Here is a 56,565-nt window from a genome sequence, read left to right on the forward strand (position 1 = left end):
GCGAAAGAAGCAGGGGGCCGGGGGTGGCGGCGGCGGTGGCGGTGGCTCCGCGGCCGGTGGCGGCGGTGGGGAGAACTCCGTCCCGGCCTCGCTGGCTGACGAGGCGCGTCGCCGGTACATCAACTACGCCCTCTCCGTCATCACCTCGCGCGCCCTGCCGGACGTGCGGGACGGCCTCAAGCCGGTGCAGCGCCGCATCCTCTTCGGCATGTACCACGACCACCACCTCACCCATGACGCGAAGTACCAGAAGTCCGCCAAGGTGGTGGGCAGCGTCATGGGCCAGTACCACCCGCACGGCGACGCCTCCATCTACGAGGCCCTCGTACGCATGGCGCAGGACTTCTCCCTGCGCTACCCGCTGGTGGACGGCCACGGCAACTTCGGCTCCATGGACGGCGATGGCGCCGCGGCCATGCGCTACACCGAGTGCCGCCTGGCGACCCTGGCCAGCGAGCTGCTCAAGGAGCTGGGCCGCAAGACGGTCGCCTTCCGGCCCACCTATGACGGCTCGCTCCAGGAGCCCGTCGTCATCCCCGCCCGCGTGCCGCAGCTGTTGATGAACGGCACCACCGGCATCGCCGTGGGCATGGCCACCAACATCCCGCCGCACCACCTGGGCGAGCTGGTGGACGCGCTGGTGGCGCTCATCGAAGACCCGAAGCTCGTCACCAAGGACCTGATGAAGTGGGTCAAGGGGCCGGACTTCCCCACGGGCGCACAGGTGCTCAACAGCAAGCCCGAGCTGCGCGAAATCTACGAGACGGGCCAGGGCAGCATCCGCATCCGCGGCGAGTACAAGCTGGAGGACCTGAAGCGCGGCGGCCAGCAGATTGTCGTCACCTCCATCCCGTACACGGTCAACAAGTCCACCCTGGTCGCCAAGATTGGCGAGCTGGTGCGCGAGCGGAAGATGCCGCTCATCACCGACGTGCGCGACGAGTCCACCAAGGACGTGCGCATCGTCATGGAGCTGAAGAAGGACGCCAACTCCGAGCTGGTGATGGCGTACCTCTACAAGCAGACAGCGCTGCAGACGAACTTCGGCGTCAACATGACGTGCCTCGTCCCCAACAAGGACAACCCCGAGATCTGCACCCCGGAGCGCCTGGACCTCAAGTCCATCCTCCAGTACTTCCTCGACTTCCGCTTCGACGTCGTCACCAAGCGCTTCCAGCACGAGCTGGGCGAGCTGCAGCGGCGCGTCCACATCCTCGAGGGCTTCGAGAAGGTCTACGACGCGCTCGACGAGATGATCAAGATCATCCGCGCGTCCGACGGGAAGCAGGACGCGGCGAAGAAGCTCATTGCCCGCTTCAAGCTGGACGAGCTCCAGGTGGACGCCATCCTGGAGATGAAGCTCTACAAGCTGGCCCGCCTCGAAATCCTCGTCGTGGAGAAGGAGCTCAAGGAGAAGCGCGCGGAGATCAAGCGCATCGAGGCCATCCTCCGGGACAAGAAGAAGGTCTGGAGCACCGTCAAGGACGAGCTGACGGAGCTGAAGACGCAGTACAACGACAAGCGCCGCACCCGCATCGGCGGCGCGGGCTCCGAGGAGATGGAGTTCAGCGAGGAGGCCCTCATCGCGGACGAGGACGCCCACGTGGTCCTCACCCGCGACGGCTGGGTCAAGCGCATGCGCGAGGTGAAGGACCCCTCCGCCACCCGCCTGCGCGAGGGCGACGCCGTCATGGCGGTGCTGGCCGGCAGCCTCAAGTCCAACCTGGTGCTGTTCAGCAACTTCGGTACCGCGTACGTCACCCGCTTCAACGACGTGCCCGCCTCCTCGGGCTACGGCGAGCCGGTGCAGAAGTTCTTCAAGTTCGACGACGGTGAGCGGGTCGTGGCCGCCCTGTCGCTCGACGCGCGGCTGCCCCGCACCGAGAAGCTGATTGGCGTGACGAAGCACGGCCTGGGCATGCGCTTCCTGCTGGAGCCGCACCTGGAGGTGTCCACGCGCGCCGGCCGCCGCTACGCGAAGACAGGCGAGGGCGACGAAATCATCGGCGTGCAGCCGGTGGGCGAGAAGGACCTGCTCGCGGTGCTCACGCGCAAGACGAATGCGCTGGTGTGCAAGGTGGCCGAGGTGAACGAGCTGGCGGGGCCCGGCAAGGGCGTCACCGTCATCAAGGTGGACGAGGGCGACGGCGTGGTGGACTTCCTCGTCACCCCGCCGAGCCAGAAGGACGCGAAGCTCGAGTTCGAGACGCAGAAGGGCCGCCAGCTGCACCTGTCCCCGACGAAGTACGAGGTGACGGGCCGCGGCGGCAAGGGCCGCGAGATGTCCAAGCGCGACGCGGTGGAGAAGGTGGCCCGGCCCATCGCCTTCATCCAGTTGCCCGAGAAGAAGGACTAGTCAGAGGAAGCCATGGCGACGAAGAAGGAAAGCTACACAGGCGCCGACATCCAGGTCCTCGAGGGCCTGGAGCCCGTGCGCAAGCGCCCCGCGATGTACATCGGCGGCACCGACAGCACGGGCTATCACCATCTGCTGTGGGAAATCCTCGACAACTCGGTGGACGAGGTCATCAACGGCTTCGCGACCACCGTGGAAGTGACGCTCCACAAGGACGGGCGCAGCATCACCGTGGTGGACAACGGGCGCGGCATCCCCGTGGACATCATGCCCAAGCACAAGAAGCCGGCCGTGGAGGTCATCCTCACGACGCTTCACTCGGGCGGCAAGTTCGAGCAGGGCAGCTACATCCACTCGGGCGGCCTGCACGGCGTGGGCAGCTCGGTGGTGAATGCGCTCTCGCGCAAGCTCGTCGTGGAGATCAAGAAGGACGGCAAGAAGCACGTACAGAACTACGCGCGCGGCCGGGCCACCACCCCGCTGAAGGTGGAGGGCCCCTGCCGCGGCACGGGCACGTCCACCACCTTCGAGCCGGACCCCGAAATCTTCGGCGAGAAGCTGAAGTTCGACGCGGAGACGGTGCGCGAGCGGCTGGAGGCCAAGAGCTACCTGCACAAGGGCATGATCGTCATCTGGAAGGACGAGACGGCCCACCCGCACACCCATGTGACGTACAAGCACGACGGCGGCATCGCCGAGTACCTCACCAAGGTGGTGGCGGAGCGGCAGAAGCCGATGGTGCCTCCGGGCAGCGCGACGTTCTACCACTCGCGTGACAACGGGGTGCGGCTGGAGGCCTCGCTGGCGTGGACGGAGGCCACGGACGAGCACATCCGCTCGTACGTCAACGGCATCCCCACCAACCTGGGCGGCACGCACGAAGGCGGCCTGCGCGGCGCCGTCGTGAAGGCGGTGCGCAACTACATCGAGACGCACAACCTGACGCCCAAGGGCGTGACGCTCACCGCGGAGGACATCCGCGAGGGCATGGTGGCCATCCTCTCCACCTACGTGGTGGAGCCCCAGTTCCAGGGCCAGACGAAGGGCCGCCTCAACAACCCCGAAGTCACGGCCCAGGTGGACGGCGTGCTCCGTCCGGCGCTGGAGAAGTGGCTCAACGACAACAAGTCCATCGCCGAGGCGGTGGTGGCCCGCATCATCCTCGCCGCCCGTGCGCGCGAGGCCAGCCGGGCCGCGTCCCAGGCCATCAGCCGCAAGACGGCCGTCAGCCACCGGCTCAACCTGCCGGGCAAGCTGGCGGACTGCTCCTCGACCGACCCGGGGCAGAGCGAGCTGTTCATCGTCGAGGGTGACTCCGCAGGCGGCTCCGCGAAGCAGGGCCGCGACAGGCGCACCCAGGCCATCCTCCCGCTGCGCGGCAAGGTGCTCAACGCGGAGCAGGCGTCCACGGACAAGGTGACGACGAACAAGGAACTGCAGGACATCGTCTCCGCGCTGGGCTGCGGCATCGGCACGGACTTCGACATCACCAAGCTGCGCTACGGGCGCGTCTTCCTGCTGATGGACGCGGACAGCGACGGCCACCACATCGCCACGCTGCTGCTCACCTTCTTCTACCGGCACCTGCGCCCGCTGATTGAGGGCGGCACCATCCACATCGCCCAGCCACCCCTGTACCGGGTGGACATTGGCAAGGAGACGTACTGGGCGCTGGACGAGGCCGACAGGGATCGCATCATCCGGGAGAAGACCAAGGGCAACGCGAAGCCGAACATCATGCGCTTCAAGGGCCTGGGTGAGATGACGCCGGACGAGCTGAAGGAGACGACGCTCGACCCCAAGAACCGGATGAGCCTGCGCGTCATCATCGACAACCCGCTCGACACGGACCGCCTCATCAACGACCTGATGGGTAAGGACGTGAGCGCCCGCTTCAAGTTCATCATGGAGCGCGCCAGCGAGGTCCAGGAACTGGACGTCTAGCCGTCCAGGCAGGCTGGAATGCGGCCCGCGCCCTCCTGGCGCGGGTCGTTCTCCACCCGGTGGGGCTGGCAGGACGGACCGGGACTTGTGAGGAAGCCCCCCTGCTCGGCTAGGCTCCGGCGCCGTGAACACGTTCCGCCGATTTGCCCTGCTCCTCGCGTTGCTCCTGGCCGTCCTCCCCGCGCACGCCCAGACCACCCGGAAGAAGGCCAGCAAGAAGAAGCCGGCCGTCACCAAGGTGATGAAGAAGAAGAAGGCACCGTCCAAGAAGAAGAAGGTGCCAGCCGCCGAGGAGACCGAGACGGCGGACACCGGTGACGTGGCGTCGCCGGAGCCCATGGTCTTCGGAGATCCCGACGAGAAGCCCGCCACGCCCGCGGAGCACGAGACGCCGGTGACGCCGCTGGAGAAGCCGGCGACGCCCGCCGTGGCCACCCCGGTGACGCCGGAGCCCACGCCCGCCGTGGTGAAGCCCGTCCTGGAGAAGCCGGCCCTGCTGACGGCCTCCGGCCAGGTGGTGCTGTTCGCCGTGGCGCGCACGCCCGCGGCCGCGGACGCGGCGGCGAAGCTGGAAGGCGAGCTGCTGCGCCACCTGGGCACCGGCGTGGAGCTGGTGGACCTGGGAGCGGCCTTCCCGCCGCCGGCGCCCGTGCCGCTGACGAAGGCGGACACCCTCTTCGAGGAGGGCCGCACCGCCTACGACAACCTGGACCCCGAGGCCGCGGAGGCCAAGTTCAAGGCGGCGGCGGAGGCCTACACGCAGGCCCCGGCCGAGCTGAGCACGGAGCGGCTGGCGCAGGCGTACGTCTTCCTGGGCGCCTCGCGGCAGCTCAACGGGGACATGATGGGCGCGAAGGAGGCCTTCACCCACGCCGCGGTGGCCGAGCCCACCGCCCGTCCGGACAGCGCCCTCTTCAGCCAGGAAGTGCAGAAGGCCTACGACGAGGCCCGCTCCGCCGTGAGGGGGCTGCCCTCGGGCACGCTGGCGGTGGACTCGCAGCCGGCCGGCGCCGAGGTGCGGGTGCGCGGCCAGAAGGTGGGCGTCACGCCCATGAGGGCCGTGGAGGTGCCCGCCGGCCAGCACCCCGTGATTGTGCAGCTTCCCGGCTACGCGCCCTACGCCACGTACGCGGAGGTGAAGTCCTCCGCGCCCACCGAGCTGAAGGCGAAGCTGGAGCCCGCGCCGGGCCTGGCCGCCGTGCGCGACGCCGCCGCCAAGGCCGCGACCGAGCGGGCCTTCGACCAGGACATCGTCCCCGCCGAGGCGCGCGCGATTGGCGAGCGGCTGGGCGCCCGCTACGTGGTGCTGGCCGCGGTGTCCCGCGACAAGAAGGGCCGCGCCGAGGCGGAGCTGCAGGCGTGGGACTTGAAGTCCAAGGCGCGGCTGCGCGGCGTGGAAATCGAGCTGGCGTCGCGCGAAGGGAAGCACGGCCCGGTGGCCGCGGCGGACCAGGTGCGCGACTTCGTCAACGGCGCCACGGCGCCCCGCGTTTCGGAGCGCAGCGGCGGCTCGGGCAACTCGCTGCTGAAGCGGCCCGCGTTCTGGGCCGTGGTGGGCGGCGTGGCGGCGGTGACGGCGGGCGCCGTGTTCGTGGCCACCCAGGACAAGGGCAGCGGCTGGAATCCCGTGTCCGGCGGCGTCGGTTTCTAGAAGGCGCAGGGATTGAATGAATGGCGGGCGGCTCGCGTCGCCCGTTTCGAGGTACCCCATGAAAGCCCTTGTCCTCGCCCTCCTCCCCGCGCTGGCCCTGGCAGCCCCGCCTCCCGCGAAGCGCATCTCCAGCCTCGTCGTGCCCATGGACCCGGCCTCCGAGTCCGCGAGCGTGAAGATGGAGGGCTACATGAACGACGCCCTCGGCAACTTCGCGAGCTTCACCGTGCGCAAGCCCGAGGAGCTGTTCGGCATGCCGGAGGACACCGCGGCCAAGGCGTCCCTGGACAAGGCGCGCAAGGGCCTGTCGGAGAGCGTCGCCGCCTTCGACAAGAAGGAGTACGAGGAGGCGGAGAAGAAGATCCGCGCCACCCTCAAGGCGCTGGAGTCCGCGGCGGGCGCCATGCGCGGCTGCTCGCCCCTGTGTGAGTCGCTGGCCCTCTACGGCGCGCTGCTGCACCTGCGCGGCGACGTGGAGGAGGCGAAGCTGGCGCTGATGGACCTGATTGCCCTCAACCCCACCTTCGAGCTGAACCCTAAGCGCTTCGGCCGGGACTACCTCGCCCTGCGCGTGCAGGTGGCCACCGGCCGCACCTCGCAGCTGCGCGGCGGAGCCACGGTGAAGTCGCGGCCCGCGGGCGCGCGGGTGTTCCTGGACGGGGAGCTGGTGGGCCACACGCCGGCGACGCTGTCCACGCTGCCCATCGGCAAGCACCTCCTGCGACTGGAGCGCCCTGGCTTCCGCCAGCACGGGCAGCTGCTGGAGGTGACGCCGGACGACGTGGAGGTGAGCGCGGACCTGGTGCCCACACCCGAGTACAAGGCCTATGACGTGCAGTTGGACCGCGTGGCAGGCGAGGTGATTCGCGGCGCGTCGAAGGCCTCCGGCGTGACGGCCATGGGCCAGTCGCTCAACCTGGAGCGCGCCATGGTGGGCACGCTGAAGGCGCTGGAGGACGGCTCGGAGCTGTCGCTGAGCTACTACGACATCCAGAGCGGCAAGCGGATTGGCGGCCGGCGCGTGGTGCTCCAGGGCGACGAGTTCGGCCAGCTGAAGAACGAGCTGGAGCGCATGGTGAACCAGCTGGTGAACACGGGCGGCGAGAAGGTGTCGAAAAGCTCGGACCCGCTGGACAACCGCGGCGGCACCGAGGACTGGAGCGCCGAGGACCGCGGCGGCAAGACGAAGGCCGCGGAGAAGAAGAAGAAAGACGACGACCCGCTGAACGAGGTGTCCGGAACCGAGGATTGGTGACGCGAGGCGCTTGTCCCGGGGCGCTCGGCGCCTAGAGTCCCGGGCGTATGCGCCTGCTCGCCCTCCTGCTGCTCCCCGGCCTCGCGGCTGCCCAGACGGGCGCCATCGACAGCGCCCCCCTCCCCTCTCGGGGTGTGACGCTGCCGCCCACCGGCGCGGCGCTGGTGGACGAGGCCACCGCCCTCTCCCTCAACCCCGCTGGCCTCGGCTTCGTCGGAGGCAGCCAGCTCTTCTACCTGCACGAGCGCAACCTCGTGCAGGACGGCGTGGGCGACGGCGTCTTCCTGGCCTCGCGCTTCCTGGGGCTGGGCGCGGGCCTCTCCATGGAGTGGGTGCGCGGCCACGCGGAGCCGGACTACCGCAAGACGTCGCTGGGCCTGTCCGTGGGCACGCGCACACTGCAACTGGGCGGCTCGTGGCACGCCTTCAGCTCGGACGACGGCGACCTCGATGATTTGTCCGGTTTCGACCTGGGCCTCACCGCGCGGCCGTCGCGCGCGCTGTCGCTGGCGGCGGTGGTGCGGGACATCAACGCCCCCGAGGAGGGCCGCTACGAGCTGAAGCGCCAGTACAACCTGGGCCTGGGGGTGCGTCCGCTGGACGAGCGCTACACGCTGGGCGTGGACTGGCTCTTCTCCGAAGGGGCCTTCCGGAGCGGGAAGGCCACGTACACGCTCAACGCGGAGGTGATTCCGGGCCTGCGGCTGGGCGCGGGCGTGTCGCACGGCTTCGTCAGCGGCGTGCCGCTGGCGCTCCAGGTGGCGGCCACGGTGGACACGTCCGGCATCGGCCTCACGTATGCGGCGGGCGGCACGGAGGACGGGACGGACCACGTGGTGGCGCTGCGCCTGTCCAGCGAGAGCTACCGCTCGCTGCGTCCGCACGGCGGCGTGGTGGCGATGGTGGACGTCAACGACATGCTGGCCGGCGGCACCAACCCGCTGCTCGCGCTGATGGGGGCGCGTGCCACGGACCCGTACCTGCAACTGTCGCGGTGGTTGGACCTGGCGGCGAAGGACGAGCGGCTGACCGGCGTGGTGCTGAAGATGGAGGGCCTGCCCGGCGTCAACTGGGGCAAGGCGGAGGAATTGCGTCAGGCGGTGCTGCGGCTGCGCGCGTCGGGCAAGCGGGTGATGGCGGTGCTGTTGTCGGCGGACGACGAGGGCTACTTCGTGGCCTCCGCGGCGGACCGCGTCTACGCGGTGCCGGAGGCGATGCTGCCCATCAACGGCCTGGTGGCGCACCTCAACACCATCGGCGGGACGTTCCAGAAGGTGGGCGTGCACTGGGACGTGGCGCGCGTGGGCAGGTACAAGTCGGCCACGGAACAGCTCGCCAACACCGAGCCCAGCGCGGAGTGGCGCGAGCAGGTGAACGCGTACCTGGATACGCAGGCGGCCTGGTACGAGAAGGGCGTGGCGGAGTCGCGCAAGCAGCCGCCCGAGCGACTGCGGGAGCTGTGGGCCACGGGGCTCGCCACGGCGAAGAAGGCCCACGAACTGGGCTTCCTCGACGGCGTCATCCTCCCCACCGATCTGGACGCGAAGGTGAAGGAACTGGTGCCGGGCGGCCGCTTCAGCACCACCTACGCGCCCAGGGACGAGCGCGAGGGACGCTGGGGCCAACGGCGCCGCATCGCCGTGGTGCCGGTGCTGGGCACCATCTCCGGAGGCCGCAGCCGCGAGGACCCGCTGGGCTACAGCCAGATTGCCGGCGCGGAGACTGTCATCCGCGCGCTGGAGCGCGCGCAGGTGGACGCGTCCGTGGTGGCCATCGTCGTGCGCGTGGACTCGGGAGGCGGGGACGTGCTGGCCTCGCACCTGATGTACCAGGCGGTGATGGAGGCGGCGAAGCACAAGCCCGTCATCGCCTCCATGGGTGACCTCGCCGCGTCCGGCGGCTACTACACGGCGATGGGCGCCACCGAGGTGCTCGCCCTCGCCCCCACGATTACCGGCAGCATCGGCGTCTACTACGTCAAGCCCGCCCTCCAGGGGCTGCTGGGCGGGGTGCTCGGCGTCAGCCAGGAGAGCGTCACCCGCGCCCCGCTCGCGGACATGTTCGACACGTGGAAGCCGTGGACGCCGGAGGAGCAGACGGCGGCGCAGGCGTGGGTGGATGCCTCGTACGACATCTTCATCACCGAGGTGGCCGCGCGGCGGAAGCTGGACAAGGCGAAGGTGGACGAGCTCGCGCGGGGCCGCGTCTGGAGCGGCCAGGATGCGCTGGCGCGCGGGCTGGTGGACCGGCTGGGCGGCCTGCCCGAGGCGGTGGACTCCGCGCGGAAGCGGGCCGGTGTGCCCGCGGACGAGGACCTGGACGTGGTCGTCATGGGCGAGGCGCGGGGCTTCTTCTCCGGGCTGGGCGGGGAGCCGGGCGTGCGGGCGGCGCTCGCCCTCCTGCCCGAGCCGCCTCCCGCCATTCCCGAGCCCCTCCGGACGCTGGCGCGCTCCGCGGGGCTCAACCTGGAGCTGCTCCAGCCAGGGATGAAGGCGATGATGCCCTTCACCCTCACGGTGGAATGAGGTCGGCCGTCCAACATCGGAGTGAAGCGGAGTGAAAAAAGCGGCGGCGCCGCCCCCGGCCTCTGTTAGTGTTACCCATGCACCCCGGACGGCCTCGGGCCGCCAGGGTGCTTCAGGGACCGGCGGTTCGGCCTGCTCGTCTCAAGGCCCCGCGTCCGGCTCCCTGTCCCACAGCCTGAGTCACCCTGCGTCTCCGCCTCCTCCGGGATGGCCTGCATGGGACGCGCGCCGTCTGGAAACCCCATGAGCGAAAACCCCGATAACAGCGACCCCCGTGATGCCTCCCCGATGCCCGTGGCCGCCCGCCCGGCACCTCCGCCCGAAGCGGATGACGACGGCGGCGACGAGGGGGACGACGAGGGTCCCGACGACGGCGACGCCGCGAGCGCGGGTGGCCCGTCCCAGGGAGGCGCCCCCGGGCAGCCCGGCCAGGCAGGCGGCCGCCGCCGCCGCCGTCGCCGCCGCCGTCGTGGCGCGCAGGTCCTCTTCACCCCAGACGGTCAGGCCTACCGGATGCAGCCCGGCGCGGACGGGCAGCAGGTCCAGGTCTTCCTGACGCCGCAGGAGCTGGAGCAGTACCGCCAGCGCCAGGCACAGCAGCAACAGCCGCAGGGCCCCGGCCAGGGCGGCCCCCAGCCCCAGCAGCAGCACCACCACCCGCAGCGGCAGCAGCACGGCGGCGGGCACCCGCGTGAGGTCGCGCAGCAGCCCAACCTGGCGCCGGTGGAGGGCGTGCTGGACACGGAGGCCAAGGGCCCCAACGCCTTCCTGCGGCAGCTCAAGCGCAACCTGCTGGCGGCGCCGGATGACCCGGAGCTGCCGAAGAACCTGGTGCAGAAGCTGAAGCTGCGCAATGGCCAGTACCTCACGGCCTTCGCGCAGATGCGCGGCAACAAGGGCGTCATCCAGAAGGTGGACACGGTGGACGGGCTGCCGCTGGAAGGCGTCCCGCGGCTGCCACACTTCGCGGACCTGACGTCGGTGGACCCCACCGAGCGGCTCAAGCTGGAGAACGGCCACAAGGAGCTGGTGACGCGGGTGCTGGACCTGATTGCCCCCATCGGCAAGGGTCAGCGCGCGCTCATCGTCGCCCCGCCGAAGACGGGCAAGACCATCATGCTCCAGCGCATCGCCCAGGCGGTGCTCGCCAACCACCCCGAGTGTCACGTCATGGTGGTGCTCATCGACGAGCGCCCCGAGGAAGTGACGGACATGCGCCGGGGCATCAAGGCCGAGGTGCTGGCCTCCAGCTCGGACCGGCCCACGGTGGACCACCTCAAGGTGGCGGAGCTGGCCCTGGAGCGCGCCCGCCGGCTGGTGGAGACCGGCAAGGACGTGGTGATTCTCCTCGACTCGATTACCCGTCTGGCGCGCGCCTTCAACAAGGAGATCGACAACTCCGGCCGCACCATGTCCGGCGGCGTGGACAGCCGCGCGCTGGAGCGCCCCAAGCGCATCTTCGGCGCCGCGCGCGCGACGGAGGAGGCCGGCTCGCTGACCATCATCGGCACGGCGCTCATCGACACCGGCAGCCGCATGGACGAGGTCATCTTCGAGGAGTTCAAGGGCACCGGTAACTCGGAAGTCACCCTGGACCGCCTGCTCGCGGAGAAGCGCGTCTTCCCGGCCGTCAACATCGCCCAGTCCGGCACGCGCAAGGAGGAGAAGCTCTTCACCCTGCGCGAGTACGAGAAGGTGAAGAAGCTGCGGCAGATGCTCCACTCGGTGAAGCCGGTAGAGGCGATGGAGGCGCTCGTCAAGCGGCTGTCGCGCTACACGTACAACGACGAGTTCCTCGACGAGCTCTAGTCGTCCTCTCAGGGGGTGGTGTGGCGGGCCCGGGTTTGCGTAAGGTGGCGGCATGATTCAGGGCTCGGGCCGCTGTCACTACCACCCGGAGCGCGCCGGCCTCGGCGTCTGCGTGGAGTGCCGGCGCGTCATCTGCCGGGAGTGCACCACGCAGTTCGAGGGCATCAACCGCTGCGCGAGCTGCCTGGAGCGGCGCCTCAAGGCGCTGGAAGGCCCGGGCGAGCGGCGCGAGTGGACGCCAGGCAACGTGGTGCTGGGACTGGTGGGGGTGGCGCTCGTCTGGGGCGCCATCCTGCTGGTGGCCCAGGCGGCGGCGAGCTAGCGCATGGCCGTCTCCGCCCTCGAGCTGCGCCCCCGGGGCGCGGTGGCCTTGATGGACGCGGCGCTGCGGCTGTGCGCGCGCAACACGGGCGTCTGGGCCCTCACCCTGCCCGGCGGCGCGGCCGTCGTCGCCGCGGTGCTGTACCTGGCCGAGGCGGTGCGCATGGGCCGGCCGCTCGCCCTGCCCTCGCTGGCGCTCACCCTGGCGTGGTTCCTCCGCGGGCTGTGCCAGGGCGCGGCCTGCCACTACACGCAGGAGGTGCTGCTGGGCACGAAGGCCGAGCCCTCCGCGTGGGCGTCGATGCGCGCCGCGCTGGGCCGCGCGCCCGGCCTCTTCATCGCGGTGGCGTACCTCTTCGTCTTCAACACGGTGGTGATGACGCTGACGCTGGGCATCGGCTTCTTCGTGCTGGCCGCGCAGAGCGTGGGCTACGCGACGATGATGCAGGGCAAGGGCAGCCCGCTGAAGCTGTACGGCCTGTGCTCGCGGCTGCTGGGTCCGGCGCGCGGCACCGCCATGCTGGTGCGCGTCCTGATGAGCGTGCAGCTGCTGGTCTTCTTCAACCTGCACATCGCCGCCAACTTCGCGCTGTTCCTCGGCCGCAAGCTGGTGGGCATCGACCTGACGTTCGCCGAGCGCTTCGCCTCGCTGGACACGCCGCCGTGGCTGCTGCTCCTCGCGGCCGCGACGTTCGCCCTCTTCGAGCCGGTGCGCGCCGCCGCGGCCACGCTGCTGCTGGTAGACGGGCGCGTGCGACAGGAGGGGCTGGATTTGCTGGCCGCCGTGCAGCAGCTCCCCGCGAGGAACACCGGCCGGGCCCTGGGCCCCCGCAGCGCGGCGGTGCTGGCGGTGGTGCTCGGCGCGGGGCTGTTGCTGTCGGGAAGCCCGGCGTGGGCGGAAAAGGCCCCCGAGCGCCCCGTCACCTCCGCGCGGGACGCGGTGACGCGGCTGGGCGCGGTGGCGGAGTCCTGCGAGGCCAGCGGCCCCTCGGAGGACGCGCGCTTCGAGTCACTGGGCGCGCTGGGGCCTTCCGAGAAGGGCAAGCTGGAGCGGCTGGTGCGCACCGTGGAGCGCCAGGCCTGGGACGAGGAGGACTGCGACACCGCCATGGCCTCGCTGGAGCAGGGGCTCGCACAGGCGTCCGGGACGCTCGAGGCCCAGACGCGCGCGGATGCGCGGGCGGCCTCGGCGCGGGCGAAGGACATCCTCGCGCGGCCGGAGTTCGCGGTGGCGCCGCCGAAGGCGGAGAAGGACGCCGCCGAGGACGACACCGTGCCCCCGGAGCCGCCGGGCTGGTGGCGGCGGTTCATCGACTGGCTGGGCGAGTTCCTCAAGAAGCTCTTCGAGCGGGAGCCAGCGCCGCCGCCGAGGCAGGCCCCGCAGATGGTCAGCGGTTCCATGGTGGCCAACGTGCTCGTCGTGGTGCTGGTGACGCTGGCGGTGGCGGTGCTGGGCGGGCTGCTCATCATGTTCCTGAACAAGGGGAGGAAGCGCGCGGACGCGGACGGTCTGGAGGTGTCCACGGTGGACGCCGCGGCGCTGGCGGGTGACCCGGCGCATGCGCTGTCCCGTCCGCCCGAGGGCTGGGCACACCTCGCCGACGAGCTGGCCGCCCGGGGCGAGTACCGTGAGGCGGTGCGCAGCCTCTACCTGGCGCTGCTGTCCCGGCTGCACCGCGACGGGGCCATCCTCTACGACGTGACGCTGAGCAACTGGGACTACCTGCGCCAGTTCCGGGGCCGCGCGGAATGGAAGCCGCCCTTCCGCGAGCTGACGCGCCGCTTCGACTTCGCCTGGTACGGCAACGTGCCGGTGGGCGCGGAGGGCTACCGCGAGTTCCGCACCCTCACCCAGCCGCTGCTGGCCGCGCCCGCGCCGACGGAGGCCGCTGGTGCGTGACCGCTTCCCGCTGATGGTGGTGGGTGGCCTCGTGCTCACCGTCGTGCTCGGCGCATTCCTCGTGAAGAGCGCCCAGCGCGGCGAGTTCGCCGACACGCTGTCCACCTTCCGCGCCCAGGAGGACGGCGCGCGCGCCCTCTTCCTGCTCGCCCAGGAGAGCGGCCTGCCCGTGGTCCGCCGCATGTCGGACCTGCGCATCGTCACCGGGCAGCTGACGCCCGTGCTGCTGGCGGTGGAGGTGCAGGGCGCATACGAGGAGGACCCGGACCAGACGCAGCTCGCCGCCGAGCCCGACGCCGGCCTGGCGGACGAGGACGTCCCCCGCACCGGCTTCAACGCCTTCCGTGCCGCCGCGCTGGACGACACCGAGTACGAGAAATTGCTGGAGCACGTGAGGGCGGGTGGCACGCTGGTGTACGTGCCCTGGGGCTCGCGGGAGAACCCGCTGCTGGACGCGCTGTCGGTGAAGCTCACCAAGGCGGACACGACGCTGCCCATGCGCACGCTGGTGCCGCCGCTGCCCACCCCGTACACGCTGGGCGTGGAGCGCGTGGAGGCGAAGGTGCAGGCCTTCCTGACGCTGCCGCCCAACTCCGTGCCGGTGCTGGAGGATGACCGGCTGGGTCAGGTGGTGGCGGCGGTGGTGCCGCACGGCCAGGGCCGGGTGCTGGTGGTGGGCGCGCCTGAATTGGCGATGAACCGGGCGCTGGCACGCGCGGACAACGCGCAGTTCTGGCTGAGCGCGCTGGCGGGCCTGGGCCCCGGCCCCTACGAGTTCGACGAGTTCCACCACGGCTTCACCAACGAGCGCTCGGTGGTGGACTTCGCGCGGCGCTACGGCCTGCACTTCGCGGTGGCGCAGTTGCTGCTCGGCGTGGCGCTGTGGTCCGTGTCGCTGCGCCGCTTCGGCCGTCCGCACCCGCCGCCCGAGTCCGTCCGCGTGGGTGCCACCGACGCCCTCTTCGCCATGGGCCGCCTGTACCGCGAGGGCCGGCACCACGCCTTCGCCGCCGGACTCATCGCGAAGGGGCTCATCCAGGAACTGGCCCTGCATGCGGGCCTGCCCGCGCACTCTCCCGCCGCCTCGGTGGCGCAGGGGCTGCGCGACCGGGGCCGCGAGGATTTGGCCCGGGGCCTCCAGGCCGTGGCCGCCGAGGCGGACACGGTGGGCAGCGACTCAGACCTCCAGCAGCTCGCGGCCAATGCGGCCGTGCTGCGACAACGACTCCACACCGCCGGCGCGGGCCGGCGCAGCACTCCCGGAACGACATGAACGTCACCGATACCGCCCCCACCTTCGCCTCCAACGGCGCCGCCGTGCAGGCCGCCCACGCCATCCGCGAGGGCGTGCTGCACGAGGTGCGCAAGGCCGTGGTCGGCCAGGACGAGGCCCTCGAGCTGATGCTGTGCGGCCTCATCGCCGGCGGCCACGTGCTGCTGGAGGGCGTGCCCGGCGTGGCGAAGACGCTGATGGCCAAGGCGCTGTCGCGCAGCATCGGCGCGGACTTCAAGCGCATCCAGTTCACCCCGGACCTGATGCCCGCGGACATCCTGGGCACCAGCGTCTTCGACTTGAAGACCCAGTCCTTCGTGCTGGTGAAGGGCCCCATCTTCACGGACCTGCTGCTGGCGGATGAAATCAACCGCGCCCCCGCCAAGACGCAGTCCGCGCTGCTGGAGGCCATGCAGGAGCGCGGCGTGTCGCTGGAGGGCCGCAACCTGGTGCTCTCGCCCCTCTTCACGGTGTTCGCCACGCAGAACCCGGTGGAGTCCGAGGGCACGTACCCGCTGCCCGAGGCGCAGCTGGACCGCTTCCTGCTGAAGATTGAAGTGGGTTATCCGGCGCCGGAGGAGGAGGACGCGATTCTCGCCGCGGTGCACCGCGGCTTCGACTCGGGCGACCTGGCGCGCGCGGGTGTCAACGCGGCGGTGGGGAAGGACGGCCTGCTGGCGGCGCGGGCGGCGCTCAACGAGGTGACGGTGGAGCCGCCGGTGCTCGCGTACGTCCGCAAGCTGGTGGCGGCCACGCGTTCGTCCAGCCGCATCCGCCTGGGGGCGGGCCCGCGCGCGGGCGTGCACCTGTTGCTGGCGGCCAAGGCGCTGGCGGCCCTGCGAGGGCGCGGCTTCGTCACGCCGGACGACGTGCGCTTCCTCGCCGGCCCCGTGCTGAAGCACCGCCTGCTGCTGTCGCCGGACGCGGAGCTGGACGGGGCCACGCCCTCGGACGTGCTGCGCGAGGTGGTGCAGGGGGTGGAGGTCCCGCGTTGATTCCCACCCCGCGCCTCTGGGGGCTGCTGGCGCTGCTGGCGCTGCCGATGATGGCCGCGGGGTTCTTCCCCGGCCTCGGCGGCGCCGTGTTGGTGCTGGACGCGCTGGCGCTGGCGCTGGCCGGAGTGGACCTGCTCGCCGCGCGGCGGGTGCGGCTGGAAGTGCGCCGCGTGCTGCCGCAGCGGCTCAACGTCGGCGTGCCCAACAAGGTGGAGTTGCGGCTGGTGCACCGGGGCTCCGGCACGGTGGACGCGTGGGTGAAGGATGACGTGCCGGAGTCCTTCACCGCCACGCCCGAGGAGGCACCGCTCTCGCTGCCGCCGGACAGCGAGGCGCGCTGGGTGTACCGGGTGACGCCCGCGAAGCGCGGCCGCTTCGAGTTCGGCGACGTGCACGTGCGGGTGCGCGGGCCGCTGGGGCTCGTCTTCCACGAGCGCGCGTTTCCCTCCGCGACTTCCATCTCCGTGTATCCGGACCTGCGCGGAGCCAGCCGGCTGCTGCTGTCCGGCGCGGCGCTGGACCTGGTGAATCTGGGCCTGCGGAAGCTCCGTCGGGACGGGCGTGGCAGCGAGTTCGCCCGGCTGCGCGACTATGCGCAGGGCGACAGCGTGCGGGACGTGGACTGGAAGGCCACTGCGCGACGGGGCCGGCCGGTGACGCGCGTGCTGGAGTCGGAGCGCTCGCAGTCCATCCTCATCTGCGTGGACGCGGGCCGCTCCATGGCGGCGCACGTGGATGGCCTCACCAAGCTGGACCACGCCGTCAATGCGGCCCTCTTCCTGGCCTTCGTGGCGGTGCGCAATGGAGACCGGGTGGGGCTTGCCGTCTTCGCGGACGGGGTGAAGGCCTACCTGCCGCCGGCGGCTGGCCGCGGGCAGTACCGGAAGATGGTGGACGCGCTCTACTCCACGACGCCGAGCCTCACGTACGTGGACTACCTGGCCCTCTTCAAGGAGCTGAATGTCCGCCTCACGCGCCGCAGCCTGCTGTGCGTCTTCACGGACTTCCTCGACGAAGAGCAGGCCTCCACCATGGTGGCTCCGCTGCACCGGCTGGCGCGGCGGCACGTGCCTCTCTGCCTGTCGGTGAAGGACACCGCGTTGCAGAAGCTGCTGCGCACGCCGCCGCCGGGGCCGGAGGAGGCTTTCCAACAGGCAGTGGCCTCGGAGCTGCTCACGGACCGCGAGGTCTTGAAGGCCCGGGTGAGCCAGGGCGGCGTGCAGATGATGGACGTGCAGCCGGACGAGTTGAGCCTCGCGGCCGTCAACCGCTACCTGGACATCAAGGCGCGCGGCGTCCTTTAGCGACAACGCCATGGCCCCGCTCTTCCAGGCCGCCGACCTCACCGCCGAACACGTGACCGACGTCGACGTGGACGTGTTCCAGCCGCTGCTGGAGCGCTGCGAGGACTTCTACCAGCGCTGCTACGGAAGGCCCGCGCGGCCCGATGAAGCGAAGCAGATGCCGGAGGAGCGCCCGCCGGGACTGGGCCCGGAGCGCGGGCACTTCGTGGCACTGCGGGACGCGGGCGGCGCGCTGATGGGCATCCTCGAGTCCGTGAGCGACTTTCCCTCTCCGGGGGAATGGTACCTGGGGCTGATGCTGCTGGCGCCGGAGGTGCGCGGGCACAGGCGCGGCGAGGCCGTCATCCGCGCGTACGAGGACTGGCTGCGAGGCCAGGGAGTCCGACTGCTGCGGCTCGGTGTGGCCGAGCCCAACCCCGCGGCCCTGCGCTTCTGGACGCGCGTGGGCTTCCGCGAGGAGAAGTGGGTGGGTCCGCTGGAGCAGGGCCTGCTCACCTACCGGGTGCTCAGGATGTCGAAGACTCTGCTGGAGTCAGCGGAAGCCACCCCGTGAAGCGCGTGTCCGGCACGTTGCCGCGCACCCGGTGCAGCCCGCGCTTGAAGAAGGCGTAGATGCGGAAGAAGTACTCCAGCCCGGTGCGCTCGAAGGAGCTCAAGGGGCGGGCGCTGCACACCACCTTCGGGTCTCCCTTCCCCTCGTCGATGAAGCCGAGCACCGCCACCACGGGCACGCGCACCCGCTGCCCGCGAGGAAGGCGGGCGCCCATCACCACCGCGTCGAGCGGGTCCCCGTCGTCGGACATCAGGCCGGGGATGCTGCCGTAGTTGTACGGACACGGCAGCGGCGCCACGAAGTCCACCGTCCCGTCCGCGCGCCGCTTCACGAAGGAGAAGCGCGGGCACTCGATGAGGACCTCCGGCTCGGGCGGCAACGGAGGCAGGGCGAGGCGGTCAGTCACGCGGGCGGTGTATCACGGCGTCGCGGCGGGCTCGCGGGTGCCATCCTCCGCGCCCGCCTTCCCGCCACGCAGCCAGTCCGACAGGAGGTACGCATACACGCCCGCGCCCACGGTGAGCGCGAAGGACACCTTGAACGCCACCGACAGCTTCGGCGGGTGGATTTGGGAAATCGTCCCCTCGATGAAGCCCGCGAGCACGAACAGCGCGAGCGTGCCGAACAGCAACTTCACCGCCGTCACCGCCTCCTGACGCAGGGCCTGTCCTCTTCGCAGGCCGCGCGGCGCCACCAGCCCGCGCGCAATCACCAATCCCGCCGCGCCCGCGATGCAGATGGCCGTTATCTCCGGGATGCCATGCGGAAGAATCCACGCCCAGAACCAGCCCGCCATGCCCTTCGCCGCGTACACCTGCGCCAGCGCGCCCAGGAACAGGCCGTTGGTGAAGAGCATCACCGCCGTGCCCAGCCCCATGGTGATTCCCAGCGCGAAGGCCAGGAAGGCCACCTGGATGTTGTGCGTGAAGAGGAAGGTGGTGAACTGGGCCTGCTGCCCCGCCGTCATCCCCTCCCCCGCCGCCTCGTCCGCGGCGCGCTTCACCGGGTCCAGGTTCAGGTGTTCGGCGGGCACCAGGTAGTGCGCGGCATCCGGGTCCACCAGCATCCCCAGGTAGCCGAAACCCGTGCCCGCCAGGAGCAGCAGCACGGAGGCGACGTACATGCGCCACTCCCGACGCATCAGCGCGGGGAAGCCCCGGGCCACGAAGCCCCACACGTCCGCGAAGCGCGGGCGGCGCCCCGGGTACGTGAGCGCGTACGCCCGCCCCACCAGGTCGTTGAGATAGGCGCTCACGTCCGCCGAGCCGCTGCGCGCGCGCACCCAGAGCAAGTCACTGGAGACGGCCCGGTACAGCTTGCCCAGGGAGCGGGCCTCATCCAGGCTCAGCCCGCGAAGGCCGTGGGACTCGGACCTGTCCAGCAGCGCCTCGAGCTTCTCCCAGCGCGGCCGGCGCGATTCGATGAACTCCGCCATCTCCATGGCTGGACACTCTAGCCCAGGCGCCGGGGGCCCTCCCTGCCCTCGCGGCGCGGGTTGTGGGAAAACTCGGGTCATGACGTGTCGGATGTCGGTCTCTGTCCTGGGCCTGGTGCTGACCCTGCTCTCGGGATGCACCACCTTGCGTGCCGTGTGCCCCGCCGAGGGCGGGCGCCCCTGGGTCGAGGTGCGCAGCCCCCACTTCAGCGTCCGCACCCACCTGGACGCGGAGACCGCGCAGGAGGCCACACGGGAGCTGGAACTGCTCCGGCAGGGCCTGCTCCAGGCCTGGGCCGGCACCTTCGACCCGCCGGGCACGGTGGAGGTCATCGTCCTCGCCAACCACACCACGCTGGAGGAGTTCACCAACGTCCGCATCGAGGGCTTCTCCGCCACCACCTCGGACGGCCCGGTGCTGGTGCTGGCCGGCAACGCGTACGCCCTCAGCGAGGCCCCCGCCGACGTGGGCACCCAGGCCCACGAGCTGACGCACTACCTCTCCGAGTTCGCCCTGGTGCGCCAGCCGCGCTGGCTGTCCGAGGGGCTCGCCGCCTACCTGGAGTCCATCATCCTGCGGCCCGACAGGCACGAGGTCATCCTCGGCGGCCTGCACTCGGGCTTCCTCGCCCACGTGCAGCGCAGCGGCTGGCGCACGCTGGACGAGCTGTGGGAGTGGGACGGCAAGGGCCTGCTCGGCACCGCCGAGTCGCGCAACTACTACGCGTCCTCCTGGCTGTGGGTGCACTTCTTCATCAGCCGGCACCCCGAGCGCTTCGACGAGTTCCAGACGCGCCTCATGAGCGGCGAGGAGCCCCGCCAGGCCTGGGAGGAATCCTTCCGTGGCGCGAAGGACCTCGCCGGGGAGCTGCACGCCTATGTCCACGGCGGCCGCCACGTCACCTACCCCACCATCACCGCCCCGCTGCCGCCGGTGAAGAGCCCCCTCCAGATGCGAGCGCTGGAGCCCGCGGAGGTGCACGCCATCCGCGCCCAGCTCTTCCTCATGACGCCCGGGGCCGCGCCTCCGGAGGAGCGCCTCCACCACGCGGAGCAGGAGATGGCGCAGGCCCTGAAGGAGGACCCGGGCAACGTCGCCGCCATCCTGCTCCGCATCCGCTCCACGGTGGACCCGTCCCGCCGGCTGGGGCTCGCGCAGCAACTGGTGGAGCGGCACCCGGACAGCGGGCAGGCCTGGGACGCGCTGGCTCAGGCGCTGGACGCCGCGGGCAACACCTCCGAGGAGCAGGAGGCCGCTCGGCTGCGCGCCGTGGAGCTGCTGCCCGACAGCGTGAGCGCGCAGAACGGGCTGGCCGGCTTCTACGCGCGCACGTCGCAGCCGGAGAAGGGCCTGACGGCGGCCCGGCGCGCCGTGGCGCTGGCGCCCGGCAACCCGGCGGTGCTCGACACCTGGTCGACGATTCTCTTCCAGCTCGGCCGCTGCCCGGAGGCGCTGTCCGCGCAGCAACTCGCGGCGGACACGCTCCACGAGAGCACCCCGGAGCGGCTGCGGCGCACGGTGCATGACACCCTCGCCCGCTACGAGGCCGTGTGCGGCGCGGCGGCCGGCGTCCCGACCGCCGCTCCGGGCGACCCGACGGCGGCGCCCGGCATCCCGACGGCCCCCGGTCCCTCCGGGCTCTGAAACGGCGAAGCGCCGGGGGACTCCAGGGAGTCCCTCCGGCGCCTCGGTGAAGCGAAGGAAGCGGGTGGCCTACTTGACCAGCTTCTCCAGCGGCTTCTTCTCGCTGGACTCCTTGCCCTTCGTCCAGTCCACCACGGGCGTCTGCCAGGCCATGCCCGTCTCGGTGGGCTCGGGGGCCAGCTTCTCGAACTCGAAGCCGTCACCGCCGAAGTAGAGGTACTCGATGGTGGCCACCGAGTACTCCTTCTTCGGATCCAGTGCCTTGCCCTTGGCGTCCTTGAACTTGCCCTTCCCGGCGGGGGTGAAGCCGGCGATGAGCGCGTTGGGGTTGGCGAGCTGCTTCGCCAGGTCCTCGCCCTTGAGCTTCACCACCAGCAGGGTGTTCTCGAAGGGCATCACCGTGTAGATGCTGCCGCGCGTAATCGCGCCGGCCGGCAGGTCGCCGCGGATGCCGCCCTTGTTGAGGATGGCGCCGTCCGTGGTGAGCACCTCGCGCACCGCGCCCGCCACCCACTTCGCCATCTGCGGCGAGTTCTGGGGGATGCCCGCCTTGGTGAAGCCGATCTGCTGGCCCAGCACCTCGTCGAGCTGCGCCTTCCACTTGGTGATGAGCTGCGCCGTCTCGATGTCCGGGGTGCCGCCCGCCACGTCGACGAGCTTCGTGTCCACATCCGTCACCTTCTCGCCCGCCGGCTTCGACGGGTCGAACTTCAGGTGCGCGCGCAGGTACTTGTTGAAGCCGCGGTCCAGCGACACGAAGGTGGTACCACCCTCCTTGGTGTCCACCGGCTGCGGGCAGCGGCCACCGGCCACCAGCGCCAGCTTCCAGTCGGCGTGCTTGGCGACGACGGGCTGCAGCTCGCTGACGCAGGTGTCGGCGACCACCACCACCACGTCCGCGCCGGCCTTGCGGGCCTCGGGGACGGCGCTGTTGAGCGCGTCCTCGTAGCCCGTGACTTCGAGGCCCTCCGCGCGGCCGGCCATGGCCGTGCGCACCGTCTTCTCCGAGGCCAGGCCCACCACGCCAATCTTGAGGCCGCGGCGCTCGAACACCTGGAACGCGGGCAGGGACAAGTCACCGGCGAGCGCGGGGTCCTTCACCTTGAGGTTGGCGGCGAGGAACGGGAAGCCGCCGGCGGCGCGGTTCTTGAGGAAGGCCTCCTTGCCGAAGGCCAGCTCGTGGTTGCCCATGGCGGAGGCCGCGTAGCCCATGCGGCCCATGACCTCGGCGGTGGGCGTGCCCAGGAAGAAGGAGGAGATGGCCGGGCCGTTCCAGTGGTCACCGGTGGCGAGCGCCAGCGTGCCGGAGTCGGCGCAGGGGGCCTGGCCCTCCTTCACGGGGCCGGGACAGTGCTTCTCCTCGGCCACCCAGCGGCCGAGCATCTCCGCCGCGCCGCCCTTGCCGTCGACGGGCTGCAATTGGCCGAAGGCGCCGCCCGTAACCAGCAGCGTGACTTCATGAGGAACTGCAGGAGCCGCGGGGGCCTTGGCCGCCGCGGGCGGTTCCGCCGGGGCAGGCGGAGGCGTGGGGTTGCTCTTCTCGCAGCCGGCGAGGACGCCAAGCGCGAGGACCAGCACGCCGGAGAGCCGCGGCTGGCGGAGAAAACTCGGACGGAAGGCAGGAGGGGTCGGTCTCACAACCGGCGCCTTTAGCACAACTCGGCTCATGCTACGGTGGAACGCGTGTCGGACGGCAAGGGTCAACAGGGCCCGTCATCACCGGAAGACCCGGGGCGTAACCCCGAGGACCCGGAAATCAACGGCCAGGGCGAGGCGCTGAGCCAGAAGCTCTGGGAAGAGGTGCGAGGGGGTGTGGAGCACTTCCACCTCCAGGGGCGCCCGCGTCCCAAGGGCCCGCTGCGGCAGTTCTTCTACGGGATGAGCCTGCCGTTCCACCTGGCCCGGGCGCTGCTGAAGGACCCGGTGGCGCGGCGGACGTACCTGCGCGTGGGGCTGCTCCAGACGGTGGCGGCGCTGGCGCTGGCGCTGACCTGCATGGGCTCCGGCAAGGAGGCCGCGAAGAGCGCGAGCCGGCAGGAGACCCGCGAGGAGGCCGAGGCCCAGACGGAGGCAGGCCGGAAGGTGGCCGCGGAGATCGCGGATCGGTACCTGCAGGAGGCCGACGCCAAGGTCGCAAGGCGCATCCTCGAAGGCAGCAAGGCGTCGCGGCAGCGGAACAGGGATGGGGCTTCCCGCCGGGAGGACGCGGAGGAGTCCGCTTCCCAACGAAACGACGCGCGGGCCGCGGCCGCTCACCCGGACGCCGAGGACGACGCGGGTTCACCCGCCTCTTCGAACCGGAACGCAGCGGCAGCCCCTCCCAGCGGTGCGGACGCGACCGAAAAGGATTCCCAGGACGCGGAGGACAGCCCTGCCCGGCAGGCTGCTGCCTCGGACGCGCCCGATGCGGGAGGCCAGCGGCCCCGCACCCGCGAGGAGCGGCGGGCCGCGGCGGAGAAGCGACTCGAGCAGCGGGCCCGGGAGCTCGAAGCGGCGGCACAGGGACGCGATGCGGGCACGTCCATCGTCGAGGCCATCGCCGCACTGGCCTTCGAGGCGGCACGCACGGCGCAGACCGAGGAGGACGAAGCCACCTCCTCCGGTGACAGCGACGAGGACGGCGACGAGGAAGTCGCCGACACCCGCCAGGCCGGGCTCGAAACCGGGGACGGCGGCACGGCCGTGGCCACCCAGGGAAGCCCGCCTGCCAAGGGCGAAGGGAGCTCTCGGGGCCGCTTCCGCGTGAAGGTGGGCGGCGAGGACTCCTGGTGGACGGTGAAGGGCTTCTCGCCGTGGGACCTGGCCTTCTGGGCGGCGCTGTTCGCGACGCTGCACCTGGCCCAGTGGGTGGTCATCGCGCTGTCGCGGGACTACCACGACGTCATCGCCCGCGACGCCAGCCTCCTCACCGGCGTGAAGCCGGAGGACGAGAAGATTGAGCCGCGCGTGCGCCTCGACATGCAGTGGCTCCGCAAGAAGGTGAGACGGCGCTGGCGGGCGGCGCTGCTGTTCGCGGTGGGCGTGCCGGCCCTGTGGGTGCTCACGGTGCCCTTCCTGTGCTTCAGCACCACCGTCTTCACCCTGCTCAACACGGCCTGGGGCGCGTGGTGGCTGGTGGTGTTCACCGCCGCCAAGAGCGAGCACGCCTGGGTGCCCCCCGCGGAGGCCCGGACGCCCTGGTTCCTGCGCGCCTGGACCTGGCTCACCACGCGGGTGCCCGGAATGCGCTGGGGCATGCTCCAGCGCTACGGCGCGTTCTGGACGCGGAGGACGCAGGAAGTGCTCGCCCCGGTGTCGACGGTGGAGCGCCACCCGTGGGCCTTCGCGGGGCTGGCGCTGGTGCGCTTCGTCGGCTCCATCCCGCCGCTGAAGTTCTTCTGCCGGCCGCTCATCCCCGTCGCCTCCGCGCACCTGCTCGCGGAAGAAGCCGCCGCGCGCGCCGCGGCCATTCCTCCCGCGCCCAGGCCCCAGATTCCAGCGGGCGAGACGGGCGCCTGACAGCTGACAGGGACGGGGACGCCCGTCACTTCTCGTCGCGAGCGCGCTCCTCCTCGCCGGAGGACATGATGACCTCGTTGGCGCTGGAGGGCTCGGGGGCCGGGCCGGTGGGCAGCGGCGGCACCTCCAGGGGCTGCGGGCCGGTCAGCTCCAGGCGCTGGCCCGCCTCGCGCGAGTCGGGCAGGCCCATGAGCTTCTGGAGCTGCAGGCCCACCGCCCGGAAGAAGCCGGTGAGCAATTCCGGACGGTCCGCGATCAGGTCGAGGAAGTCGCGCCGGTCGATGATGAGCACGCGCGTGTCCACAGCGGCCACCATGTCCGTGGGGCGGGGCGCGCCGTCCAGGAGGCTGATTTCGCCGAAGGCCTGCTTGCCCTGGAAGCGCAGCACGTGCTCGCCGTCGTGGAAGGCATCCACGCCGCCCTCGACGATGACGTAGAGCGCGTCACCCGGGTCGCCCTGCGCGTAGATGCGCTCACCGGCCTTGTAGGAAGCCTCGCGGGCCACGGCCGCGATGGCCGCCAGGTCATCCACGTCACTCTGGGAGAAGACGCTCACGCCCTCCAGCGCGAACATCCGTTGGACAGTGCGGTCGCTCAAGTCACCCTCCTGCGGGAGCACGTTCAGCCCGTTCACCCGCGCTACATGGCGGGCGCACGCGCGCAGCACCACGTCCTCGCTCTGCACCAGCGCGGCCAGCCGGCGCCACAGGCGGCCCGGTGCCCCCGGGGGCAGCTCGCGGTGGTGGGCCTCCACCTGCTCCGTCACCAGCTCCCGGTCCTCTTCGGCGACCAGGTTCTCCAAGAGCTCCAGCGCCAGCGCCCGGCGCCGCGCGTCCTGTCCCACCAGGTTGTAGTGGATGCCGCGCATCACCTGCGACGGGTGCAACAGCCCCAGCAGGAAGAAGGACAGCTCCAGCGCCTGGTCCAGCCGGTCTCCCACCGCGCGGGTGAGCAGCGAGCCGTCCCCCAGCGCCGCGCGCACATCGCGGAAGGCGCCCACCAGCGCGCGGTACACGTCCCGCCGCCGGCCCAGGGCCTCGCGCACGCGCTCCACGTCCACCGGGTGCTCGGGGTGCTCGTCGCGCAGGCGCGTCAACTGCGCGCCGATGCGGAAGTGCAGCGACGCGTCGTCCTTCACGTTGGAGAACAGCAGCGCGTCCAGCGCCGCGGGCGTGCCGATGCCGCGCAGCACGCGGGGCAGTTGCAGCCGCATGGCCAGGGGCGAGCCCTTGTTGTTGAGCTGCTCCTCCACCAGCGGCGTCACCGCGTCGCCGAGCGCCACCAGCGCCTCGCGCGCCGTCTTGCGCTCCTCGCGCCAGGTGAGGAAGGGCAACAGGCGCGGGGCCATTTCCACGTAGCCGCCCTCGCCCACCGCGGCCAGCGCCACGCGCCGCACCGTGGGGTCCGTGTCCTCCAGGTAGCGCGCCAGCGCCCCGGCGAAGCGCGTGTCCTGGAGCCGGCCCAGCAGACGCGCCACCTCGCGCCGCTCGGGCTCCTGCGCGGCGTCCCCCCGGGCCAGCAATTCCTGGAGCGAGGACAGCGCCACCGAGTTCCCCGTCGACTTGAGCAGCGCGCCAATGGCCGCGCAGCGCAGCCCGATGTCCGGGTGGTTGAGCAGCGCGGGCAACAGCCGCTCCGCGCGCTCCGGCGACAGCCGCGCCAGCGCCCACACGGCCTGGTCCCTGGGACGCCGGGGCCCTTCTTCCACCAGCCGCTCCAGGATGGGCGCCAGCTCGTGCGCCTCCAGCTCCAGCGCCAGGGACACGCCGCGCTCCAGCACGCGCTCGTTCGGGTGGCGCAGGAGCGCGGCCAGGTGCGGCCGCAGCGGCACCTCCGCCTGCTCCATCATGGCCACCGCGCGCAGCACCCGCTCCGGAGAGGGCGCCGCCAGCGCCTCGGCCAGGAGCCGCTGCTCCTCCTCCCCCTCCAGCTCCACATCCTCCTCTTCCGGCGCGCCCACCTGCTCGCCCAGCGCCGCCACGTACGCGGGCTTGAGCCGCACCAGCAGCACGGCCAGCGCGACGCACATGCCCACCACCGCCACCGCCATGGTGTCGCCCGTGGCGCCGCGTCCCGCGCCGATGAGCAGCAGGCCCGCCAGCACCACACCGCCCTTGCGCAGCAGCCCCTCCACCATCGCGCGCAACCCCTCGCGCTGGTCGTCCGGCACCGCCGCGTACAGCAACTGGATGCCCACCGGGAGGATGGAGTAGCTCACCGCCGTCTCCACCAGCCGCAGCAGGTGCACCGGCCACATCACCGGCGTGACGAGCGCCGCGCCCGCCAGGGGCGCCAGCACCAGCGGCACCAGCGCCACGTAGCGCAGCAGGCCCAGCCGCTTCAGCAGCCGCTGCGCCACGAGCAGCTGGAAGGCCACGCAGAACAGGCCAATCCACAGCTGCAGCGAGCCGAAGAGCGCCGCGAGGGCGTCCTCGCTCATCGTGCCCTCCAGCCGCAGCCGGAAGAAGTAGTCCACGAAGGAGGACAGCACCGCGAAGGCGATGCCCAGCGCCGCCAGCACCTGCGCGTAGGGGCTCTCCGCCAGGTAGCTCCACCCCATCCACGACGCGGCGGCGGGACGGCTGCGCGGCGGAGGCGCGGGAGCGCCCTTGTAGAGGTGATGGAAGATCGCGCCCGCGGACAGCAGGCTCAGCGCGCCGCTCACCACCATGGCCGGAGTGCCCAGCCGGACGGCGAAGCCCTGCACCAGCAGTCCGCCAGCGATGCCGCCGCCCATGGCGAAGCCGTTGAGGAAGGTGAAGGCCCGCCGCGCCTCGCGCGCGTCGAAGGCCGACGCCATCCGCCCCCAGAAGCGGAAGGACACGAACGTGGAGAAGGTGTCCGCGAAGAGGTACAGCGCCAGCGCGGGCATCCGCTGCCCCGCCGACAACGCGCCCGCCAGCCCCAGCGCCACCACGCCGCCCAGCCCCGTCAGCACACCGGGCGACTCCAGCGGCGAGCCCTGCCGGCCGCGAGGCAGCACCGTCAGCGCCGCCGTCATCAGCGCGCCCAGCAGGTACAGGTACGGCAGCGCCTGCGACTCGAAGCGCGACAGCACGAGCGCGTTCGCCGTCGTCTTCAGCTGCGTCACCCCGGCGATGAGCGCGAACTGGAAGGCAGCCGCCGGCCAGAGTCGGCGGTTCCAGGATGAGGAGTCGGAGGCGGCCACGGTGAAAGAGCGCCGCAGATTAACCCAGCCTCAGGACAACCACGAATAACCCTACGAGCCCCCGAGTCCCCGCCTGCCCGGCGGCCGACGCCGCCCACGCTCCGTCACACCCCTGCCCCATTTCCGCCACCGCCGGTGGAATCCACGGGCGCCCGCCCGCCTCCCGTGGGGCTAGACTGGCGGCGTGACGACCGCCTCCGACACGCTGCTGGACGGCACCCACACGGTGCTCACCCCCGAGTACGTGGAGTTCCGCTTCACGCTCGCGGGCCTCTACTCGCGCTTCCTGGCGTGGCTGGTGGATGGGCTCATCGTCGCCGCGCTCACCCTGGTCATCATGATGGCGCTCAGCGTGGTGATGATGGCCTTCCCAGGCTTCGGCAGCGCGCTGCTGGCCGTGGTCTTCTTCCTCGTGGAGTGGGGCTACTCCATCTTCCTGGAGACGGTGTGGAGCGGGCGCACGGTGGGAAAGCGGGTGCTCTCCCTGCGCGTCATCCAGGAGAGCGGCGTGCGCATCGGCTTCTACCATGCGGCGCTGCGCAACCTGGCGCGGCCGGTGGACCGGCTCCCCCTCCTCTACCTGGTGGGTGGGGTGACGGCGCTCGTCTCCGGCTCCCACCAGCGGCTGGGGGATTTGCTGGCCGGCACGATTGTCGTGCGGGAGCGCCGCCTCAAGGTGCCGTCCGCCCTGGGTACCAGCGGCGAGGAGGGCCTGCTGGCGGATCCGCTCTTCGTGTCTCGGGTGAAGCGGCTGTCCACCGAGGAGCGGGAACTGGTGCTGTCCGCCGCCCTGCGACGCGAGGAACTGCGACTGGAGGCGCGGCTGCGGCTGTTCTCCGCGCTGGGCGCCCGGCTGCAGGACGCGCTGGCCATGGAGAAGCCGGCCCACCTCTCCGACGAGAAGTGGACCCTGCTGGTGGCCGCCGCCCTGCTGCCGTCCACGGGCGCCAAGGCCGTGGGGCCCCGCGCCCGGGCCCTGGCGTGAGGGGCTAGAAGTACGCCGCCGCGCCGGCCGACAGCGTCAGCGACGTCTGCGTCTTCTCGTTGAGCGCGATGTAGAAGTTGTACTGGCCGCGCAGGCCCAGGCTCACCGAGTCCGACACGAAGAAGTCGATGCCCACGTTGGGACCGATGCCCACGAAGTTGCTGACGCTCTCCTTGAAGATGATGAGGTAGCTCACGTCCGTGCCGAGGTACGGGCGGATGGACTCCTCGGAGAACAGGTAGCGCAGGCCCAGCGAGGGGGCGAGCCCCACCACCCGCTTCTCGTTCGGGTCCGTGGTGTCCTTGGGGAAGGCAATCTTCGACAGGGACACCACCTCGAAGCCGTTCTCGATGTAGAGGCTGGCGTCGATGCCCAGGAAGAGCGCGTCATCCAGGCCTTTGGTCTTGTTGAAGTCCATGTACCCCAGCGAGAGGCCCAGGCTGCGGTTGGCGAACTGGGCGTGCGCGGGGGCGGCCCCGAGGAGGGCCAGGGCGAATCCGAGGGAACAGAGCAGGGTACGCATGGGCCGCCAGTCTAACGGCGCAACCTCCGGAAAACAGCCCGGATTCGGCCCCTCCGGGGCGTTGATTCGGGAGCGGCCGCTCTCCTACACTCGGCCCGCCATGCGTCTGAGCCGACTCCTTACCGCGCTGTCCCTGGTCTCCACCCTCCCCCTCGTCGCCTGCGTCAGCACCCCGGCGCCCCACGAGCGCGCCCTCATCAACAACGAGCTGTGCGTGCAGGAGATCAGCAAGGGCGACCTGGTCCGCGCGGACGTCTACTGCGACCTCGGCCTGGAGTTCTCCCCCCAGTACGCCGACCTGTGGGCCAACAAGGGCATCATCGCCATGGCCAACGGCAAGAAGGACGAGGCCAAGAAGCACTTCATCAAGGCCCTGCGCTTCAACCAGGAGCACCTCCAGGCCTACCAGAACCTCGGCATCATCTACCTGGAGGAAGGCGCGTACGGGAAGGCGCACGACAACTTCCGCCGCGCACTGAAGGTGAACCCGGACAACCTCGAGACGCGCTACAACCTCGCCATCACCCTGATGAAGATGAAGAAGATGGAGGATGCGAAGAAGGAGCTGCGCACGTTGCTCGCGGTGAACCCCGGCCTGTCGGACGCGCACCACACCCTGGGTGTCATCGCCTACGCGGAGAACGAGTTCGACGAGGCGGTGGACCACCTCTCCCAGTCGGTGCAGCTCACCCCGGACGCCCCCCAGAAGTGGCATGACCTGGGCACCGCGTTGATGGAGGTGAGCCGCTTCCCCGAGGCGCGCGAGGCCTTCGCCAACTGCGCCCAGCTGGACCCGCAGAACAGCAGCTGCATCAACAACCTCTCGCTGGCCCAGCGCAAGACGGCCCTCACCGACGCGGCCTTCAAGGAGCTGAAGGACACCCAGCAGGCGGAGAACTCCGCCCCCGCCCTCTACATGCTCGCCCGCCAGTACCGCGAGAAGGGCCTGCTCGCCGAGGAGGAGTCCACGTACCGCAAGTGCGTGAAGCTCGACGCGAAGTTCGCCCCCTGCCACTTCGGCCTCTTCCAGCTCTTCTCCGACGCGCACAAGCAGGAACATGCCCAGGTGGCGTGCAAGAACTTCCTGAAGTATGGGACGTCCGAGGAATTCCCTACCGAGTACCAGACGTGCGAGAAGTTCATCAGCGACGCCACCTTCTGAAGCCCTGCTTCCTCCTGTACGTGCCCCCCCCGCGATGAGCGTCCGTCTCACCGTCACGCAGCGCAGCGAGGCCGGCGCTGCCCCGAGCAACGAGATCGTCCTCGACGACGCGGTCATCACCCTGGGTCGCGACAAGACCTGTCAGGTGGTGCTCGCCCAGCAGGCCGTGTCGCGCAACCACGCCCGCATCTGCCAGGAAGGCACCCTCTTCTTCCTGGAGGACCTGGGCAGTGCCTACGGCACCCAGGTCAACGGCAAGCCGCTGCCCAAGGGCGAGAAGCGGCTCCTGCGCAACGGCGACGTCATCGCCATTGCCCAATACGACGTGCGCTTCGAGCGGATGACGGAGCTGAACGCGGACGTCACCTCGGAGAAGACGTCCTTCATCGCCCGCGGCATGGTGAAGGACGCCATGCGCGGGCTCGCCTCCGGCGAGGAGCGCTACCTGCGCTTCATGAACGGCCCGCGCGAGGGCCAGCGCATCGAGATTGGCGACGCGCAGGAGGTCGTCTTCGGCCGTGACGAGAAGGAGGTGGACGTCGTCCTCAAGGACGACCTCGTCTCCCGCAAGCACGCCAAGATTCGCCGCGACTGGTCCGGCACCCACGTCGAGGACCTGGGCAGCCGCAACGGCATCAAGGTCAACAAGAAGCGGGTGAACCGCAAGGCGCTCAAGGACAGCGACGAGCTGGAGGTCGGCGCCACCCGCTTCCTCTACGTGGACCCCTCCGAGCCGGCCGAGGAGCCCGTCCAGCTCTCCACGGACGTCAAGGCCTCGCCGCCGCCCTCGCCGCAGCGCCCGGGCCCCTCCCGCCAGATGAAGGCCGTGGAGGAGCCGGCCGAGGAGCCCGCGCCGCCGGCCGAGGAGCCCGCCGCCCCGCCCGAGGAGCCCGCCGGCTCACCAGAGGCCGCGTCCTCCGAGGAACCCGCGCCACCGGCCGAGGAGCCCGCCTCCCCCTCCGCGGAGATGCCCGTCCCGGACGAGGAGCCCGCCGCTGGCGCCATGTCCTCCCTCAAGGACAAGCAGAAGTTCGTCCCGCTCGTGGTGATGGGCGTGGTGGGGCTGCTCTTCCTGGTGATGATGATTGCCGTGCTCGCCGGCGCCTGAGCGGCGTTCCAGCCGCGGCGCCAGGGCCCGCACGCAGCCCATTTCCTGATGCGACGCCAGCAAGGCGGGCCCCACAGGTGGGAGCCCGCCCCGCGGCCAAGCGCTACCGCGTGGAGATGCGGGCCACGGGCTGGATGTTCAGCTCGGGCGACAGCTCCTGGTAGCTGAGGACGGAGAACGAGGGGTTGAACTCGTACTCCAGCAGCTTCCGCACGTAGCGGCGGATGTCCATGGCGGTGAGGATGACGGGGCGCTGGGCGCTGGGCGGCAGGTGGCCGCACTCGGAGCGCACGGCCTGGACGATTTCCTGCGCCAGCTCCGGCTCCAGCGCGAGGTGCGCGCCCGCCGAGGTCCGCTTCACGGAGCCGCGGATGGCCTCTTCGATGTTCGGATCCAACAGGTACACCACGAGGGTGCCGGTGCCGCGCGCGTACTTGTGCGAGATGTAGCGGCGCTGGGCGGCGCGCACGTGCTCGGTGAGCATGACGTTGTCCGCCTCCACCTGCCCGTACTCGGCCAGGGCCTGGAGGATGCCGCGCAAGTCGCGGATGGAAATCTCCTCCTCCACGAGGCGCTGCAGGATGTCCGTCAGCTTCAGCACGTTGACGACCTTCGGCACCACCTCCTTGACGATGGCGGGGAAGGCCTTCTCGAGCTGCTCCAGCATCGTCTGCGTCTCCTGCACGCCGACGAACTCACGGGCGTTGCGCCGCAGCACGGCGGCCGTGTGCAGGATGATGTAGCCGGGCACGTCCCAGGTGGTGAGGCCCGCGGCCTCCAGCGTCTCACGGTGCTGCTCGGGCACCCACGCGGCCGGCTGGCGGGTGGCGGGGTTGATGGCCTCGAAGCCCTGGATGTTCATCAGCTTGAGGCGGTCCACCGTGTCGTTGACGAGGATGTGCCCCAGCGTGGCCTGGCCGGTGACGACGGGCACCTCGTTGATTTGAATCTGGTACGCGCCCGGCGGCAGGGAGCCATTGCCTCGGGCACGCACGCCCGGGAAGCGCACGCCCAGCTCCACGAAGAGGCCGTCGCGCATGAAGGGGATGAGCTCGAAGAGGAACTTCCCGTTGTCCTGGCGCGAGTCCACGTAGGGCACCAGCGCGTCGGAAACCTCCAGGACGATCGGCGTGACGACGGGGATGAAGAGCTCGGAGTCCGGGTTCATCGGCTCCTTGGGCGCGGGCTCGCTCGCCATGGGCGTGCCGTTGTCCGTCTCCAGGGCCGGGCCCGCCTCCTCCACCACCTCCGCCATCTTCGCCTTCTTGAGCATCGACCAGGCGCCGAAGCCGGCACCGGCGCCCAGGAGGAAGAAGGGAATCTTCGGCAGGCCGGGGACGAGGCCGAGCACGATGAGCATGCCCGCCGCGATGGCGATGGCCTTCGGGTAGGCGGTGAGCTGGGTGCCCATGTCCATGCCGAGGTGGGCCCCCTCCTCCTCGCCGCCCACGCGCGTCACGATGATGCCGGCGCAGGTGGAGATGAGGATGGCGGGAATCATGCTCACCAGGCCGTCACCGATGGTGAGCAGCGTGTACTTCTGCGCCGCGTCGCCCGCGGACATCCCCTTCTGCGTCACGCCGATGATGAGGCCGCCGACGATGTTGACGACGGTGATGATGATGCTGGCGATGGCGTCGCCCTTCACGAACTTCATGGCGCCGTCCATGGCGCCGAAGAGCTGGCTCTCGCGCTCGAGGTCGCGGCGCTTCTTCTTGCCCTGGTCCTGGTCGATGGAGCCCGCGCGCAGGTCCGCGTCGATGGACATCTGCTTGCCCGGCATCGCGTCCAGGGTGAAGCGCGCGGCCACTTCCGCGACGCGCTCCGAGCCCTTGGAGATGACGATGAAGTTCACGATGACGAGGATGATGAAGAGGATGGCGCCGACGACGAAGTTGCCCTGCACCACGAAGTTGCCGAACGCGATGACGACCTCACCCGGGTCACCCGTCAGCAGGATGAGTCGCGTGGTGGAGATGGTCAGCGACAGCCGGAACATCGTGGTGATGAGCAGCAGTGTCGGGAACACCGTGAGGTGCAGCGCCGCTGGCACGTAGAGCGACACCAGCAGCAACACTACCGAGATGCTGATGTTCAGCGTCAGCAGCACGTCCAGCAGCAGCGTGGGCAGCGGGACGATCATCATCCCGACGATGCACACGACCACCAACGCCAGGACGATGTCGGAGTACTTCGAGAGGAAGCTGTTCGGATTGGAGGCGGCCATCAGCGGACAGGCATCCTAGGCCAACCTGGGCCTGTTCTGTCAGGGGGGGCCCCTCCGCCCTGGAACTTTCCCGTGCCACGGCGCCCTCCCGCCCTCTCACAGACGGAAGCAAGCAGCCAGCCGACCCTCACGGGCGATACTGCTTGCGCGGCGTCAGGCCTCGCGGATTCATGCCCCCTTGACGTGCCCTGTCACATTCATGCCGGGCCGGGACAGGGTGTCTGAAACGCGAGGAGAAACACGATGCGACTGATGAAGCGTTCCGTGAGCTGGAGCCTCTCGCTGCTGCTGATGCTGGGCTCGACCATCGCCTGCTCCGCATGCTCGAGCGACGGGGACGGCAAGGACGACGGGGGCGGGAACACCCAGGTGGAGACCAACGTGCTCAAGGGCAAGGTCCTGGACACTTCGGGTAAGCCGCTCGCGGGGGCGCAGGTGGTCGCCGACAACCAGGTCCTCCAGAACTCCACCGTGTCGGGCACGTCGGGCTCGGATGGAACGTACCGTCTGGAGCTGGGCAAGGCGGCCGTCACCTGGAATGCCAGCGCCCAGATTCAGAAGCAGTACAACGGCAAGACGTACAAGTTCGACCTGCACCCCTCCAACCCCGCCTCCTTCGCCACGAACGAGGGGGCCGTGCGCGACTTCACCTGGAAGCTCACCGGTGACAGGCCCCAGGGCGGCACGTATGGCGGCAAGGTGCTCTTCAACCTGACGGTGTACGTGGACCCGGAGGACCCGAACACGCCGCTGGAGCGGGAGAACGTCGAGCTGACGCTGACCCCGTCGGGCCCGCTGGTGGATGGCAGCACCGGGGCGCCGCTGACGGCCCGGGGCACCAGCTCGGGGGACGGCTTCGGCCTGCAGGACGTGGCGCTGGGGCGCTACACGGTGACGGCGCGGTATGCGCCGGCGGGGAAGACGGCCCGGGCCATGATCGTCCGGCTGAACGGCGGCGACGCGTACTCCAGCTCGCTGACGGCGGACTTCCAGACCATCGCCAGCACGGTGCAGCGCATCGACCTGGAGATGAAGTTCCCCTGAGCGCGGCGCTGTAGCAGCACACCGGGCCGGGGCCGCGTGACTACGCGGGGCTGTCGCTCCCCGGTCCGGAGTGCTGGGCGTCCTCCACGCTCTCCAGCGCCGCCGCGGCGAGCATCCGAGCCCGGGCGCTCAGGGGGTCCTGCCCCTGCGGATCCAGGCTGACGGCGTGGTTGAAGTCGCGGGCGGCCTCCATCACCTTGCCCAGTCGCAGGTACACCTCGCCCCGGTTGACGAACGGGGTGAGGTCCGTCGGGTCCAGCTCGATGGCGCGGTTGAAGTAGGACTCGGCCACGTCCAGATCCTCGAGGGCCAGGTGGCAGGCCCCGAGCGCGGTCTGGAAGTAGGGCTCCGTGGGGTCCCTGGCGGACAGGGCCTCGAAGATGGCCAGCGACTCGCTGAAGCGGCCGTCCTGGAAGAGGTTGAAGCCTTCGGTGGCCTGCTCGAGCATCTCCGGGCCGGAGAGGGGCTTCGCCTCGTTCTTGGACACCGTTGCCTTTGATTCGGTCGTCATCTGCACACATCCCTCATGAGGGCGGGAGGACGGCCCCAAGTACCGGCAAGGGCAGTCGGTACCGGGCGCCGGGAGCTTAGACTGTTATCGGGCCATCCAACAACGCGGTGCACTCGGGAGAATCACGAGCGCTCCCCGGCCGGGCGGAAAAAATGGATCAGAAAATCCCGAGGAAACTTCCGACCCCCTCCGCCCCATAATCCTTTTGTAAGCAGCGCCGCCGCAAACCACCCGCTTCCAACTCTCTCTGGAGAACGCCATGACCACCGCCACCACCGCCGCCGCGTCCCTCACGAAGGCCCTCGGGAACAGCCAGGGCCTGAGCGCTCTGGAGGAGAAGTCCCTCTCCGGTCTGACCGGTCCGGACCGTGACCGCGCCGAGGCCCAGCTGATGCTCCAGAAGCAGCAGGAGGCCACCGCGTTCGCCTCCAACATCATCAAGAAGCTCAACGAGATCGCGATGTCCGTCATCGGCAACATCAAGTAATCAGGTTGCCTGACGTCGCTGTCTTGGAGCCGGCTTCCCTCTCGGGATGCCGGCTCTTCGCTTTTGCGGGCCTGGGCTCTCCGGCAGTGCGTGTAGCTCCCGCTACAGCGGTGTTGCCTCCGGGAGGCCTGCCCGCCCTCCTCCAGCTGGCGCGGACTCGGGCAGGGCCCAGGGGCGTCAACGGCAGGGCGAAAAAATGGATCAGAAATTCCCGAGGAAACTTCCGACCCCCTCCGCCCCATAATCCTTTTGTAAGCAGCGCCGCCACAAACCACCCGCTTCCAACTCTCTCTGGAGAACGCCATGACCACCGCCACCACCGCCGCCGCGTCCCTCACCAAGGCCCTCGGGAACAGCCAGGGTCTGAGCGCTCTGGAGGAGAAGTCCCTCTCCGGTCTGACCGGTCCGGACCGTGACCGCGCCGAGGCCCAGCTGATGCTCCAGAAGCAGCAGGAGGCCACCGCGTTCGCCTCCAACATCATCAAGAAGCTCAACGAGATCGCGATGTCCGTCATCGGCAACATCAAGTAATCAGGTTGCCTGACGTCGCTGTCTTGGAGCCGGCTTCCCTCTCGGGATGCCGGCTCTTCGCTTTTGCGGGCCTGGCCTTCCCCTCGGCCCTGGCGTCGTCGTCTCCTCCGGCCGGTCGCCGGGCCTCGTGCATCACCGGGGACGGCCGCTGCGACTGGGAACGAGCTGCCGGCGCGCCCTCCCTGGCTCCGCCCCGGAGCACCGAGGCCCGCCGCCCGACTCGCCCCGGAGCACTGAGGCCCGCCGCCCGACTCCGCCCCGGAGCCCGCCGCCCGACTCGCCCCGGAGCACCGAGGCCCGCCGCCCGACTCCGCCCGGAGCCCGCCGGCGCCGCCCCCAGCTCGAGCGCCCAAAAAGCCAAGGCCCGGCGCAGCGCGAATTTCGCGCCGCCCGGGCCTGGAGGGGACACCCGTGGGTGCCCGCTACTTGGACTTCTTCGCCTGCTCCGCCTGCTGCTTCAGCGCGAGCAGCGTCCCGTGGGCGCGCTGCGTCGCACGCCGCGTGAGCGACGGGTCCTTCTGGATGGCGGCACTGAGGTCGGCGAGCGCCTCGGGCACCTGACCGCGGCGCAGGTGGATTTCGCCCCGTCCGGCGAGCGCGTCCACATGGCCATTGTTGAACTGGAGGGCCAGGTTGAACTCGTCGAACGCCTCATCGAACCGCTCGAGCGTCATGTACGTCGCCGCGAGCTGGGCATGGAAGACGGCGTCCGTGGGCGACGCCGCCACCAGTCCCTGGAAGATGGTCAACGCCTGCTGCGTGCTTCCCGCTTGCAGGAGCTGATGCGCGGTGTTCGCCCAGCGGTACATGTCCTCCTTGGAGATACCGAGGAACTGACCGAGGGTGACCTCACCCCGGATGACCGCCTCGGCGAGGGGCTCCGGGACGAGGGCCTTGTTGCTATCTCCAGCAGGGGGCGTGTCGCTCACGACGACCTCGAGAAGGGCCAGGCACTCCCGCACCTGGCCCGGTGGGATGGTTCCAGCGCTTAGAACATCTGGGTGCCGCGGAAGCGCACCATATCATTGAGCTTGGAGACCTGCTCCAGGGCGCGGAACATGTCGCCCATCGCCTTGAAGGACTGGGTCATCCCGCTGCGGTGCTGACCCCGGTCGTACTTGCCGAAGAAGTCGTCCGTCTTGCGGAACGGGTTGAAGCCGTTCGCCTTGGTGTTCTTCAGCTGGTCGAACAGCTTGCTGATGGCGTTGAAGGTGTCGCTCAGCTTGGACAGGTCCGCCCACGCCGGCTGCTTCTTCGTCGTGGTGGGGGTGGTGTGGTTCTGGGTGGCGGTGTTCTGGCCCGGCTTGAAGGTGAACGGGTCCTTCGCCGTCTTGATGACGTCGCCGCCCTGCTCGGAGCCGATGATCTCCTTGCCGTCGAAGGTCCAGTCGTCCGTCTCGTTGCCCATGCGGAACACGTCCGCCTTGGGGTTGGAGTGGAAGCGGACCACCTCGTCCAGGCCGTCATTCGTCGGCTTGCCGACCTTGCCCTTGCCCTTGTCGATGTCCGTCACGCGCACGTGGCTGTCGCCGGAGACGATGTCCAGCTGGCCCGTCACCGTCATGCCGTTGCCGTAGGGCTTGGTGGTGACGTTGATGCGGGTGCCGTCGCCGAGGACGAACGCCGAGTCACGCTTGAAGTCGAACGTGCCGCCGTCGCCCTCAGCAACGTGCGGGTCGCCCCAGACGCGGGTGTTCTTGCCGTCCGGACCGGTCACCTTCCACTCGAACTGGCCCAGCTGCTCGATCTGGTAGCCGCCCGGGGTGGTGATCTTCCCGTTGTCGTCCACCTTGAGGGAGTTCTGCTCGCGAACCGAGTCCAGGGGGTTCGGCTTCTCGGAGGGGAAGCACCCGCCCGGGCCCGCCGCGATGCCCTGGGAGTCGGCGGCCTTGGACATCTGATCCACGAACTTGGTGGCCAGGTTGACGGCCTTCTCCACCAGGTTCAGCGTCGACTCGATGAGCTTCGCGTTCTGGGCGAGCGCCGTCTTGTTGACGCTGCCAAAGGACATCATCTGCGCGGGGTTCAGCTGACGGTTGCCAACATTGCCACCGATGGTGTTCGACATGACTTGGTACCCCCAGAATGGATTGGAAATAAATGGGTGAGCTGTGCGGCTACACATTTATTTTCGAAGTTCGCGTCCCAGAGTTTCGCCTATCAGGCGACCTTTCCAAAGAAGGCCGATCCAGCCCGCATCCTTAGAAGGCTGGAAGAGAAGCGAATAAGGAGGAAGGGACGCCCCCCTTGCCAGAGGGGGAAAAAGAATCAGAAAATCCCGAGGAAACTTCCGACCCCCTCCGCCCCATAATCCTTTTGTAAGCAGCGCCGCCGCAAACCACCCGCTTCCCACTCTCTCTGGAGAACGCCATGACCACCGCCACCACCGCCGCCGCGTCCCTCACGAAGGCCCTCGGGAACAGCCAGGGCCTGAGCGCTCTGGAGGAGAAGTCCCTCTCCGGTCTGACCGGTCCGGACCGTGACCGCGCCGAGGCCCAGCTGATGCTCCAGAAGCAGCAGGAGGCCACCGCGTTCGCCTCCAACATCATCAAGAAGCTCAACGAGATCGCGATGTCCGTCATCGGCAACATCAAGTAATCAGGTTGCCTGACGTCGCTGTCTTGGAGCCGGCCTCCCTCTCGGGATGCCGGCTCTTCGCTTTTGCGGGCCTGGCTTCCCCAATGTCCCCGCGGACTTACGGGCGCCAGGGCCCTACGGGCTCCAGCGGGCTCCACGAGCCTTCAGCGGGCCCTCAGCCGGGCCTTCCGGCCCTCCATGCCGCGGAGCGCCAAAAAGACCACCGCCCGGATCAACCCTCTTGCGAGGGGACCCGGGCGGCGGGGGAAAGCGAACCGATGGGGTGGATGCCCGAAGGCGTCCGACTCAGCCCCACATGTCCCTGAGCAGCTCCTTGCGGCGGCTCATCAGCTTGTTGAAGAAGTTGTCGTCCCGCATCTTGTTGAAGACGGCGTTCGTCTCGTGCTTGGACGTGGTCTCCTCCGCCTTCTTCTTGATCTCCTCGGTGGAGGCATTCGGGTTCTCCCGAACGAAGGCCTCCATGTCCGTCTTGACCTTCTCCTTGACGGAGTCGATGCGGCCGTCGCCCAGGTACTTCAGGCTGCCCTTGACCTCGGAGTCGGTCATCCGGCCCACGGCGGAGTCCAGCACGCTCTGCCAGGCGTTGGTCTGCTCGGCGGTGGTGGTCTTCTGGGTGTTGCCGCCAGCGGCCGGGCGCGGCGTGTTCGCAATGGTGTTGCCCATGGGGGAAGCTCCTTGGGAAATCAGTCTCAGAGGAGTTATCGGCGGAGGGGCGCGGAAGTTGCGTTCCCGCGCCCCGTCTTCCGATCCGGGGCTAACCCTTGAGCTTGCCCAGGCTGGGGTTCTTCATCCAGGCCTTGAAGGACTCCAGCTCCTTCTGCTCGGCCTTGACGTCCGGCGGCCCGGCGGGAGCCGGGGGCGCCTCGCCGGTGAGCGACGCGTGCTTCTTGCCGCCCGACTCGAATGCATCCTTCGCGCCAGCCGCCGCGGGAGCCTTGCCAGCCGGGGCCTTCCCGGCGGGAGCGGCCGCCGCGGTCGCCGCGGGAGCCGTGTCGGCCGCGAAGCCGCGGGCGTTCAGGTACGCCTGCATCCACTCGACGGACTCCACCAGCACCGTCGGCATGTTGGCGAGCGCCGGGTTCTTCTCCGCCTCACCCAGGTGACGGGAGAACGCGTCCTTCACGTCCTGGTAGAGCTGGAAGCTCAGCGACGCGCCCGGCTTGGTGTTGGTGATCAGCGCCGCCATCTTCCGCATCACCTGCTGGAGCGTGCCGGTCGCCGTCTTCGCCTGCTTCTCCAGCTCGGGGATGATGCGCTCGCGCTTGGCGACCAGCTCGGCCGGAGCCTCCGGCGGCATCTCTGCGGGAACGCGCGGATCAGGGTTGGGATTCGACATGTCAACAACCTCCATGACGACGAAAGTGGAACTGCGGGCAGCCTAGCAGACTCCCCGTTTTTCGTTTCATTCCGGAAGTGACGGGTGACGTATCCGTCACCTGCGTCCGAGCGCCGTGAGCATGGCCCCGGCCTTGCGCACGACGGGGTCATCCTCGGGCGTCATGGCCGCGGCCCGGCGCAGATCCTCCACCGCCTGCGGCTTCTGGCCGAGCGCGAGCTTCACCTCGGCGCGGCCGACGTAGACGGAGGGGTCCTGCGGAGACAGCTTGGCGGCCACGTCGAAGGCGGCGAGCGCGCCCTGCCCGTTTCCGGCGGCCATCTCCACCACGCCCAGCGCCTTGGCGAAGTACCCGTCCGTGGGGTTCACCGCGTACAGCCCCTGGAAGAGGGTGCGCGCCTCGCTGATGCGGCCCTGGTAGAAGAAGAAGTAGGCCGTCTTCGCAATCGCGTACAGCTCGTCATCCGAGTAGCCGCGCACGTCCTTCAGCGTGGCCTTGCCTTCCGCCCAGCGCTGCAACGTGGTCGCGAGCTTCGCCTCGTCCTGAGGGTCTTCCGGGTCCAACACGGCCATGGCGCTAGATGCCCTCGTCCTTCTGCGCCGCCCACATCTGGCGGATGATTTCCTTCGTCTCCTCGTTGACCTGATCAACCAGCGTCAACATGGCGGACTCGCGCGAGAGCAGCGCCTTGAGGCGCTCCAGCCGCTCCGGAGGAGCATTCACCTTGGACAGGCCGCGCTCGAGCATGCGGCGCTGATCCTCGTCCCCGCGGCCGGCGACGCTGGCCAGGTGGGGCCTGTCGCTGAAGCCCTCGAGGTCCGCGTCGTGCCCGCCGGGGTGCGGGGGCAGCGGCAGGCGCAGCTCTTCCGACGAGTGCGCCGGACCGATGAAGTCCAGCAGCGCCGACGAGGCGAGCGCCGGGTTCTTGGGGTTGCCCGTCTTGCGGAGCTTCTTGCGGTCGACCTGGGACGGGTCGACGAGCCGCTCACGGACGCTTCGGGGTCCCCCCCAGGGCCATACGGGAGTCTTGGGGGGCTGATTGTTGATTCTGGCCATCGTGATACCGAACCTCACTCCATGTAGGTGGGGGCCGTCCAGCCCCCCTAGCGCTTACTGTTGGCGGCTGCCTGCTCGCGCTGCAGCTCGTAGATGAAGTTGAGGACCTCGGCGACCGCGTCGTACAGCTCCTCTGGAACCTCCTGCCCCACCTCGACGCGGTACAGCGCGTTGGCCAGGTTGACGTTCCGCATGAAGGGGATGCCGTGCTCCTTCGCAATCGCGCGGATCTTCTCCGCCTTGAGCCGCATGCCCTTGGCCACCACGCGCGGCGCGCCGTCCTTCTCCTTGTCGTACTTCAGCGCGATGGCGATTTCCGCCTCGTCGTCACTCATGGGCCGCTCCGCTGTCCACGCATGATAGCCGCTCCCCGCCCCGTCAGGCGCGGGCCCCCGGAGTCGCCGGCGCCGCCGAGCCCTGCTTCAGCCCGTAGACGAAGTTGAGGACCTCGGCGACCGCGTCGAAGAGCTCCTCGGGAATCTCGTTGCCCACCTCCACGCGCAGCAGGGCATGGGCCAGGGGCACGTTGCGCAGGGTGGGCACGTCCGTCTCGCGGGCAATGGCCTTGATGCGCTCGGCCTTGTGGTCGATGCCACGGGCCAGCACGCGGGGCGCGCCGTCCTTCTCGCGGTCGTACTTCAGCGCCACGGCCACGTGGTCCGGGTTGGTGACGATGACGTCCGCCTCGCGCACGGCCTCCATCTGCGCACCCTCCATGATTTCGTGGTGGAGTTCCTTGCGCTTGGCCTTGTGGTGGGGGTCGCCCTCGCTCTCCTTGTACTCCTTCTTGACGTCCTCCTTCGTCATCATCATGTCCTTCATGAAGGACTTGCGCTGCCACCACACGTCGAAGATGGCGAAGAGGACGAAGAGGAGCGCGACGCGGGCGGCCACGCGCGTCACCAGCTCCCCCATGATGATCATGATGCCGCGCGTGTCCTGGCGCACCGTCTCCACGACCAGGGGCATCGCGTCGCGCACCACGCCGTAGACGACGTAGGCGGTGACGGAGATCTTGATGAGGTTCTTCAAGAGGTCGACGAGCGCCTTCTTGGAGAACATGTTCTTGAAGCCGGAGAGCGGGTTGAGCTTGTCCAGCTTGGGCATCAGCGGGTCCATCGTGAAGAGCGACCCGACCTGGACGTACTCCAGGAGGCCGCCCATCAGCGCGCCGCCGGCCAGCACCGGCAGCGACACCAGCAACATGGTCTTCAGGGCGATGTAGAGCGCCTGTCCGGTGACGACGTCCAGGTGCTCCGGGTGCGCCACGTGGTCGAAGGTGAACTGGAACAGCGTGGAGATTTCGTGCTCCAGCGAGTCCCAGGTGCCCTTCACGGCGCCCATGCCCACCAGCAGCACGCCCATGCCGCTCAGGTCCTTGCTCTTCCAGACCTGGCCCTTCTTGCGAGAGTCATCCAGTTTCTTCTGGGATGGCTCTTCTGTTTTTTCTCCGCTCTCGTCCGACATGGCATGCGTCCGGGGGAAAGGAAGGTCAGGTCAGGAGCCGCAGGACGTTGTGGACCATCACCAGCATCCCCTTCATCTCGTCCTGCATGCGCGCCAGCAGCGCGCTGATGACGAGAAAGGCGAGCAGCACGCTCACCAGCGGCTTGATGGCCATGGAGACGAAGAACACCTGGATCTGGGGGGCCACGCGGTTGATGGCGCCCAGCGCCACGTCCGTGAGGAGGGTGGCCAGCATGGCGGGTGCGGCCAGCGCCAGACTCACCCGCAGCATGTCCGCGAAGACGCGGATGAGCAGGTCGAAGTACGGCCACGGCCCCTGGCTGAAGCGGGGGAATGCGTCCAGCGGAACGAAGACGAGGCTGTCGGCCAGGGCCTGGATGACGAGGTGGTGCCCGTCCAGCGTGAGGAACAGCACCACCGCGAGCTGCACCTTGAGGTTGGAGAAGAGGGAGACCTGTTGCCCCAGTTGTGGCACGAAGAGCTGGGCGTTGTTGCTGCCCGCCATGGTGTCCACCAGCGTGCCGGCCACGCGCGCCGCCTCGAAGACGGAGCTGATGATGAAGGCCAGCGAGAAGCCGATGAAGACCTCCTTGGCCATCAGCGCGATGTACGGCAGCGCGCTCAGCGGAATCGTCTTCACGGAGCCTTCGATGACCGGGAAGAGCACGATGGACAGCGTCAGGCCGACGCCCATCTTCATCTCGGTGGGCACGACCTCGCCGCCGAGGAACGGGCTGAAGATGAGCACCGGCATCAGCCGGCACATCAGCAGCGCCACCGTGAAGATGACGGCGGAGAGGTTGGCCTTCGCGGCCAGATCCGTGACGAGGTCCGCGGCGTTCATCGAATGAGCGCGGGGAACCTGTCGAAGACGTGGAAGGTGAAGCGCAGCAGTTGGCTGCCAATCCACGGCCCTGTCAGGGCCAGCACGCCGAAGACGATGACGACCTTGGGCGCGAAGGTGAGCGTCTGCTCCTGGATCTGCGTGGTGGCCTGGAACACGGAGATGAGCAAACCCACCAGGAGGCTCGTGAGGACCGGCGGCGCCGACACGACGAGCACCAGGAACAGCGCCTCCTGGGTGATGAACGTGAGCTGATTCATGGGGGCGCCTTCCTACAGGTAACCGACGACCAGGCCCTTGGCGATGAGGTACCAGCCGTCCACGAGCACGAAGAGGAGCAGCTTGAACGGCATGGAGATGGTCGTGGGCGACAGCATGTGCATGCCGAGCGCCAGCAGGATGTTGGCCACCACCATGTCGATGACGATGAATGGGACGAAGAGGAGGAAGCCTATTTGAAAGGCCTCCTTCAATTCGGACACCACGAACGCCGGGATGATGACCATGAAGTCATCGTTCTGCACGGCGTCGCGGTCCTCGCCCTTGCGCATCTTCTTGGCGAGGTTGAAGAAGAGCGAGCGGTCCTTGTTGGTGACCTTCTTCATCAGCCACGCGCGCAGCGGCTCCTTGGACTTGCCGGCCGCGCCGAGCATCGTTCCCACCGTCTCCGAGGAGAACACGCCGGGCCCCTTGGACCAGATGTCCACGCCCGCCGCCCGGTACATCTCCTGACCCACGGGGGCCATGATGTAGACGGTGAGGATGACCGCCAGGCCCGTAATCACCTGGGTGGGCGGAATCTGCTGGGTGCCCAGCGCCGAGCGGACGATGGAGAGCACCACGGAAATCTTCACGAAGCTCGTCACCATCATCAGCGCGAAGGGCACGAGGCCCATGGCGGCGAGCGCGAGGATGAGGATGAGCGGGCGAGAGGTGAACGAGTCGCTGTTCACCGCCTCGTTGGCCACGGCGTCAGGGAGGGCGGCGCCACCCTTCTTCGGCACGGCGAGCGCGATGAGGGGATTGAGCGAGACCGCGGCCGCGAACAGCCAGGGCGGGATGCGCGGAAGGAGGGGGCGGGCAGAGAGCGGGGTGTGCACGGGAAGGTCTTCAGGCGCCGGGGGGCTGGGAGGGCGAGCCGCCGGAGCGGCGGGAGAGGAGCTTCTGGAGGAAGGGGCTCAGGGGGACCACGTTCGTCTGCGGGCGCTGCGCACGGATGCGCTCCACCGCTTCCGAATCCAGCTTCGACAGCAACTGCAGACCGGCCTCGCCGCCGCCCACCAGGAGATATTCGTCCGCGGCCTTCACCACGAAGAGGCTCCGGCGCTGGTCCAACGGCAGCCGCTCCACCACGGAGACCAGCGGCTGACGGCCCGCGGCCATCGCCTGCAACCCCATCAACCGGCGCAGGCCCACGTTCAGCGTGAGGTAGATGGACGCCACCACCGCGCCCAGCACCAGCAACGTCCGGACGAGCGTCCAGCCCAGGCTCTCCGGCTCCTCCGCTGCCCCCATCGTCGCGTCGATGGACGGGTCGACCGTGGGGTCCTCCCACGCGTCGGCGGGAGCGGGCGCAGCCTTCGCTTCCGGGGTGGCGCCATCCGTCACGGCGGCGGGCGCGGCCTTCGCGGGCTCGGTCGGGGCGGCCGCGGCGGGCACCGGCTTCGCGGCGGGCGCCGGCGCGGAAGCGGGCTGCGCGGACGGAGCCGTCGCGGGAGGCGGCGCCTTCGCGGACTCCGCGACGGGCGCGTTGCCACCGGGCGGCACGGGCGCGGACGGAGCCTGCGCCAGGACGGTGGGCGCCGTGAGCACCAGCGCGGCACCGAGCAGCAGGCGCATGAGAGGGGGGCGGAGGACTGCCATGGTTGGGAGCGAGGCTAGTTCATCGGCCGGAGGACCGCCACGGGCCCCGCCCGACTGCTCGCCTGCTCTCTCCCAGAAGGGGCTCTACCCCGCCAGGGCGATGATGCGCACACCGAGCTGGCCTTCCACCTCCACCAGCTCGCCCCGGGCCACCACCTTGCCGTTGACGGACAGCTCCACCGGCTCGCCCGGGCCGCGGTTCAGCTCGAGCACCTGGCCCGCCCGCATCCCCACCACCTGCTGCGCAGTGACGGGCACGCGCGCCAGCTCCACGGCAATCTGCAGGGGCACATCGCCGAGCAGGTCGCTTCCGTCCGGCTTGTTCAACTCGTCCAAGGCCGCCCCTTCCAGTTCCGGAGGCATGTCCAGCTCCGGGTTGGTGAAGTCCTCTGGTTCTTCCCCCGAGCCCTCTTCCCCCGCCGAGCGCGGGTGGCCCGGCTCCCCGGAGACGAGCTCGGTGATGCGCGCCCGGTAGCGTCCATTCTCGATGAACACCTCGGCGTCCGCGCGGCCCGCCCGCCCCGAGCCCACCCGGAGCTGCGCCGTGCCGGGCTCGCCCCGGTCCGGCCGCGCCGACAGCGCGTCCACCAGCAGCACGTCCTTCACACGCAGGCTCGACAGGTCCTGCGCGGAGATCTCCGCCGTGCCAATCTCCGCCCGCAGCCAGCTGCGCACCGCGGACAACCGGCTGGCATTCGCCTCCAGGTCCGCCTTCAGCCGGGCGCGACGCTGGGCGCTCTCCACCACCGGCTCGGCCGCCTCCAGCACCGCCGCGGGCACCACCAGCCGCACCATGCCGCCATGCGGCCCCAGCGTGGCGTGCAGGTGGACCGCCAGCATGGGCCCGTCGTCGCCCAGGCGCGCGGACACCTCGTCCACACCCCGCGCCACGCCGTCCAGCCGGGGCCGGGGCACCGCCTGCTGCAGCGCGGGCACCAGCACCTTGAGGGCCTCGAGGACGACGTAGCCCATCACGCCCTCCTCGATGTCCGTCAGCGGCCTCAAACCCACCATCTCGCCCGCGCCGCCCAGCAGCATGTCCACCGCCGCGTGCGCGAGCGCCAGCTCCACCTCCAGCACCGCCCGCCCCTGGAGCGCGCCCGGCGCCAGCACCGCCAGGAACGTGGGGTCGCCCAGGAAGCGCCGCAGCTCGGCCATGGGCCGCACCTGCACGGACTCCAGCGACAGGCTGACCGGGGCGTCGAAGAGCTCCTTGAGCCGCGTGGCCACCCCGGAGAGCGACCCTTGCGCGGGCGTCAGCCAGCGCAGCCGCTCCGCGAGCATGCCCTGCGCCCGGGAGACCTTCTCCAGGTTGCGGAACATGAACGGACGCCAGGGCCGCTCCGGCTTCGGGGGCCGCTCCGGCAGCTGGCGCTCGTACCGCGAGGGCTCGCGCTCCTGACGCTCCGACACGCGCTCGTACCGCGAGGGCTCCCGCTCCTGACGCTCCGGCACGCGCTCGTACCGCGAGGGCTCGCGCTCCTGACGCTCCGGTGCGCGCTCCGGACGCTCGGGAGCACGCTCCGGGCGCTCGGGTGGACGCTCCGGGCGGATGCGCAGCTCGCGGACATCCACCAGCATCGTCCGCTCGTGCGTTCCGGGCCCGTCGTCGTCGGGCTCCATGCTCATGTCTTCGCCTCGAACTTCAGGTCCTCCAACCTCAGGCCGCGGCCACCCAGGGCGGTGCGCAGGCCGTCACTGTGCTCCTCCAGCTGCTTGAGCACCTCGCGGTTGGAGCCACTGAAGGTGGCGGAAATCTTCCCGTTCCTCGCACTGACCTTGATGGACATCCCGCCCATGACGTCGCCGCGCAGGTCGATCTGGAACTCCGCGTTGCCGGCGGCGTTGGTGCCCACCCGGATGCGGTCGACAATCTTCTGCGCAATCTCGCTGGCCAGGGCGCGCAGCCGCTCGGAGCCCGCCGTGTCCTTGGGCTTGGCCACCGGCACCGGCGCCATCAGCGCGGGGTTGAAGCGGAAGCCGGGGCCCATCTCCGTCCCCCCACCCTCCTTCTTGTCCTTCCCGCCCCCGCCGCCGCTGCCCTTGCCACCGCCCGCGTCGGCGTCCGCCCGGATGGCGGCGCCCTTCTCCGAGTTGACCTGACCCAGGGCGGACTCCGCGCTGCTCATGTCCTTGTCGCGAAGCTCCGAGGAGCGCTTGGTCTCCTTCGCGTCCGACGCACGCGAGCCGGAGCGGGCCTCCGTCGCGCCCGCGTCCGCGCGCCGGCCCGCCTGGTTCGCCGCCTCACCGCCGCCCGTGGACGGCTGCTGCAGCTTCTCGCCGAAGGTCTTTCCCTGCTGCATCGCCTTGGCCAGCACGGAGCGGCCCAGGTTGCCCTGGGGCTGCGCCGGCGTCTGGGGCCCCGCGGGCGTCTGCGCCTGCGGCTGCTGCATCAGCTTCTGGAAGGCGGTGGCACCCTCCTGACGCTTCTTCGCCTGGCCCTCGGCGAGCTTCTTCTCCTGCATGATGCGCTCGGCCAGGCGCGCTGCTTCGCGGTCGTCGTCGACTCGGCTCATGACTTCTTTCCCGAGGGGTGGGGTGGCGGCAGGTTACTTGCGCTGCCGAGCCAGGAACAAGGCGTTGCCAATCTCCTCCTGGTTCAGCTCCTCGCGCTGTTGTCGCTCGTACTTCACCTGCTTCTGCCAGTTCTCCTTGTGCTTCTCGATGGCCTTCAGCTCCATGGCCGCGTCCGCCATTTCCTGGCGCCGCTTCTCCACCAGCTTCTCGGCCACCTTCACCGATTCCTTCTGGCGCTCCACCTCCAGGGCCACCTGCGCCTCCTCGTCCTTCAGGCGCTCCTCGAAGCGGCTCATCATGTTCATGCCGTTGATGCCGGCGCCCTTCGCCATGACCTCCTTGAGGTAGGCGGCCACCTTCGCCTTGCGCTCGCGCTTGCGCCGCTCCAGCTCGTCGATGAGCCGCTGAAGCTCCGCCTTCTCCTTCTCCAGGGCCTTGATGGCGGCGGAGAAGGCCTGCTCGGCCTCCTCCTTGGCCCGGGCGCGTATGTCCTGCAGGGCTTGCAACCGGTACGGGGGCATTGTGCCCCCATCCTAACCCGGAATTCCCGCCGCGCACCCCTGCCCCCGGGGCCTGGCCCCCCCGGCTCACTCCTCGAAGAGGGCGATGAGCTGCGCCACCGTATCCTCGAATTCGGAGTTCGAGTGGGTGTCCTGCTTGAGGAAGTCGATGATGGCGTCGTACTTGTCGATGGCCCGGTCCGTGCGGGGGTCCGTCCCGTACTGGTAGGCGCCCAGGAGGATGAGGTCTCGCTGCTTCTCGTACGTGGAGAGCAGCTCGCGCAGCGTGCCCGCGGCCTTCTTGTGCTCCTTGCTGACGATGCCGCTCATCACACGGCTGAGGCTGGCGAGCACGTCCATGGCGGGCCACTGGTTGCGCTCGCCGAGGGCACGGTTGAGGATGAAGTGGCCGTCGAGAATACCGCGGACCTCGTCGGCGATGGGCTCTTCCATGTCACCGCCGGCCACGAGGCAGGTGTAGATGGCGGTGCACTTGCCCTTCAGTGAGTTGCCCGTGCGCTCCAGGATGCGCGGCAGCATGGAGAACACGCTCGGCGGGTAGCCCTGGCGGGCCGGGGGCTCACCGACGGCGAGGCCAATCTCACGCTGGGCGCGGGCCAGACGCGTCACGGTGTCGAGCATGAAGAGCACGTTGCCGCCGCGCTCTCGGAAGTATTCCGCAATCGCCGTGGCCACGTAGGCGGCGCGCAGACGCACGAGGCTGGGCTGGTCCGAGGTCGCGCACACCAGCACGGAGCGCTTCATGCCCTCCTCGCCCATGGCGTCCTCGATGAACTCGCGCACCTCGCGGCCACGCTCGCCGATGAGGGCCACGACGCACAGGTCCGCCTTGGTGTTGCGCGCTATCTGTCCCATCAGCGTGGACTTGCCCACGCCGGAGCCTGCGAAGAGGCCCACGCGCTGGCCCTCGCCCACCGTGAGCAGCCCGTCGATGCAGCGCACGCCCAGGGGCAGCGGCCGTTCGATGCGCTGGCGGGTGAAGGGGTCCGGGCAGTCGCGGTCCACGGACCAGTCGATGAGCCCCTCGGTCGGCAGCGGGCTGCCGTCCATGGGCTCACCGATGCCGTTGAGGACGCGGCCCAGGAGCGCCTCGCCACACTTGATGCTCAGCGGCTTGCCGGTGGGCACCACCTCGCTGTCCGGGCCGATGCCGTGCAGCTCGCCCAGGGGCATGAGCATGACCTCATCACCCTGGAAGCCCACCACCTCCGCCTTCACCGCGGTGCGGTTGCGGGTCTTGATGAGCACCAGCTCGCCCACGCGCACGTTGGGCACGCTGGCCTTGATGATGAGGCCGGTCAGCTCGGTGACTCGGCCCCGGACGCGCACCAACTGCGCTTCCTTGATGAGGTCGAAGTAGCGCGAAAGGTCCAAGGCCATGGTCGCCCCTCCCTCTCAGGCCGGCCCTTCCTTCCGGCCGTTCGGGTCCGGAAGGAGGACGTTCTGGAGCATCTCGAGCTGGGTGGGCAGCTGCGCGTCCACCGTGCCGAACTCCGTCTGGACGATGCAACCCACCGGGGCCACCTCGGGGTCCTCCTTGATGGCCAGGTCCACCGCGCGGCCGATGAGCTCCATCAGCACGGGCTTCTTGGCGCGCAGCACCGCCGCCGTCTTCGGGTGCACCCGCAGCACCATGGCCCGCGCGCTGCGCAGGTTTTCGATGGCGGACGCACACAGCTCCACCATCAGGTCCGGGTCCTTCTCCAGGCTCCGGCCGATGATCTTCTCCGCCATCCGCAGGGACAGCGCGACGACGTCCTTCTCGTAGGTGCCGAGCAGCTCGCCGGCCTGCATCTTCGCGCGGAGGATGATCTCCGTGGCCTGCGCCAGGCCCTCCTGGCGGCCCTGATCCCTCGCCTTCGCCCGCTGGTCTTCGCTCTCGCGCTGGGCCTCGGCGAGGATGCGCTCCCGCTCACGCTGGGCATCCTCGAGGATGGCCTGCGCGCCCTGCCGGGCCTCGAAGACCTCGGCGTTCATCACGCCGGCGCGGGGAGGCCTCAGCGCGGGCCGCTCCGACGCGAGGCCCGGCTCCGCCGTCCCGTCACCTTTGATCACCTTGCCGATAGCCATGGACTGCTCCTTGGGGCCCGGATGCTAGCGCGTTCCGCCCTTCGGTCCACGCCCACCCGCGCCCGGAGGCACCGGACGGTCGGTTCCGGACGGGGAGCGGGGGCGGCGCTGCACCGACGTCCCCTCCCCCCGGGGGGCGGACGCGGCGCCCTGGCCGGGAGACGTGGGTGCCCGCCCGGCCAGCACCCGGGGAGGCCGCTCCGGCGCGGACTCCTCCGGCGCACCCCGTCCCCGGGGCACGGAGCCCCGCGAGCGGAACACCCGCGAGCCCTCTGGATCATCACCCGCGTCCCGGGAGCGGCGCGGCTCGGGCTCCGGCTCCGGCCGGGGACGCACCCGCGAGGCCCGGGACAGCTCCTCCGGGGGGCGCGACTGCACCCGCGACTCGCCGCCCGAGACGCGGGAGCGCTCCCGCCCGGGCTCGGGGCTCGTCTCCGGGTCCTCGGGCCGCCGGCCGTCCCGCTGGCCCAGGCGCGAAGGCGGCGGGCCGATGCGTGCCCCCTCGGGGTCTGCCCGCACGGGGCGCGACGGCCGGGGCTCCGGCGCGCCGGGCTCGCGGCGGCCAGGGGGAGCCGCGATGGAGGACTCGCGGCGGGGCGGCACCCGGTGCACGGCCGAGCCGCCCGGCTCGCCGGGCTTCTTCGGTCCGGGTGCCACGCGCGAACCCTCGCGGTTGGTGAGGGCCCCCGCGTTGCGGGCGGCGCGCTCGGCCATGATGTCGCGGCGCACGGCGGGCCCCTGCCGGGACGCGGCGGGGCCGGCCATGGACGCGCGCGGCGCCGGGCGGGCCTCGGGTGGGGCGGCCGGGGCGGCCCGGGAGGGCGCCGCCGCCGCGGCCTTTCGCGCACCGGGCGGCGGCGGAAGCATCGCGGACTGGCGCGGGGGCGGCTGGGACGCCAGGCGCACCGGCCGCTCGAGGAGGCCGCGCGTGGCCAGCCGCTCCAGGTCCATGACGATGTCGGTGCGGCCGCCATCACCCCGGGCGGTGGGGCGGATGCGCTCCTCGCGCACCCACTTCGCGATGAGGGCGCCGAACTCGCCGCGGTACTTCTCCAGCATGCGCGCGGCGAACTCCGGGGATTGCGCCACGCACGCACGCGCGAGCCGCTGCACGCCCGCGCTGCGGATGGCGCCCGCGAGGCTCTTCAGCCCCTCGTGCACCTCCAATTGCGCGCGGGCGTCCTCCTCCGGCAGCTTGCGCGGGGCGTTGGCCGCCACGGACTTGTTGGCGAGCAGCCGCAGGTCGGGCGGCAGCGGCTCGAAGAGGGACTCGCGCTCCGCGTCCGGCAGGCCCGCCATGGCCGGCCCCAGCACGCGCGCGCCCAGCCTGTCGCAGACGGTGAGCAGCTCGCGCTGCTGGAGCTGGAGCACGTCGGAGAACTTGAAGCCCGCGGCCTGCTGCGCCGCGGCCTCGCGCGCCAGCACCTCCTCCAGCTTCCACCGGACGATGTCCAGCACCTGGGGCCGCACCTCGCGGGTCAGCTTCACGCGCGTGGGCGGCAGGTGCGTGCGCACCGCGTCCGCCAGCGTGCCCGGCAGCGCGCGCAGCACCACCTCCACCAGGGCCCCACGCTCGCGCTGCAGCAGCGCCGCCAGTCGCTCCGGCTCGGCGCTCCACAGCTGCCCGCGCCGGTCCTTCACCAGCCGCTTGATTTCCTGCACCAGCGCGGGGATGCGCTTCTCCCGCGGAATCTGGAGGATTTCCTGCGCGCGGTGACGCAGCAGCGCGGACTCCTCTTCCGGGAGGTGCTCCAACGCGCCGAGGCTGTCCTGACCGCCGAATGTCACGGCCGTCAGGAGCAGCATGCTCTGGCGCTTGTTGAGCGAGGTGAAGAACGAGTCCAAACGTCACCTCGCGGGCTCACGGCCGCCCGCTGGGAGGGGGGAGGAAGCCTTGACGCGCCGGGAAGGACCCGCGCGTCAGGCCTCCGGAGGCCGGCCGCGGCCGCGAGCCCCGGCGCGCGCCGCGGGGGCGCTGGAGCCGGAGCGCATGAAGGTCCACGCCGCCAATCCCATCATCACCAGCACCAGGCCGAAGGCCCCGGCGAACATCACCTTGAACTGGCCCGCGCTGGCCGCCGTCATCCGCAGCCCCAACACGTCCTGCAGCCGGCTCTCCGCGTCCGTCTCCGCCGAGGGAGGCAGGGCCTGCGTCATCAGCACCGTCACCGCATCCGGCTTCAGCTCCGGCACCGCGGTGGCCGCGAACTTCTGCACCACGGCCTCGGTGATGGGCGGCTTGCCGCCCTCCAGGGGCCGGTACTTGATGAACACCGACGCGGACGGCATCGGCTTGTTCTCCGGCTGCGTCAGGTCGTTGTTCTCCGGAATCATCACGATGGCGCGCGCCTCCAGCACGCCGTCGATCTGATTGAGCGCGTTGGACACCTCGCCCGCCAGCGCCTTGAGCAGCATCGCGCGCTCCTCGGTGGCGGTGGGCACCATGCTGCCCTTGGCGAAGTGGGCCAGGCCCTTCTCGACCGGGCGCGGCAGCGAATTGAGCTTGAGCAGCTCCGCGGCCTGCGCGGCGTCCGCCTTGGGGACGGTGATCATGAACCGGACTTCGTTGCCGCCCTCCTCCTTCTCCTTCTTGGCGTTGATGCCGTTCTTGCTGAGCAGGACGTAGATTTCATTGGCGTCCGACTCAGTCAGCTCGTGCTGGAGCTCGATGTGGCAGCCCGTCGTGAACACGAGGGCGAGGAGCAGGGCGGCAAACGCGTGCGGTCGGCGAATCATGGGCGCGGTGAGCTTACTAGGCCCCCGGAAAACGCGGAAGGGCGCCCCCTCCCGATGGGAGGAGCCGCCCTTCACAGGCGCCGCCAGGCTGGCCGGTGGGTGAGTGACTAGACCTGCGTCTTGACGACGTCCTTGAGGCCGGTGGTGGCCTTCTCGACCACCTTGCTCGTCAGGTCCAGCTGCTGCGTGTACTGGTACATGGACGCCTGGAGGGACAGCAGCTCCGCGTTGGAGAACTGCTTCCCGCTGGAGGCCTGGGAGATGATCTTCTCCAGGTTGCCCTGGCCCTTCTCCAGGTCGCCAATCACCTGCGTCATCATGTCGCCGGCCTTGGACGTCTTGGCCGTCTCGGGCTTGGCGGCCACGGCCTCGGCGCCCTTGGCCGTCATCGGCTCCTGGCCCGCGCCGCTCACCTTGTTGAGGGCGGCCTTCTCCGTCTTGTTGACGGTCTCCACCTGGCGGACGGCGTCCGCCTTCTGGGTGGCCTGGGCGGCCTGGGCCTTGTTCACGCCCTGGGCCTGGTCCACCTGACCCGCGCCCTGCGCCTTGTCAGCGAGAACTCCGTCGAACTTCGACGCGCCCTGCTTGTTCGTCTGCTGGGCGCCCTGGTCCTGCAGCTTTTGCTGCGCCACCTGTGCCGCGGAGACCCCGGTCATCGGACCCGCCATTTGAGACCCTCCTTGCATCCGTCGGGGAAGGAGGCAGTTCCTCCTCCTCGTTCAAAAGTTCCTTGAGCCGGTCAATGGCGCGCGCATGCAGCCGCGACGCCCAGCTCTTCGACTGCCCAATTTCCGCCCCGGCCTCTTCCAGCGTCCTGCCCTGGAAGTAGTAGCCCTGAAGAAGCTTCTTCTCCTTCTCCGGGAGCTTCTCTATCGCCGCCCGCACCCGATTCTTCGTCTGCTCCAGCTCCATCCGTACATCCACCGGCAGCGACTCGTCGCTGTAGCCCGCCGTGTCCGCCCCTTCCATGCTCGACGCGAACACCATCGCGAGCCCGGCCACCGCATCCGAGATGTCATTGACATCATCGTCGAATGAGCTGCCCCGGTTGCTTGTCCCCGACTCGCGGTCGGCGAGGTTGCCCAGGTATGCCGCCGCCCGTTCCCCCGCGAACGCCGTCCGCGCGTCCGAGCCCCGCAACACCCCCATCTTCCTCAGCCCGTCGAAGATGGCACCTTTGATGCGGTAGTGCGCGAAGGTAAGGAAGTTGGCTCCCACCTTCGGGTCGAACCGCTCCGCGGCCTCCAGCAGCCCTATCTGCCCGTAGGCCACCAGCTCATCGAGCTCGAGCTGGGCGTTGAACTGCTTGCGGACGGTCGCCGCCAGCGAGCGCACGTAGGGCCCGTACTTCTCGAGGATGACCTTCCTGTCGTCGCCCAGAGCCAAGCGCAGCTCACTCGGCCTTGGACCACAGCCGCTCGAGAACCTGGTTCAGCCGCGGATCATCCTGAAGCGCGTCCGTAATCTTGCTCGTGAGGGAGGAGGACTTCATGCGGAGCTTCTCCTTCAGGATTTCGGCGACGAGGGCCTTCGTCGCCTCTTCCTTGCTCTTGAAGCCCCCCTGCTTCAGCTTCCGGGCGATGGCCACCGCCTGCGCGGCGACCGGGTCCGCCGCCTGGGGGCCCTGGACATTGCTGGAGCCTACCAGACCCGAGGGCCCGACAAGAGACTCCGCCTTGTCCACCTTGCCGCCAAAGCTGGAGCCCGCCGCCGGCGCGGCGCCAGCAGCGCCCTTCGCGCCACCGGCACGCCCCTTCCCTCCCCCTCGTCCCACTCCACCGACAGCCATCGCCTTCTCCTCCCGTCGTCTACTTCTTCGCAGGAGGCAGGACACCCGCCTCCTTCGCCTGGATGAGCGACTGGGCCAGCTTCGCGCCATCACCGTCCGGCTCCAGGTCCATGGCCGCCTTCAGCTCCTTGAGAGCCTCCGGCACCTTTCCCATGAACAGTAGCGCCTCGCCCGCGTGGGCGCGAGGCAGCGCGGACTGCGGCGCCAGCCGCTGCGCCGAGCGGTAGGCCTGCAGCGCCTTGTCGTGGCGGCCCTGCGCGAACTCCAGCGCGCCCAGCCCCAGCTGCGGAACCTCGCTCTTCGGCATCAGCGCCGCGGCCCCGGCGAAGATCTCCCGAGCCTTGTCGAAGTGGCCCATGTCGAGCCACAGGTAGCCGGCCTCCAGCAGGACCATGGCCTGCCGACGACCGACGGGGACGAGGCTGTTCGCAATCTCCGAGCTCTCCGCCATGGACTTCGCTCTTCCTTTCCGCGTCCGGCGGGGACGGGAGCGGCGCCGCTCCCCTCCCTGCCGTCCTGGTGCCCGCCAAAGACTAGCGGACGTTGCCGATGGAGTTCTTGATGCAATCGTGCCGCGACTTCATCACGTTGGAAATCGCGGTGAAGGTCTGCGACTCCTGCTGGATGGCGGCCTGCAGGTTGAGGAGCTTGCTGTTCTCCTCGGCCATCTTGTTCAGCGAGAAGTTGCCGTTCACGGTGTCCGTGGCGCTCGCGCCGCCGCTCGCGCCCACCGACGGCGTGCCGGCCAGGCCACCCGCCGCGCCACCGCCGACGCCGGCGACGCCGGACATCATCGAGGCCGAGCCGCCACCCATCGGCGCCACCGCCGTGCCCATGACACCGGCGTACGGCGCGCCGGCCATGCCGGAGCCGCTGGTGCTGGAGAAGGTGTGCATGGACGAGACCGCGGCGGAGACAATCGAACCGCCCGGGAGCATGCCCGCCATCGCGCCGACGCCCGTGCCCACAGCGCTCGCCGCGCTGTTGAGGCCGTTCTGCAGCCGCGCTCCAAAGCCCGTCTGCGGCGTCTGCCGCGACGTGGTCATGTTGGTCGAGAGACGCACGTTCGGGCCCATCATGTTGTCGATCTTCGCCATTGCTTCCTCCAGGCGCTGCCGCCAGCGAAAAGGGTAGAGATCCCCGATGTTCCGGATGCTCTCCTACTGATTATCGGCCCAGGGGCCCGGCGGTTTCCTGATCCACCCAAATAAAGCGGGGCGGCTTGAAAACCCCCGTCATTCCAAGCGCTTAGCGCCGCCCCTTGCCGCCCTTGGCCTCGGCGAGAAGCCGCTCGCGGGTCTCCACCAGCAGCTCCAGCAGCTCCTCCGTGTGGGCAACGGCGGCCTGCACCTTCTTGCCCTGCTCCACCTTGGGGCCCTTGAGCTCGGCGAGGCCGGCCTTCACGGGGGCGAAGAAGGCGCGCACCTCCTCCGCCGGGGTCGCCTCGAGCAGGGACTCGACAGCGGGATAGGAGGGCGCGGGCAGCTCCTGGGCCGGCGCGGGCGTGGACGGCTTGGCGGACGGGGGCATTGCGGCGGAAGTCTCCTGTCGGGCCA

At 70.0% G+C, this 56,565-nt stretch carries 53 protein-coding genes (1 of these 53 only partly in view); 21 read left to right on the top strand and 32 right to left on the bottom strand.

All coding sequences use genetic code 11. From position 1 onward, the window contains the following. From OV427_RS06355 to OV427_RS06410, 12 genes are all read left to right on the top strand, one after another. Nucleotides 1–2,356: the 3' portion of a DNA gyrase/topoisomerase IV subunit A gene (locus OV427_RS06355; RefSeq protein ID WP_267855209.1), read on the top strand. It extends 26 nt beyond the left edge of the window; the window shows 2,356 of its 2,382 coding nt (coding positions 27–2,382); its start codon lies off the left edge, out of view; its stop codon occupies nt 2,354–2,356. A 12-nt stretch (nt 2,357–2,368) separates the two neighbouring features. Beyond that, on the top strand, nt 2,369–4,300 hold the full coding sequence (locus OV427_RS06360) for a DNA gyrase/topoisomerase IV subunit B (protein WP_267855210.1): 1,932 nt from the start codon (nt 2,369–2,371) through the stop codon (nt 4,298–4,300). A 124-nt stretch (nt 4,301–4,424) separates the two neighbouring features. After that, nucleotides 4,425–5,951 carry a PEGA domain-containing protein gene (locus OV427_RS06365; RefSeq protein ID WP_267855211.1) on the top strand — a complete coding sequence of 509 codons (1,527 nt, stop codon included), beginning with the start codon at nt 4,425–4,427 and terminating at the stop codon, nt 5,949–5,951. 58 nt (nt 5,952–6,009) lie between these two features. After that, nucleotides 6,010–7,206, top strand: a complete 1,197-nt coding sequence (locus OV427_RS06370; RefSeq protein ID WP_267855212.1) for a PEGA domain-containing protein — start codon at nt 6,010–6,012, stop codon at nt 7,204–7,206. A 47-nt stretch (nt 7,207–7,253) separates the two neighbouring features. After that, on the top strand, nt 7,254–9,731 hold the full coding sequence (sppA, locus tag OV427_RS06375) for a signal peptide peptidase SppA (protein ID WP_267855213.1): 2,478 nt from the start codon (nt 7,254–7,256) through the stop codon (nt 9,729–9,731). Nucleotides 9,732–9,974: 243 nt separating this feature from the next. Further along, nucleotides 9,975–11,540, top strand: a complete 1,566-nt coding sequence (gene rho, locus OV427_RS06380; protein WP_267855214.1) for a transcription termination factor Rho — start codon at nt 9,975–9,977, stop codon at nt 11,538–11,540. A gap of 52 nt (nt 11,541–11,592) precedes the next feature. After that, entirely contained in the window at nt 11,593–11,862 is a 270-nt protein-coding gene (locus tag OV427_RS06385; protein ID WP_267855215.1) for a hypothetical protein, read from the top strand. 3 nt (nt 11,863–11,865) lie between these two features. After that, entirely contained in the window at nt 11,866–13,761 is a 1,896-nt protein-coding gene (locus OV427_RS06390) for a DUF4129 domain-containing protein (protein ID WP_267855216.1), read from the top strand. Beyond that, nucleotides 13,754–15,034 (top strand): DUF4350 domain-containing protein, encoded by a 1,281-nt coding sequence (locus OV427_RS06395; RefSeq protein ID WP_267855217.1) that lies wholly within the window; start codon nt 13,754–13,756, stop codon nt 15,032–15,034. Before OV427_RS06390 ends, OV427_RS06395 begins: the two co-directional genes overlap by 8 nt. Continuing rightward, nucleotides 15,031–16,029 (top strand): AAA family ATPase, encoded by a 999-nt coding sequence (locus OV427_RS06400; protein ID WP_267855218.1) that lies wholly within the window; start codon nt 15,031–15,033, stop codon nt 16,027–16,029. The genes OV427_RS06395 and OV427_RS06400 overlap by 4 nt, the downstream gene beginning before the upstream one ends. Next, nucleotides 16,026–17,333 carry a DUF58 domain-containing protein gene (locus tag OV427_RS06405; RefSeq protein WP_267855219.1) on the top strand — a complete coding sequence of 436 codons (1,308 nt, stop codon included), beginning with the start codon at nt 16,026–16,028 and terminating at the stop codon, nt 17,331–17,333. Before OV427_RS06400 ends, OV427_RS06405 begins: the two co-directional genes overlap by 4 nt. Nucleotides 17,334–17,343: 10 nt before the next feature. After that, nucleotides 17,344–17,886 (top strand): GNAT family N-acetyltransferase, encoded by a 543-nt coding sequence (locus OV427_RS06410; RefSeq protein WP_267855220.1) that lies wholly within the window; start codon nt 17,344–17,346, stop codon nt 17,884–17,886. On the opposite strand, the gene OV427_RS06415 is transcribed toward OV427_RS06410, so the two are convergent. Together OV427_RS06415 and OV427_RS06420 are read right to left on the bottom strand one after the other, a co-directional pair. Further along, nucleotides 17,840–18,292 carry an inorganic diphosphatase gene (locus OV427_RS06415; RefSeq protein WP_267855221.1) on the bottom strand — a complete coding sequence of 151 codons (453 nt, stop codon included), beginning with the start codon at nt 18,290–18,292 and terminating at the stop codon, nt 17,840–17,842. The two genes, OV427_RS06410 and OV427_RS06415, sit on opposite strands and share 47 nt — an antisense overlap. Nucleotides 18,293–18,304: 12 nt before the next feature. Then, nucleotides 18,305–19,327 (bottom strand): stage II sporulation protein M, encoded by a 1,023-nt coding sequence (locus OV427_RS06420; RefSeq protein WP_267855222.1) that lies wholly within the window; start codon nt 19,325–19,327, stop codon nt 18,305–18,307. A gap of 85 nt (nt 19,328–19,412) precedes the next feature. Between OV427_RS06420 and OV427_RS06425 the strand changes: the two genes are divergently transcribed. Beyond that, a complete protein-coding gene (locus tag OV427_RS06425) occupies nt 19,413–20,966 on the top strand; it encodes a tetratricopeptide repeat protein (RefSeq protein ID WP_267855223.1) in 1,554 nt (517 codons plus the stop codon). 69 nt (nt 20,967–21,035) lie between these two features. Here OV427_RS06425 and OV427_RS06430 read toward each other — a convergent pair whose 3' ends face one another. After that, a complete protein-coding gene (locus OV427_RS06430) occupies nt 21,036–22,634 on the bottom strand; it encodes a bifunctional metallophosphatase/5'-nucleotidase (protein ID WP_420718247.1) in 1,599 nt (532 codons plus the stop codon). A gap of 15 nt (nt 22,635–22,649) precedes the next feature. On the opposite strand from OV427_RS06430, the gene OV427_RS06435 reads away from it, so the two are divergent. Next, complete coding sequence (locus tag OV427_RS06435; RefSeq protein ID WP_267855225.1) at nt 22,650–24,464, top strand: hypothetical protein; 1,815 nt, start codon at nt 22,650–22,652, stop codon at nt 24,462–24,464. A 25-nt stretch (nt 24,465–24,489) separates the two neighbouring features. On the opposite strand, the gene OV427_RS06440 is transcribed toward OV427_RS06435, so the two are convergent. Further along, the gene (locus tag OV427_RS06440) at nt 24,490–27,633 is read right to left on the bottom strand and encodes a cyclic nucleotide-binding domain-containing protein (protein ID WP_267855226.1); all 3,144 of its coding nucleotides are present in this window, start codon (nt 27,631–27,633) and stop codon (nt 24,490–24,492) included. A gap of 184 nt (nt 27,634–27,817) precedes the next feature. Here OV427_RS06440 and OV427_RS06445 point away from each other — a divergent pair, with 184 nt between their 5' ends. Further along, a complete protein-coding gene (locus tag OV427_RS06445) occupies nt 27,818–28,618 on the top strand; it encodes an RDD family protein (protein WP_267855227.1) in 801 nt (266 codons plus the stop codon). A 4-nt stretch (nt 28,619–28,622) separates the two neighbouring features. Here OV427_RS06445 and OV427_RS06450 read toward each other — a convergent pair whose 3' ends face one another. Further along, nucleotides 28,623–29,141, bottom strand: coding sequence for a hypothetical protein (locus OV427_RS06450; protein WP_163996740.1), 519 nt, complete (start codon nt 29,139–29,141; stop codon nt 28,623–28,625). Between the two features lie 100 nt (nt 29,142–29,241). Here OV427_RS06450 and OV427_RS06455 point away from each other — a divergent pair, with 100 nt between their 5' ends. Together OV427_RS06455 and OV427_RS06460 are read left to right on the top strand one after the other, a co-directional pair. Beyond that, nucleotides 29,242–30,303 carry a tetratricopeptide repeat protein gene (locus OV427_RS06455; protein WP_267855228.1) on the top strand — a complete coding sequence of 354 codons (1,062 nt, stop codon included), beginning with the start codon at nt 29,242–29,244 and terminating at the stop codon, nt 30,301–30,303. Between the two features lie 34 nt (nt 30,304–30,337). Beyond that, nucleotides 30,338–31,411: an FHA domain-containing protein gene (locus tag OV427_RS06460; protein WP_267855229.1), complete on the top strand. Its 1,074-nt coding sequence runs from the start codon at nt 30,338–30,340 to the stop codon at nt 31,409–31,411. 103 nt (nt 31,412–31,514) lie between these two features. Here OV427_RS06460 and sctV read toward each other — a convergent pair whose 3' ends face one another. Beyond that, nucleotides 31,515–33,638 (bottom strand): type III secretion system export apparatus subunit SctV, encoded by a 2,124-nt coding sequence (sctV, locus tag OV427_RS06465; protein ID WP_267855230.1) that lies wholly within the window; start codon nt 33,636–33,638, stop codon nt 31,515–31,517. Between the two features lie 252 nt (nt 33,639–33,890). On the opposite strand from sctV, the gene OV427_RS06470 reads away from it, so the two are divergent. Continuing rightward, nucleotides 33,891–34,682 (top strand): carboxypeptidase-like regulatory domain-containing protein, encoded by a 792-nt coding sequence (locus tag OV427_RS06470; protein WP_267855231.1) that lies wholly within the window; start codon nt 33,891–33,893, stop codon nt 34,680–34,682. 40 nt (nt 34,683–34,722) lie between these two features. Here the strand turns inward: OV427_RS06470 and OV427_RS06475 are convergent, their stop codons facing one another. Next, a complete protein-coding gene (locus tag OV427_RS06475) occupies nt 34,723–35,193 on the bottom strand; it encodes a tetratricopeptide repeat protein (RefSeq protein WP_267855232.1) in 471 nt (156 codons plus the stop codon). Nucleotides 35,194–35,452: 259 nt separating this feature from the next. On the opposite strand from OV427_RS06475, the gene OV427_RS06480 reads away from it, so the two are divergent. Beyond that, nucleotides 35,453–35,680 (top strand): hypothetical protein, encoded by a 228-nt coding sequence (locus OV427_RS06480; RefSeq protein ID WP_163996733.1) that lies wholly within the window; start codon nt 35,453–35,455, stop codon nt 35,678–35,680. Between the two features lie 303 nt (nt 35,681–35,983). Continuing rightward, the gene (locus OV427_RS06485; RefSeq protein ID WP_163996733.1) at nt 35,984–36,211 is read left to right on the top strand and encodes a hypothetical protein; all 228 of its coding nucleotides are present in this window, start codon (nt 35,984–35,986) and stop codon (nt 36,209–36,211) included. A gap of 422 nt (nt 36,212–36,633) precedes the next feature. On the opposite strand, the gene OV427_RS06490 is transcribed toward OV427_RS06485, so the two are convergent. Continuing rightward, nucleotides 36,634–37,140 carry a tetratricopeptide repeat protein gene (locus OV427_RS06490; RefSeq protein ID WP_267855233.1) on the bottom strand — a complete coding sequence of 169 codons (507 nt, stop codon included), beginning with the start codon at nt 37,138–37,140 and terminating at the stop codon, nt 36,634–36,636. 59 nt (nt 37,141–37,199) lie between these two features. Next, nucleotides 37,200–38,279: a DUF1521 domain-containing protein gene (locus tag OV427_RS06495; RefSeq protein ID WP_267855234.1), complete on the bottom strand. Its 1,080-nt coding sequence runs from the start codon at nt 38,277–38,279 to the stop codon at nt 37,200–37,202. Between the two features lie 302 nt (nt 38,280–38,581). Between OV427_RS06495 and OV427_RS06500 the strand changes: the two genes are divergently transcribed. After that, a complete protein-coding gene (locus OV427_RS06500) occupies nt 38,582–38,809 on the top strand; it encodes a hypothetical protein (protein ID WP_163996733.1) in 228 nt (75 codons plus the stop codon). Nucleotides 38,810–39,094: 285 nt separating this feature from the next. Here the strand turns inward: OV427_RS06500 and OV427_RS06505 are convergent, their stop codons facing one another. The 23 genes from OV427_RS06505 to OV427_RS06615 all read right to left on the bottom strand — a co-directional run bounded on the left by OV427_RS06505 (nt 39,095) and on the right by OV427_RS06615 (nt 56,539). Then, nucleotides 39,095–39,472, bottom strand: coding sequence for a hypothetical protein (locus OV427_RS06505; protein ID WP_267855235.1), 378 nt, complete (start codon nt 39,470–39,472; stop codon nt 39,095–39,097). A gap of 91 nt (nt 39,473–39,563) precedes the next feature. Continuing rightward, the gene (locus OV427_RS06510; protein ID WP_267855236.1) at nt 39,564–40,145 is read right to left on the bottom strand and encodes a hypothetical protein; all 582 of its coding nucleotides are present in this window, start codon (nt 40,143–40,145) and stop codon (nt 39,564–39,566) included. A 96-nt stretch (nt 40,146–40,241) separates the two neighbouring features. Continuing rightward, complete coding sequence (locus OV427_RS06515) at nt 40,242–40,718, bottom strand: SycD/LcrH family type III secretion system chaperone (RefSeq protein ID WP_267855237.1); 477 nt, start codon at nt 40,716–40,718, stop codon at nt 40,242–40,244. A 4-nt stretch (nt 40,719–40,722) separates the two neighbouring features. Continuing rightward, nucleotides 40,723–41,202 (bottom strand): hypothetical protein, encoded by a 480-nt coding sequence (locus tag OV427_RS06520; protein WP_267855238.1) that lies wholly within the window; start codon nt 41,200–41,202, stop codon nt 40,723–40,725. A gap of 47 nt (nt 41,203–41,249) precedes the next feature. Further along, on the bottom strand, nt 41,250–41,537 hold the full coding sequence (locus tag OV427_RS06525; RefSeq protein WP_267855239.1) for an EscU/YscU/HrcU family type III secretion system export apparatus switch protein: 288 nt from the start codon (nt 41,535–41,537) through the stop codon (nt 41,250–41,252). Between the two features lie 43 nt (nt 41,538–41,580). After that, nucleotides 41,581–42,669 (bottom strand): type III secretion system export apparatus subunit SctU, encoded by a 1,089-nt coding sequence (gene sctU / locus OV427_RS06530; RefSeq protein ID WP_267855240.1) that lies wholly within the window; start codon nt 42,667–42,669, stop codon nt 41,581–41,583. A gap of 25 nt (nt 42,670–42,694) precedes the next feature. Beyond that, nucleotides 42,695–43,513 (bottom strand): flagellar biosynthetic protein FliR, encoded by an 819-nt coding sequence (locus tag OV427_RS06535; RefSeq protein ID WP_267855241.1) that lies wholly within the window; start codon nt 43,511–43,513, stop codon nt 42,695–42,697. After that, nucleotides 43,510–43,773, bottom strand: a complete 264-nt coding sequence (gene fliQ, locus OV427_RS06540) for a flagellar biosynthesis protein FliQ (protein ID WP_267855242.1) — start codon at nt 43,771–43,773, stop codon at nt 43,510–43,512. Before fliQ ends, OV427_RS06535 begins: the two co-directional genes overlap by 4 nt. Nucleotides 43,774–43,785: 12 nt before the next feature. After that, nucleotides 43,786–44,613: a type III secretion system export apparatus subunit SctR gene (gene sctR / locus OV427_RS06545; RefSeq protein WP_267855243.1), complete on the bottom strand. Its 828-nt coding sequence runs from the start codon at nt 44,611–44,613 to the stop codon at nt 43,786–43,788. A 10-nt stretch (nt 44,614–44,623) separates the two neighbouring features. After that, complete coding sequence (locus tag OV427_RS06550) at nt 44,624–45,376, bottom strand: FliO/MopB family protein (protein WP_267855244.1); 753 nt, start codon at nt 45,374–45,376, stop codon at nt 44,624–44,626. Nucleotides 45,377–45,460: 84 nt separating this feature from the next. Continuing rightward, nucleotides 45,461–47,005, bottom strand: coding sequence for a type III secretion system cytoplasmic ring protein SctQ (gene sctQ / locus OV427_RS06555; RefSeq protein ID WP_267855245.1), 1,545 nt, complete (start codon nt 47,003–47,005; stop codon nt 45,461–45,463). After that, a complete protein-coding gene (locus tag OV427_RS06560; protein ID WP_267855246.1) occupies nt 47,002–47,892 on the bottom strand; it encodes a flagellar hook-length control protein FliK in 891 nt (296 codons plus the stop codon). Before OV427_RS06560 ends, sctQ begins: the two co-directional genes overlap by 4 nt. Nucleotides 47,893–47,925: 33 nt before the next feature. Continuing rightward, a complete protein-coding gene (locus OV427_RS06565) occupies nt 47,926–48,414 on the bottom strand; it encodes a flagellar assembly protein FliH (protein WP_267855247.1) in 489 nt (162 codons plus the stop codon). 66 nt (nt 48,415–48,480) lie between these two features. Then, nucleotides 48,481–49,794 (bottom strand): type III secretion system ATPase SctN, encoded by a 1,314-nt coding sequence (gene sctN / locus OV427_RS06570; protein WP_267855248.1) that lies wholly within the window; start codon nt 49,792–49,794, stop codon nt 48,481–48,483. Nucleotides 49,795–49,809: 15 nt separating this feature from the next. Next, entirely contained in the window at nt 49,810–50,484 is a 675-nt protein-coding gene (locus OV427_RS06575; protein WP_267855249.1) for a FliH/SctL family protein, read from the bottom strand. Nucleotides 50,485–50,508: 24 nt separating this feature from the next. After that, a complete protein-coding gene (locus tag OV427_RS06580) occupies nt 50,509–52,329 on the bottom strand; it encodes a hypothetical protein (protein WP_267855250.1) in 1,821 nt (606 codons plus the stop codon). A gap of 75 nt (nt 52,330–52,404) precedes the next feature. Next, the gene (locus tag OV427_RS06585) at nt 52,405–53,220 is read right to left on the bottom strand and encodes a type III secretion protein (RefSeq protein ID WP_267855251.1); all 816 of its coding nucleotides are present in this window, start codon (nt 53,218–53,220) and stop codon (nt 52,405–52,407) included. Between the two features lie 107 nt (nt 53,221–53,327). Further along, nucleotides 53,328–53,852 (bottom strand): ATP-dependent helicase HrpB, encoded by a 525-nt coding sequence (locus tag OV427_RS06590; protein WP_267855252.1) that lies wholly within the window; start codon nt 53,850–53,852, stop codon nt 53,328–53,330. Beyond that, complete coding sequence (locus tag OV427_RS06595; protein WP_267855253.1) at nt 53,770–54,606, bottom strand: sigma-70 family RNA polymerase sigma factor; 837 nt, start codon at nt 54,604–54,606, stop codon at nt 53,770–53,772. Before OV427_RS06595 ends, OV427_RS06590 begins: the two co-directional genes overlap by 83 nt. Nucleotides 54,607–54,613: 7 nt before the next feature. Then, the gene (locus tag OV427_RS06600) at nt 54,614–55,009 is read right to left on the bottom strand and encodes a hypothetical protein (protein ID WP_267855254.1); all 396 of its coding nucleotides are present in this window, start codon (nt 55,007–55,009) and stop codon (nt 54,614–54,616) included. A 19-nt stretch (nt 55,010–55,028) separates the two neighbouring features. Continuing rightward, a complete protein-coding gene (locus OV427_RS06605; protein WP_267855255.1) occupies nt 55,029–55,460 on the bottom strand; it encodes a tetratricopeptide repeat protein in 432 nt (143 codons plus the stop codon). Nucleotides 55,461–55,542: 82 nt separating this feature from the next. Beyond that, a complete protein-coding gene (locus OV427_RS06610; protein WP_267855256.1) occupies nt 55,543–56,106 on the bottom strand; it encodes a hypothetical protein in 564 nt (187 codons plus the stop codon). A 151-nt stretch (nt 56,107–56,257) separates the two neighbouring features. Beyond that, the gene (locus tag OV427_RS06615) at nt 56,258–56,539 is read right to left on the bottom strand and encodes a hypothetical protein (RefSeq protein WP_267855257.1); all 282 of its coding nucleotides are present in this window, start codon (nt 56,537–56,539) and stop codon (nt 56,258–56,260) included. Between the last annotated feature and the right edge of the window lie 26 nt (nt 56,540–56,565).

Source organism: Pyxidicoccus sp. MSG2 (genome assembly GCF_026626705.1).
In the GTDB taxonomy this organism is placed as follows: Bacteria; Myxococcota; Myxococcia; order Myxococcales; family Myxococcaceae; genus Myxococcus.

Coding starts and splice junctions, on each gene's coding strand:
- OV427_RS06390 (WP_267855216.1), top strand. CDS start 11,866: ATGGCCGTCTCCGCCCTCGAGCTGCGCCCCCGGGGCGCGGTGGCCTTG.
- OV427_RS06565 (WP_267855247.1), bottom strand. CDS start 48,414: ATGCCCCCGTACCGGTTGCAAGCCCTGCAGGACATACGCGCCCGGGCC.
- OV427_RS06470 (WP_267855231.1), top strand. CDS start 33,891: ATGAAGCGTTCCGTGAGCTGGAGCCTCTCGCTGCTGCTGATGCTGGGC.
- rho (WP_267855214.1), top strand. CDS start 9,975: ATGAGCGAAAACCCCGATAACAGCGACCCCCGTGATGCCTCCCCGATG.
- OV427_RS06510 (WP_267855236.1), bottom strand. CDS start 40,145: ATGTCGAATCCCAACCCTGATCCGCGCGTTCCCGCAGAGATGCCGCCG.
- sppA (WP_267855213.1), top strand. CDS start 7,254: ATGCGCCTGCTCGCCCTCCTGCTGCTCCCCGGCCTCGCGGCTGCCCAG.
- OV427_RS06610 (WP_267855256.1), bottom strand. CDS start 56,106: ATGGCGAAGATCGACAACATGATGGGCCCGAACGTGCGTCTCTCGACC.
- OV427_RS06500 (WP_163996733.1), top strand. CDS start 38,582: ATGACCACCGCCACCACCGCCGCCGCGTCCCTCACGAAGGCCCTCGGG.
- OV427_RS06480 (WP_163996733.1), top strand. CDS start 35,453: ATGACCACCGCCACCACCGCCGCCGCGTCCCTCACGAAGGCCCTCGGG.
- OV427_RS06460 (WP_267855229.1), top strand. CDS start 30,338: ATGAGCGTCCGTCTCACCGTCACGCAGCGCAGCGAGGCCGGCGCTGCC.
- sctU (WP_267855240.1), bottom strand. CDS start 42,669: ATGTCGGACGAGAGCGGAGAAAAAACAGAAGAGCCATCCCAGAAGAAA.
- OV427_RS06430 (WP_420718247.1), bottom strand. CDS start 22,634: ATGAGCCGAGTTGTGCTAAAGGCGCCGGTTGTGAGACCGACCCCTCCT.
- OV427_RS06535 (WP_267855241.1), bottom strand. CDS start 43,513: ATGAACGCCGCGGACCTCGTCACGGATCTGGCCGCGAAGGCCAACCTC.
- OV427_RS06575 (WP_267855249.1), bottom strand. CDS start 50,484: ATGGCTATCGGCAAGGTGATCAAAGGTGACGGGACGGCGGAGCCGGGC.
- OV427_RS06360 (WP_267855210.1), top strand. CDS start 2,369: ATGGCGACGAAGAAGGAAAGCTACACAGGCGCCGACATCCAGGTCCTC.
- OV427_RS06370 (WP_267855212.1), top strand. CDS start 6,010: ATGAAAGCCCTTGTCCTCGCCCTCCTCCCCGCGCTGGCCCTGGCAGCC.
- OV427_RS06410 (WP_267855220.1), top strand. CDS start 17,344: ATGGCCCCGCTCTTCCAGGCCGCCGACCTCACCGCCGAACACGTGACC.
- OV427_RS06425 (WP_267855223.1), top strand. CDS start 19,413: ATGTCGGTCTCTGTCCTGGGCCTGGTGCTGACCCTGCTCTCGGGATGC.
- OV427_RS06455 (WP_267855228.1), top strand. CDS start 29,242: ATGCGTCTGAGCCGACTCCTTACCGCGCTGTCCCTGGTCTCCACCCTC.
- OV427_RS06385 (WP_267855215.1), top strand. CDS start 11,593: ATGATTCAGGGCTCGGGCCGCTGTCACTACCACCCGGAGCGCGCCGGC.
- OV427_RS06485 (WP_163996733.1), top strand. CDS start 35,984: ATGACCACCGCCACCACCGCCGCCGCGTCCCTCACCAAGGCCCTCGGG.
- sctN (WP_267855248.1), bottom strand. CDS start 49,794: ATGGCCTTGGACCTTTCGCGCTACTTCGACCTCATCAAGGAAGCGCAG.
- OV427_RS06605 (WP_267855255.1), bottom strand. CDS start 55,460: ATGGCGGAGAGCTCGGAGATTGCGAACAGCCTCGTCCCCGTCGGTCGT.
- OV427_RS06520 (WP_267855238.1), bottom strand. CDS start 41,202: ATGGCCAGAATCAACAATCAGCCCCCCAAGACTCCCGTATGGCCCTGG.
- OV427_RS06550 (WP_267855244.1), bottom strand. CDS start 45,376: ATGGCAGTCCTCCGCCCCCCTCTCATGCGCCTGCTGCTCGGTGCCGCG.
- OV427_RS06450 (WP_163996740.1), bottom strand. CDS start 29,141: ATGCGTACCCTGCTCTGTTCCCTCGGATTCGCCCTGGCCCTCCTCGGG.
- OV427_RS06525 (WP_267855239.1), bottom strand. CDS start 41,537: ATGAGTGACGACGAGGCGGAAATCGCCATCGCGCTGAAGTACGACAAG.
- sctQ (WP_267855245.1), bottom strand. CDS start 47,005: ATGAGCATGGAGCCCGACGACGACGGGCCCGGAACGCACGAGCGGACG.
- OV427_RS06585 (WP_267855251.1), bottom strand. CDS start 53,220: ATGATTCGCCGACCGCACGCGTTTGCCGCCCTGCTCCTCGCCCTCGTG.
- OV427_RS06615 (WP_267855257.1), bottom strand. CDS start 56,539: ATGCCCCCGTCCGCCAAGCCGTCCACGCCCGCGCCGGCCCAGGAGCTG.
- OV427_RS06420 (WP_267855222.1), bottom strand. CDS start 19,327: ATGGAGATGGCGGAGTTCATCGAATCGCGCCGGCCGCGCTGGGAGAAG.
- OV427_RS06475 (WP_267855232.1), bottom strand. CDS start 35,193: ATGACGACCGAATCAAAGGCAACGGTGTCCAAGAACGAGGCGAAGCCC.
- OV427_RS06515 (WP_267855237.1), bottom strand. CDS start 40,718: ATGGCCGTGTTGGACCCGGAAGACCCTCAGGACGAGGCGAAGCTCGCG.
- OV427_RS06400 (WP_267855218.1), top strand. CDS start 15,031: ATGAACGTCACCGATACCGCCCCCACCTTCGCCTCCAACGGCGCCGCC.
- OV427_RS06600 (WP_267855254.1), bottom strand. CDS start 55,009: ATGGCTGTCGGTGGAGTGGGACGAGGGGGAGGGAAGGGGCGTGCCGGT.
- sctV (WP_267855230.1), bottom strand. CDS start 33,638: ATGGCCGCCTCCAATCCGAACAGCTTCCTCTCGAAGTACTCCGACATC.
- OV427_RS06505 (WP_267855235.1), bottom strand. CDS start 39,472: ATGGGCAACACCATTGCGAACACGCCGCGCCCGGCCGCTGGCGGCAAC.
- fliQ (WP_267855242.1), bottom strand. CDS start 43,773: ATGAATCAGCTCACGTTCATCACCCAGGAGGCGCTGTTCCTGGTGCTC.
- OV427_RS06495 (WP_267855234.1), bottom strand. CDS start 38,279: ATGTCGAACACCATCGGTGGCAATGTTGGCAACCGTCAGCTGAACCCC.
- OV427_RS06560 (WP_267855246.1), bottom strand. CDS start 47,892: ATGAGCCGAGTCGACGACGACCGCGAAGCAGCGCGCCTGGCCGAGCGC.